We start from the raw sequence: 57,671 nt of genomic DNA on the forward strand, positions 1-57,671 counted from the left end.
GGGGGGGCGGGGGGGGGCCGGGGGGGCGCGCGTCCGTTTAAATTCCCCCCCCAACCCCACCGGCCGCCCACCCTGGGCGGGGGGGCGGGGGCCGGCCCCCCCGCGAAGTGGGTTGTGATGCCTGAATCAGTCGTGCTTCTTCTCGTCGTCCACAGCAGGAGTGGCACCGAACGACTGCGTGGGCGCGCCGTACGGCGTCGACTGCTCGCCCGATTCGAGCTCGTCCGACTTCGCCGGAGGCTGGCCGTATCCCGAAGGCTGGCCGTACTGGTACTGGTTCGGCGGATAGGCCTGCCCGCTCGGACCGGTGTACGGCGGCGGTGCATAGCCGCCCTGGGGCGACGAGGGGTTGGGGGCGGACTGTCCGTACGGCGGCTGCCCACCCGGGTTGTAGGAATGCTGACCCGAGGCCTGTCCGCTCGGTGCTTGACCGCTGAGACCTTGACCGCTGAGACCTTGACCGCTGGGACCTTGACCGAAGTTCGACGAGGTTCCCTGGGGCTGACCGTACGACGGCGGATTGCCGTATGCCTGCGGTTGCGAGGGCCCACCGAACGACGTCGTCGGCGCGTTGTACGGGTTCTGCTGGCCGTATCCGGGCTGCTGATTCTGGTTGCCGTAGCCCGCAGGCTTGGGAGCCGGAGCCTTGACGATGCCCGCGTCGAGCAACAGTGCCAGCACCGCGGCGGCTGCTTGGACGAAGCCGAGGACAAGCACCAGGATCGCACCGATACCGAGCGAGCTGGTGGTGCTGGCGAACTCGTTGCCCTCTGCGCTGGGCAGACTGAACGACTGGAAGACCAGCACCAGCCAGCCGGCGATCGCCAGGGCGGCCACCACGGCCTGGTTCCTGGCGTCCTTCTGTATGAGCGAGGCACCGGCGATCAAGCCCGCTGCCAGCAGCAGAGCAACCGACACGGCGCTTCCGCCGGAGGCGAAGAAGGTGGTGCTGAACGACGTCTGAATGCTGCTCGGCAGTTCCTGAGACGAGGTGACCTCGGCGGTGACGAGGTCCAGCAGGCCGAGCAGGAAGGTGACGACGCCGAGCCCGAGGATCACGAACGTGAGAATCTTCGGCAGATTCGCCAGACCTGATCCGGGCGACTTACGTCCGGACGCGGCCGGCCCTGGTCCGGCCGGTGCCGAGGTGCCCGGCACCGGAGGGCCGAAGGGATTGGACACCGACGGCTGGTGAAAGGGCTGGTTCTGTCCTGGATGACCCTGCGGGTTGGACGACGGCTGATTCGGCAAGGACGACGGGCCGTAGGACGGGCCACCTCCGCCGTAGCCACCAGAGTTGGAGCCCCCTGTTTCAGGGCCGCCGGGCGAGTAGGTCATCGCGTCTCCTCATCTGAGATTGTCCGTACCCCAGGTCGGTCGGGTCCGAGAACTCACGCTACTGCACGGACCCGACCGATCACGGAACCGAAAGGTCAGCGGGCTGCCACCAACTCCTGGTCGTTCGCCTCGGCGGCCTCGAGTTCCCGAACCAGCGGCAGGACCTTCGCCCCGAAGTACTCGATCTCCTCCTGGAAGTGCAGGAAGCCGCCGAGAATCAGGTCGACGCCGCGGCGACGGTAGGCAACGATGCGCTCGGCCACCTGCTCCGGTGTGCCGATCAACTGCGTCTTGAAGCCGTCGTTGTACTGAACGAGATCCTCGAACGTCGAATCGGCCCACATTCCCTTCTTGTCGCCCGTCGAATTGCCCGCCTGTTGCACCGCGCCCTTGAACCCTTCGACAGCGGGCTTGTTCGCCTTCTCGATGATCTCGCGCAACGTGTCTCGGGCTTCCTTCTCGCTGTCTCGCGCGATGATGAAGCCGTTGAGTCCGAACTTGACCTCGCGCTGATGATCACGCGCGACGCGTCGGAGGTTGTCGAGTTGCTCGGTGACGCCGTCGAAATCTTTGCCGTTGCTGAAGTACCAGTCCGAGTACCGTCCGGCATTCTCCTGCGCTGCAGACGAATTGCCGCCCTGGAACAGTTCCGGGTTGGGGCGGTCGGGAGTGTTCAGCGGTTTGGGCTTGAGGGTGAAGTCGTGGATCCGATAGAAGTCGCCGCGGAAGTCGACGTCGTCCTCGGTCCAGATCTTGCGCAGCACCTGCAGGAATTCTGCACTGCGACGGTACCGCTCGTCATGCTCGAGCCACGGCTCGCCGAGGTGGGTGAACTCGTCCTTGAACCAGCCGCTGACGACGTTGACGGCGAATCGGCCGTTCGAGAGGTGATCGGCAGTGGCACCGAGCTTGGCCAGAACCGCAGGCTGCCACAGCCCGGGATGCACTGCAGCAATGACTTTGAGCCGTTCGGTGGCCAACAGCAACGCAAGCGAGAAGCTGGTCGACTCGTGCTGGAACTCGGCCCCGTAGCTGGCTTCGTAGCGAACCTGACTCAGGGCGTACTCGAATCCGTTGTTCTCGGCCGTCTGCGCCAGCTTCTTGTTGTACTCGTACTCCCAGCTGGTGCGCTGTTCGATGGTGCTGGTGACCAGACCTCCCGAGACATTGGGAACCCAGTATGCGAATTTGATTGCGTCGGTGATCTTTTCGGTGCTCATGTGCGTCATCCTTCGACGGATCAATGTGCCATCCACGCACTCAGATGGTGTGAATGGCACATTCATCCGGAAATCGGGGGCGGATCGGGGCCAGAAAGGTCGGGACTACGAGTACCAGGTGGGCTCGGGCAGTTCGCCCGTGAGAACCCAGCGCCCGACCTCGCGTCGCTTGTACGCGACCGGATCGTGCAGGGTGTGCGTACGTACGTTGCGCCAGAAGCGGTCGAAGCCGTACTTGCTGGCCGTGGCTCGGGCACCGAGCGCCTCGAACACCGTCGAGGTGATCTCGAGCGAGACCTCGGTGGCGCGAGCCTTGACGGCGGCGACGCGTACCTCGTGATCACCGCGCTCCTCGGCGGTGACGTTCCAGGCGTTGTCGTGAATCTTCTGTCCTTCCAACGCCACTGCGTCGGCGAGAGCTTCGACGGCCCAGAGCTTGGAGGTCAGATCGCCGTAGATGTCGATGATGTACGGCTCGTCGACGGCCTTGTCCACGGTGCTGTGCAGCCACGCACGGGTCTTGTCCTTGGTGTACGACGCAGCCTCCTCGAGTGCGCCCCTGGCGATACCGAGGTAGAAATTGACGAACACCAGCTGGATGGTCGGCACGTTCAGAGTGTTGTAGACGCGGGGCTGAAAAGCCTTGTCCACGAATCCTGCTGCGCTGGCCCAGTCGACGCGAACCTTGTCGATGGTCACGCTTCCGCTCTCCGTCTGACGCTGGCCGATGTTGTCCCAGTCGTCATGGAAGGACAGACCCTCGATGTTCGACGGCACGATCGCGAACACGTGATCGGTACTGCCTTCGAGAGCACCTTCGAGCACGGTGACGTCGGAGACCCGACTGCCGGTGGAGAAGGTCTTGGAGCCGTCGAACACGATGGTGTCGCCCTCGTCGGTGACGGCGACATCGTTGTCCCGAGGGTTGACGGCACCGCCGAAGAACCACTTGTTCTTCGTCGCGTCCGCTTCGACGGCCTCGATCTGCTCGGGAGTTCCGACGAGCCGCGCAGCCCAGAACCACAGCAGGTGGTATCCGAGCAGCTGACCGATGGAACCGTCGGCCTTCGACACGGTGCGAATCACTTGATACGCCGTGGGCCAATCCTGTCCGCCACCACCGTGTTCGACGGGGCCGAGCAGGGTGACCAGGCCCGCGTCCTTGAGCAACTGCACCTCGGCGGTGGGAATCTCGCGGCCCTTGTCGCGAGCGACGGCATCGACAGCGAGCAGTTGAGCTACCTCACCCGCGCGGGAAATCCACCCGGCAGCAGTGGTGGGGGCGTCGGGCCAGTTCTTGGTGAGCGCACGATTCTCTGTGGTTGTCATGACGATCAGTGAAGTCCGGCTCCGAGCCCGGGACCACACTTCGAATCAGCGTGATTTCAACAGCGCCCTCAGCTCCGCAGAATTTTCTCCATCTTCTTGCCCTTGGCAAGCTCGTCGATCAGCTTGTCCAGGTAGCGGATTTTCTGCATCAGAGGGTCCTCGACATTCTCGACGCGAATGCCGCAGACGACTCCGGTGATCAGGGTCGCGTTCGAGTTGAGGTCCGCTGCCGCGAAGAACTCGTCGAACGTCGTTTCGGCCTGGAGATGGCGGTCGAGGGCCGACTGGTCGAAACCGGTGAGCCAGCGGATGATCTCGTCGACCTCCGCTTTCGTCCGGCCTTTTCGCTCGGCTTTGTTCACGTAGTGCGGATAGACCGAGCTGAAGGCGGTGGTGAAGATCCTGTGCACGCGCATCAATCTAGACCCCGCCGCGTGAATGTGACTTTGCCGCGCCCAGACGTGTGCAGTGGTCCATTGACGCGAACAGGGGCGCGCGCACGAAAAAGCCCGCCACCGGATTCGGTGGCGGGCTCCTTACGATGTGAAACTTACTTCACAGAAAGCGATTCCAGGATTTCGCGCGCGAGGGCAGCGGTCTCGGACGGCGTCTTGCCGACCTTGACGCCTGCGGCCTCGAGTGCGTCCTTCTTCGCCTGCGCCGTTCCCAGCGAGCCGGAGACGATGGCGCCTGCGTGGCCCATGGTCTTGCCCTCGGGCGCGGTGAAGCCTGCGACGTAGCCGACGACCGGCTTGGTCACGTTGGCCTTGATGTAATCGGCTGCGCGCTCTTCGGCGTCGCCGCCGATCTCACCGATCATGACGATGATCTTGGTGTCGGGATCCGCTTCGAACGCCTCGATGGCGTCGATGTGGGTGGTTCCGATGACCGGGTCGCCGCCGATGCCGATGGCGGTCGAGAAGCCGAAGTCACGCAGCTCGAACATCATCTGGTAGGTCAGCGTGCCGCTCTTGGAGACCAGGCCGATGGGGCCGGTTCCCGAGATGTTGGCGGGTGTGATGCCGACGAGAGCCTCACCGGGGGTGATGATTCCGGGGCAGTTGGGCCCGATGATGCGGGTCTTCTTGCCCTTCTCCACGTTGTAGGCCCACGCGTACGCGGAGTCCTGCACGGGGATGCCCTCGGTGATGACGACGAGCAGCGGGATCTCGGCGTCGATGGCCTCGACGATGGCGTCCTTGGAGAATGCCGGCGGGACGAACGCGATGGAGACGTCCGCTCCGGTCTTCTCCATGGCCTCGGCGACGGAGCCGAAGACCGGGAGTTCGATGTCGTTGCCGTCGGCGTCGACGTGCTTGACCGTGGTGCCGGCCTTACGTGCGTTGACGCCACCGACGACCTGGGTTCCGGCCTTGAGCATCAGGGCGGTGTGCTTGGTGCCTTCGCCGCCGGTGATGCCCTGGACGATGACCTTGTTGTCCTTGTTCAGAAAGATAGACATTGTTTCCTCTACTTCGCTGCCAGCTCGGCGGCCTTGTCGGCGCCCTCGTCCATGGTTCCGGCGAGCGTCACCAGCGGGTGCGCGGCGTCGGCGAGAATCTTGCGGCCCTCTTCGACCTTGTTGCCGTCGAGACGGACGACCAGCGGCTTGTTGGCGTCGTCGCCCAGCTTCTTCAGTGCGCCGACGATGCCGTTGGCTACTGCGTCGCACGCGGTGATTCCGCCGAAGACGTTGACGAACACGCTCTTGACCTGCTCGTCACCGAGGATGACGTCGAGGCCTGCGGCCATGACCTCGGCCGAGGCACCGCCGCCGATGTCGAGGAAGTTGGCGGGCTTGACGCCGCCGTGTGCCTCGCCCGCGTATGCGACGACGTCGAGGGTCGACATGACCAGTCCGGCACCGTTTCCGATGATGCCGACCTGTCCGTCGAGCTTGACGTAGTTGAGGTCGTTCTCCTTGGCCTTGGCCTCGAGGGGATCGGCTGCGTCCTTGTCCTCGAACTCGGCGTGGCCGGCCTGACGGAAGTCTGCGTTGGCGTCGAGCGTCACCTTGCCGTCGAGGGCCAGGATCTGATCGTCCGGGGTGCGAACCAGCGGGTTGACCTCGACCAGGAGAGCGTCTTCGTTGATGAAGACCTCCCACAGCTTCTGGATGGTCACCGCAGCGGCGTCGAGCACCTCGGCGGGAAGCTTGCCCTTTTCAGCGATTTCACGAGCAAAAGCAAGGTCGACACCCTTGACGGCGTCGACCGGAATACGTGCGAGTGCGTCGGGGTTCTCCTCCGCCGTCACCTCGATTTCGACGCCACCCTCGACCGAACACATGGCGAGGTAGGTGCGGTTGGTGCGATCGAGCAGGAAGGAGATGTAGTACTCCTCGGCGATGTCGGAGGCTTCTGCAACGAGAAGCTTCTTGACGACATGGCCCTTGATGTCGAGTCCGAGAATCGCTTCTGCGTTCTCGGTGGCTGCTGCGACGTCCTTGGAGTACTTGACGCCACCGGCCTTGCCGCGGCCGCCGACCTTGACCTGTGCCTTGACCATTACTGGCTTGCCGATTTCTTCGGCAATCTGTGTTGCTCCGGCGACCGTGTCGGTGACACGACCGGCGGAGGTGGGTACGCCATGCTTGGCGAACAATTCCTTCGCCTGGTATTCGAAGAGATCCATCAGCTCACCGTCTCGTCTACGTTGACGCCCGCTCCAGGGGTGTGAGCGGGTCTGAGCATGGACTTTATCCAGGTGTCCCGACAGCGCATCGGGCGCATGCATGCTATGTGGCCTATCTCACCGCCACCGGCTCGATGAAGCGGCCGTCACCGATCGTCGCGGCGGGCCGAAAGTGCCGCGGCGACACCGAGAACGACGATTCCCGCCACCAACGGGAGCACCGCAGGCCCCATTTCCGGATCGGTGGCGCGTGCAGATGTCAGCGGCCACGACGCCAGATGGACGATCCCGGCGACGGCTGCTCCGCCGAGCAGGACGCTGCCGCGTGCGGCCCGAGCTCGCGCCGCGACGACGGCGGCCACGACCACTCCGACGGCGAGCAGCATCTGCCCCCAGGTGTCCCAGCCCCACGGAAATTCGGTGACGGTGGCGGCAGTGAAATCGCTGCCCCGATACAGCGGCAGAGCCAGGCCCACAGCGAGAAGCACTGCACCGAACAAGCCGGTGCCGAGCACCACGCCGTCGGTTGATGCGTCCGCGGACGTGTCGACGTCGTCGCGTTCGGCCGAGCCGGCGAACAGGGCCAGTAGTCCGGTGGCTGCCGCTGCGACGACACCCGCGATGATCGCCAGAGCGCCGATTCCGGCACCGACGCCGTCCACGTCCTCGGCGAGCACCACCGACTGCAGCACCGAGGCCGCAGCCGCCATCGCGCCGAGCCAGAAGATCGACACGAACGGCCGCGCAGCCGAGGCGAATTCGGAGAACAGCAGCGGCACCGAACCCAGAATCATCACGAACCCCGCGACCATCACCACACGAGTGGCCAATATCTGCGGCACGGCGATCCCCGAGTCGGTCTCCAGAATCGGCAACAACGATCCGACGACGAACAGCACACCTGCAAGAACGCCGATGCTGCCGGCCGCGGCATGCCACCTCGTCGATCCGAGGCCGGCGACACCGCGGACACCTCGCGCACCCGACTCACGCTGCTGCGTTCTCTCCAGCGCCCGACGGTCACGCGCTGCAGCGACGGGTGCAAGCACTGCGCCGCAGATCAGCAGTCCGAGCCCCGCAAGCGTTCCCAGATAGGCACCGAGCCCGGCGTCGACCCGAGCTCCGGTGCTCAGCCCAGCGAGCAGTCCGACCCCGGCGAAACCGAGTACGCCGAGCCCGGCACCGACGGACGCACCCGACGCCACCTGCGGCGACAGAGAGGCCAGGGCCGACGCAGCCACCACGAGCGCCGCGATACCGACGACCCCGGAGCCCACCGCGACGAACACCGGCGACTCCACCACCGCCGTCACGATCACCACCGGATCGGACGAGCGGTACAGCGAGGCAAAAGCCGCAACGGCCGCCAGCACACCGAACGCGCCGAGCAGCGCCGCGAGCAACGGCCCGACACGCCCCGCCGCCGCGCGCCCCACGTGTTCCGAATACACCGAGTGGCCGTACCCGTCACCGAGCCCGGCGCGGTGCACCGCAGACCACCCCGCAATACCCGCCAGCACCGACACAGCGTGACCGACGAGCAGAACATAGGCACCGGCGGTCGCGTCGAGCATCGCGGCGCTCAGTGGGCGGAAGAGCTCTAGCCGATTCGCGTCGATGGGATCGGACAGCAAGGCAACGTCGAGCAACGTGAGGCCGAGTGCCACTGCGCCGTATCCGGCCAGCAGGGCTGCGGCGAACTCGACGCGTTTGCCGACCACACCCGCCGCGGCTCCGAGGACAACGACGACGGGGACGGCACCGGCCAGGATCGCAGCCACCATTGCCCCGGTACCCACCGGCGAACCGTCGGCGCTGCGGACGACGCCGATCAGCTGGGCCACGACTGCGGCAACCGCAGCGATCAGAGCGAGTGTGACGGCAAGCGCGATGCGCGGAGTGGGCGACGGATCGTCGGCTCGGCCGAACTCTCCGTCCTGGGGTCGGATCCGCTGCGGTTCCGCTCGCTCGGAGCCGGGGGCGGACGAGTCGTCGAAGGAGGGAGTCGGCACTCGGATCACGGTATCGGCTCGATCGGTGCGAGAACCGTTACTGTCACCGTGTGCCGTCCACGTGTTCTCGTGTCCGATTACGAATGTGGCCCGTCACGACATAACCGCTGGTCGACTTGTGAGCCATCTCACATATGCCGCCGGTTTGGGCTGTTAACTTGCGCGCCCCGCAATCATTTCGTTACCGTCTGCCGAGTCTTTCAGTAACGGCCAGGTCACGGATAACGGAGGTTGTAGGTCTTGCAGCAACACCGTGCGTCCTTCACATCGAGCAGATTCTCTCGACCCTCGGCCGAAGACGCGACCACGGTCTACAGCTACGAGCCCGCCGCCGCGCCTGCCGACAACGGTGCATACGACGCGTATGCCTACCCCGCGTACCAGTACGCCGAGGCCGAGTACGTCGATACCGCCTACGTCGCAGCCGACGAGTCGCCGACCGTCGTCACCACATTCGTCACTACCGCAGACGCCACCCCCGTGGCCCGTCGCGGCGGCGCACACCGCATCCCCCTTCCCCCCACCGCACTCAAGGGCCGAGCTGCAGTTCTCGCAGTGGCCGCAGGTGCGGTAGTCGCGGCCGGCCAGGCCGTCGTCAACGACGACGCACCCACCGCGGTCGCCACCTCCGAGTACGCACTCGCCGCAGGTGAAGCACCCGCTGCGGCAGCAGTCGCGGCCACCACCGCTCCGCAGACCACCGAGGTCGAAGCCGACTCGACCAGCGCGACGCCGTCGGAGGCTCCGCAGATCCTCAGCATCGCTGCGCCGGTGGATCTGAGCCAGTTCAACGACCTGCTCGCCAAGGGCCAGCGCTTCAGCGAAGAGCGTGCCGCCCGCGAAGCTGCTGCGCGCAGGCCGCTGTTCGCACTGCCGGCGCAGGGCACCTACACCTCCAACTTCGGCACCCGCTGGGGCGTTCTCCACGCCGGCGTCGATGTCGCCAACGCCATCGGAACCCCGATCTACGCCGTCGCCGACGGCAAGGTGATCGACTCAGGTCCGGCCGCAGGCTTCGGCATGTGGGTTCGCGTCCAGCACGCCGACGGCACGATCACCGTCTACGGCCACATCGACACCTCGACCGTCACGGTCGGTCAGGACGTCATGGCAGGCGATCAGATCGCGACGATGGGCAACCGCGGCTTCTCCACCGGCCCGCACCTGCACTTCGAGGTCCACCTTCCGGGCGAGGTCAAGATCGATCCGCTTCCGTGGCTCGCTTCCCGAGGAATCTCCCTCGGCCCAGAGATGGACTGAGTACACCAGCTTTCGACTCGAAGCCGGACCCCGCTTTCGCAGGGTCCGGCTTTCGCGTTCTCGGCTCTGTTACAGCTTGGTCATCGGGACGCCGCCGATGAGCATCATCTTCACGCGACCAGCCGAACCGAAGTCGACCAATACCATCGCCTTGACTCCGGCACCGGTCGATTCCAGCACCGTACCCAGGCCGTACTTGTCGTGGCTGACTCGATCGCCCACGGCGAGAACGAGATTGGAGTTGCGCCCCTTGGCGGCACCGAAACTCGGCGTCGAACTCTGACCGCGATTCGAGGATCCGCCGTAGCTGCCGGAGCCGTAATTGCTCGAACCGTAATTGTTCGAGCCGTATCCGCCACCCGATCCGTAGCTGCCCGATCTGCCCCCGCCGATGGCTCGGCCTCCCCCGGTGCCCGGATCCTCGCGTCGCCAGTCGATCAGGTGCTGCGGAACTTCCTGCAGGAAGCGTGATTCCGGGTTAGCGATGGGCTGCCCCCATGCCGAGCGCATGATCGCGCGCGTGAGGTAGAGCCGCTGCCGCGCACGGGTGATCCCCACGTACGCCAGGCGTCGCTCCTCGGACAGTTCATTGGGGTCGCCGAGCGCCCGCATGTGCGGGAATTGGCCGTCCTCCCAACCCGTCACGAAGACGACCGGGAATTCCAGACCCTTGGCGGTGTGCAGCGTCATCAAGGTGACGACGCCGGTACCCGAATCGGGGATCTGATCGGTGTCGGCCACCAGGGAGACCCGTTCGAGGAACGCCGCGAGCGACCCCGGCTCGGCCAACCCGTCGACGCCACCGTCCGCGTCGCCGTTCTCGTCGTCCCCGGTTTCGAGAGCCTCTGCCGCCACCGCGGCCTGATTACGCGCCTCCGAGGTGAATTCCCTTGCGACGCTGACGAGTTCGTTGAGGTTGTCGAGGCGCGCGCCGTCCTGCGGATCACTGCTGGCTTCGAGCTCGGCGCGGTAGCCGGTGCGATCGAGAACGGCTTCGACGACATCACCGATGTCTGCGATGTCGTTGCCGTCCCCGTCGGTCGCGGTGAGCACTGCACGTAGTTCGTCGAGCAACTCCATGAACTGCGCGATCAACTTCTGCTGCCGCGAGTTGAGCAACGCCACCTTGCCCGCGGCCGCGTCGTGCAATGCGCGCGAGAAGCTGATGTCTCGCTGCTCGGCGTGCACGGCGACACAGGCCTCGGCACGATCGCCGATCCCCCGGCGCGGAGTGTTGAGGATGCGCCGCATGCTGACGGTGTCGTCCTCGTTGGACAGCACCCGCAGGTACGCGACGAGGTCTCGTACCTCTTTGCGCTCGTAGAATCGGACTCCGCCGACGACCTTGTACGGCAGTCCGAGTCGGATGAAGATCTCCTCGAGCGCACGCGAGGAGTTGTTGGTTCGATAGAAGACGGCCACCTCGTCGAAGCGCACATCTCCGCCGTCGACGAGTCGATCGATCTCGGAGGCCACGAACGACGCCTCGTCGTGCTCGTTGTCGGCGACGTAACCGACGATCAACTCGCCCTCGCCGGTATCGGTCCACAGTTTCTTCTCACGCCGGCCGATGTTGCGCGAGATCACCGCGTTGGCGGCCGAGAGGATGTTCTGCGTCGATCGGTAGTTCTGCTCGAGCAGGATGGTGCGAGCGTCGGGATAGTCGCGCTCGAATTCCTCGATGTTGCGAATCGTGGCACCACGGAATGCGTAGATGGACTGATCCGCGTCGCCCACCACACACAGCTCGCCCGGAGCGACAGTGCCCTCGAGTGCGCCGTCGGCGTCGGGGGTGCCGACCAATTCACGGACCAACATGTACTGGGCATGGTTGGTGTCCTGGTACTCGTCGACCAGAACGTGCCGAAACCGGCGTCGGTAGTACTGAGCCACCTGGGGGAACGCCTGCAGAATGCCCACCGTTTCGCCGATGAGGTCGTCGAAATCCATCGCGTTGGCGGCGCGCAGCCGCTGCTGATAGATGCCGTAGACCTTGGCCACCAGCCGTGGGAGCTCGGCGGGATCGCCGTCGGCGTCCTCCGCTGCCTTGTCGGGGCCGATCAGCTCGTTCTTCAGGTTCGAGATGGCCGTCGAGAGCAGCCGCGCCGAGAACTTCTTGGTGTCGATCTGCAGATCCTTGGAGATCATCGTCAGCAGTCGCCGAGAGTCGTCCGCGTCGTAGATGGAGAAGTTCGAGTTCAGACCGGGCAGCAGCGCAGCCTGCGCGCGCAGGATCCGCACGCAACTCGAGTGGAACGTCGACACCCACATGGCGTTCGCCCGCGGTCCCACGAGTCCGGCGACTCGCTCGCGCATCTCGGCAGCGGCCTTGTTGGTGAACGTGATGGCCAGAACCTGGCCGGGTGACACTCCTCGCTCGGCCAGCAGATACGCGATACGACGCGTCAGCACCGCCGTCTTGCCCGACCCGGCTCCGGCCACGATGAGCAGCGGAGATCCGGTGTGCACGACGGCCTCACGCTGCTGAGGATTGAGACCTTCCAGCAGTGTGTCGGACGAGGTGTTCTGTCGGGATTGGAGGCCCTGGAGGAATGTGTTCATCGTGTGGTCAGGTTACCGGCGCGTACCGACAAACCCACATCGCGTGGTCGTCGGCCGAACCGACGACTTTTCAGGAGGGTTGACCCGTGGCACACTGGATCGGTGATCGAAAAAACCGTACGTCATCGCCTGCATCGGGTCGGCCATTGTTCGGCCACGCGTGCAGGAGCCTGTCGATAGACGCAACGCCCCTGGTTCCGGACGGGACCGAACCGAACGGCGATGCAGTTCCGAATACGAAAGGCGTAACGGTGACGGACGACGCAGCGATCCAAGATGTGACCCGAGGAGAGACGATGGCCATGACGACGAAGATCGACTCAGAGACCGCAGTGCCCACGAGCGAAGCCGAGATCAACGACCTGCGCCAGGAAATCGATCGCCTCGATGCCGAGATCCTGACGGCCATCAAGCGTCGCTCCGAGGTGTCGCAGATCATCGGCCGCACCCGTATGGCCTCCGGCGGACCGCGCCTGGTGCACAGCCGCGAGATGAAGGTTCTCGAGCGTTTCAGCAGCCTGGGCCAGGAAGGTCACACGCTGGCCATGCTCCTGCTCCGCCTCGGTCGCGGTCGCCTCGGCCACTGATCCACCCCCGGTTGGGCGCGCGGTGCGCACGCCCAACCGTCAGTAGCTCACTTCAGAGCGATGTACTTGGTCTCGAGATACTCCTCGATTCCCTCGGATCCGCCCTCGCGGCCGAATCCGGATTCTTTCACTCCACCGAACGGCGCTGCCGCGTCCGAGATCACTCCGCGGTTGACGCCCACCATGCCACTGTCGATTGCGTCGGCCACCCGTAGCGCACGATCGAGACTCTCGGTGTAGATGTACGACGCCAGGCCGTACTCGGTGGCGTTGGCCGCGTCGATACCTTCCTGCTCGGTATCGAAGCCGACGATCGGAGCCACCGGCCCGAACACCTCCTCCTTCAGAATGCGTGCATCAGCAGGCACCTCGGTGAGCACGGTCGCCGGGTAGAAGTAGCCGTCCCCGCCCGGCGCGGTGCCCCCGAGCGCCACCGTCGCGCCCTTGGCCACCGCGTCGTCGACGAGTTCCTGCACGGTCTCGAGCTGATCGGCATTGATCAACGGTCCGAGCTTGGTATCGGGGTCGACGCCGGGGCCGAGCTTCATCTCGGCCATCTTTTCCACGAGTTTGGTGGTGAACTCCTCGCGCACGCTGTTGTGCACGTGCAAGCGGTTCGCGGCGGTGCAGGCCTCGCCGCCGTTGCGCATCTTGGCGAGCATGGCACCGTCCACCGCGTCGTCGATGTTCGCGTCGTCGAACACCACGAACGGTGCGTTGCCGCCCAGTTCCATCGACGTGCGCAGCAAGCGAGTCGCGGACTTCTGAACGAGAGATTTGCCGACACCCGTCGAGCCGGTGAAGGTGAGCTTGCGCATCCGCGGATCCTCGATAAGGGGGCCTGTGACATCACCGGACTTGGACGTCGTCAGCACCGACAGCACGCCTTCGGGCAAGCCGACCTCGTCGAAGATCTGCGCGAGCAGCAACATCGTCAGCGGGGTCTCACGAGCAGGCTTGACGACGATGGTGCAGCCGGCGGCCAGAGCGGGACCGATCTTTCTGGTGCCCATCGCCAACGGGAAGTTCCACGGGGTGATCGCCAGGACGGGCCCGACCGGGGCCTTGGTGACGAGGATTCGACCGTTGCCCGCCGGGGCCGGGGTGTAGCGACCGCCGATGCGTACCGCTTCCTCGGCGAACCAGCGGAAGAACTCGGCACCGTATTTCACCTCGGCCTTGGATTCGGCGAGGGCCTTACCCATCTCGAGGGTCATCAGCAGCGCGATGTCGTCGGCGCGTTCGGTGACCTTCTCGAATGCCGCTCGAAGAATCTCACTGCGCTCGCGGGCGGGCGTTGCCGCCCAACCCTTCTGCGCCGCCGCGGCGGCGTCGAGCGCCTTCATCGCGTCGGCGGGCGATGCGTCGGCCACCTCTGTCAGGGGCTTGCCGGTCGCCGGATCGTTCACCGGGAACGTCTTGCCTCCCTCGGCGTCGACGGCCTTGCCGCCGATCCACAGTTTTGCCGGAATCGAATCGATCAATGCACGTTGGTCCATACCTCCATGATGCCTCCGCAGCGCCCGATGCAAACGACAAACGACGCGCGCATGACTCGGCACCGGATTAGTGTTGGTTCGTATGAGCGTCGATATCACCGGCACGGATGCCTGGCAGAAGCTGACCGATCACTACTCCTCGATCGCCGATACTCATCTTCGGACGCTGTTCGCCGAGGACGCCGACCGAGCGCACACGTTCACGCTCGACGCCGCCGATCTTCATATCGACTACAGCAAGCACCGGATCACCCGCGAAACCCTCGAACTGCTCGTCGAACTCGCGCGCACCGCCGACGTCGAGGGCAAGCGCGACGCCATGTTCGCCGGTGAGCACATCAACACCTCCGAGGACCGCGCCGTACTGCACACCGCGCTGCGCCTACCGGCCGACGCGTCGTTGACCGTCGACGGCCAGGACGTCGTCGCCGATGTGCACGAAGTCCTCACTGCGATGGGCGAATTCACCGACCGAGTGCGTTCGGGCGAATGGGTCGGTGCCACCGGCGAGAAGATCGCCACCGTCGTCAACATCGGCATCGGCGGTAGTGACCTGGGACCGGTCATGGTCTACAACGCGCTCCGTCATTACGCCGACGCGGGGATTTCCGCGAAGTTCGTTTCCAACGTCGACCCAGCCGATCTCGTCGGTGCGCTCGACGGACTCGACCCAGCGTCGACGCTGTTCATCATCGCGTCCAAGACGTTCTCCACCCTCGAGACACTCACGAACGCCACCGCGGCCCGCCGCTGGCTCGTCGACGCGCTCGGTGAAGATGCCGTCGCCAAGCACTTCGTCGCCGTGTCCACCAACGCCGAACGCGTCGCGGACTTCGGGATCGACACCGCCAACATGTTCGGCTTCTGGGACTGGGTGGGCGGACGCTACTCCGTCGATTCGGCAATCGGGTTGTCGGTCATGGCCGTTGTGGGCAAGGAAGCGTTCGGCGAGTTCCTCGACGGCTTTCATCGCATCGACGAGCATTTCCGGTTGACGCCGCTCGCCGAGAACGCGCCGGTACTGCTCGGCCTCATCGGCCTGTGGTACAGCTCCTTCTTCGGCGCGGAAACCCGTGCGGTGCTCCCGTATTCGAATGACCTCTCCCGTTTCGCCGCGTACCTGCAGCAGCTGACGATGGAGTCCAACGGCAAGTCCGTCAAGGCCGACGGCTCACCCGTCACCACGCCGACCGGCGAGATCTTCTGGGGCGAACCGGGCACCAACGGCCAGCACGCTTTCTACCAATTGCTCCACCAGGGAACACGTTTGGTGCCGGCGGACTTCATCGGATTCGCCGAGCCCACCGACGATCTGCCGACCCGCGACGGCAGCGGATCGATGCACGATCTGCTGATGAGCAACTTCTTCGCCCAGACCAAGGTCCTCGCCTTCGGCAAGACCGCCGAGGAGATCGCCGCCGAGGACACTCCGGCAGATGTGGTGCCGCACAAGGTGATGCCCGGCAATCGGCCCACCACCTCCATCCTCGCCCCCAAACTCACGCCGTCGGTCGTCGGTCAGTTGATCGCCCTGTACGAGCACCAGGTCTTCGTCGAAGGCGTCATCTGGGGAGTGGACTCCTACGACCAGTGGGGCGTCGAACTCGGCAAGACCCAGGCCCTCGAACTGACGCCGGTTCTCACCGACGCCGAAGCTCCTGCTGCACAATCGGATTCATCCACCGATGCACTGGTGCGCTGGTACCGGGCGCAGCGGGGTCGTTCGGCCTGAGTTGTGGCGGCGGATCAGCTCCCCAGTTTCGGATTTCAGACTCCGATCGGCGTCGGATATTCAAAAGTGGGGAGCTTTTCCGTTGTTGATGGATCCGTTTCGGCACCCGGCGCGTCCAAGCAATCATGGACTTACCCCAGACGGATCTGTTCACCCGAGCCGATGCACTCGCATTCGGGTTGACCGACGACGACCTGCGACGACTCCGCCGCACCGGGGAACTGTCGGTCCTGCGGCCGGGGTTCTACGTGTCGACAGCATCGATCGAATCGGCGAGTCCTACCGAACGACATTCCTTGCTCGCGCGGTCCTATCTGATGTCGGCTCCCCCGGACCACGTGCTCAGCCATGTCTCGGCCGCGATCGCCTGGGACTTCGACATCTGGCAGCTACCGCTGGACAAGGTGCACATGACACACGGTCTCGACTACGCCAGCAAGCGTCGGCCGCTACGAATCCTTCACGGCACCGCACTCGAGCCCTCCGAGCGTACGACGATCAACGGCTATCCGGTCACCTCGGCGGCCCGCACCGTCGTCGACATCGCACGCACCACGACCGTCGAGCGGTCGGTGTGTGTAGGCGACAGCGCACTCAGGTCAGGTCACACCGACACCGACGCTCTGTCGGCTGCGGTGGAGACGGCGCGGTTCCGCACGGGTATCTCCGCTGCCCGGCGAGCGGTGTCGCTGATGACCGGGCGCAGCGAGAGTGTAGGCGAATCTCGCAGTCGGGTGCTCTTCGAGACGCTTCCCCTGCCGACTCCGTTGCTCAATCAATGGGTGTACGACGGTGCGGGCCGCTTCGTCGGACGGGTCGACTTTCTGTTCTGGGAGTTCAAAGTGATCGGAGAGTTCGACGGCGAGTCGAAGTACGACTCCAAGCGTGTACTGCTCGACGAAAAGTATCGCGAGGACCGGCTACGCGAGTTGGGCTGGATCATCGTCCGGTGGAACTGGCGGGACCTCGACTATCCGCAAGCACTACTTCGCCGCTTCGAGCAAGCCTTCGCCCGCGCAGCAGGCCTTCCCACACCGGCCGGATGGTTCGGAGACCAGCGCCATTCGACGGATCAGCTCCCCAGTTTCGGATAACCGACTCCGATCGGCGTCACAAATCCAAATGTGGGGAGCCGATCCCCCTCAGACTCGAGCCGCCAAATCACACCCGCGCCAACACCGCCTCCGTATCGACGCCGACGGGCAGGGTGCCGAAGGCAATGCCCCAGTCACGGTCGAGTCGAGTGGCGCAGAAGGCATCGGCCACAGCGGAATTGCCGTGCATCACCAGCTGCGCGCCTTGGAAGGTCAGGGCCATCAGTTCGACGACTCGCCTGGCCCGGTATTCCATGTCGGAAGTATCGGAGAGTTCCTTGCCGACGCGGGCGATGGCGTCGTCCAGGCGAGAATCCACGCCCGACGCCTGGCCGATCTCACCGAAGAAGGCCTCGACACTGTCGGGTTGACGGGCCAGTGCGCGTAGGGAATCGAGTGCGGCGACGTTGCCGGAGCCTTCCCAGATCGACATCAGCGGCGATTCGCGGAACAGCCGAGGCATACCCGATTCCTCGACATAGCCGTTGCCACCGAGACATTCGAGTGCTTCGGCGGCGTGGGCCGGTGCCCTCTTGCATACCCAGTACTTGGTGACGGCCAACGCGATTCGGCGCAGCGCACTCTCCTGCTCGTCGCCGCGGGCGGAGCCGTCGGTGGCCTGTGCCAGGCGGATCATGGCAGCGGTGGCGGCCTCGGATTCGATGCTCAAGTCTGCCAGTACGTTTCGCATCAGAGGCTGGTCGACGAGTGCAGCGCCGAACGCAGCTCGATGACGCGCGTGATGGACTGCGCGCACGGTGGCGTTGCGAATTCCGGCTGCGGACCCGATGACGCAGTCCAACCGAGTCATGTTGACCATCTCGATGATGGTGCGCACGCCGCGTCCTTCTTCGCCGACGAGCCAGCCGGTGGCCCCGTGATACTCGAGCTCACCGGATGCGTTCGACTTGTTACCGAGCTTGTCCTTCAAGCGCTGCAGCATCATTCGATTTCGAGTGCCGTCGGGTAGCACGCGCGGCAGCATGAAACACGACAGCCCGCCGGGTGCTTGCGCCAGGGTGAGGAACATGTCCGACATCGGCGCGGACGTGAACCACTTGTGGCCGGTGATCGAGTACGTTCCGTCCGACGACGGAGTGGCCGTGGTGGTGTTGGCGCGGACGTCGGATCCGCCCTGCTTCTCGGTCATCGACATTCCGGCGATCAGTCCGCGCTTCTCGGACGGAACACGCAGCCCGAAGTCGTATTCTCGCGAGGCCAGCAGCGGCTCGTACTGCGCGGCCAGAGAAGGATTGTGCCGCAACGCCGGAACGACGGCGTAGGTCATCGAGATGGGGCACATGTGCCCGGCCTCGGCCTGCCCCCAGACGTAGAATTTCGCGGCGCGGGCAACGTGAGCACCGACGCGATCGTCGGCCCACGGACTGGCGTGCAGCCCGTGCTCGACGGCAACGGTCATCAGATCGTGCCAGTGCGGGTGGAATTCGACTTCGTCGATCCGATTGCCGTATCGATCGTGAGTCTTCAGCACCGGCGGGTTCTCGTTGGCGATCCGGCCCCAGTCCTGTGCCGCCACTCCACCGGCGAGGACTCCCAGTTGCCGAACCTCGTCGAGCGCCCAGCCGCCACCGGCACGCGCCACGCCGTCGAGCAACGACGGGTCCGCGGACGTGTCGAACGGACTCAGGTCGACTGCCTGGTTGAATACCTCATGCGTGTCCATCTCGAACTCCTAACGTGCGCAACGACAATGCGACCAGACCCGGTATCACGTCCACCGAGTTCTGCGATGACAACGGACCTACCAGCACTTCGCCGACGGCACCGACCAGCCCTGCTGCCGAGATGCGCACGTCCTGCTCGGGGATCTCTCCCGCTGCGATGCCGGCCACGATGGCGTCGGCGAAGGCATCGGTGAATTTCTGCCGGAACACCAACCGCTCGGCGTCGACGGCCGGGTCCACCGGTTCGGCCAACAACGCGTACGCCATCGTTCGGTTCTTCAAAGCCCGTCCGGCGAAGGTCTGCACCACTTCCGTGACCCGCTCGGCGGTGCTGCCGTGCCCGGAAACGGCCACCACTGCAGCGACCTCGCGGCTGCAGACCTCGCGAAAGATAGCGACGACCAGATCCGACTTGCCCTCGAAGTGCGTGTAGACGCTGCCGGCGGACACACCTGCTGCCGCGGCGACCGAGGCGATCGACAGACCTGCGTAGCCCTGCGTCGAGAGCACCTCGATGGCAGCGTCGAACAGTTTTTCACGACCGGAGTCGAGCCTGGCCTGCACCGCGGGCGTCCGTCGATAGGGCATGCAAGGATTGAAGCACTGATTCACTGCTTCACGCAAGAGAACTCGAGTAGGGTTCACAGACATGTCGGTACGGATCGAACGATCAGGCCCCGTCACCACAATCGTCCTGTCGCGCCCTGAGGTGCGGAACGCTGTCGACGGCCCGACCGCCCAGGAGCTGACCCAGGCGTTCGAGGAGTTCGACGCCGACGAGTCCGCGTCGGTGGCCGTGCTGTGGGGCGAAGGCGGCACGTTCTGCTCGGGAGCCGATCTCGAGGCACTCGGGACATCACGCTCCAACCACGCCACCGAACACGGCGACGGCCCGATGGGTCCGACGCGAATGCGGTTGTCCAAGCCCGTCATCGCGGCCGTGTCGGGATACGCCGTCGCAGGCGGACTGGAACTCGCACTGTGGTGCGACCTTCGCATCGCCGAGGACGACGCGACGTTCGGCGTGTTCTGCCGACGCTGGGGTGTTCCCTTGATCGACGGCGGCACAGTGCGTTTGCCGCGCATCGTCGGAACCGGCCGGGCGATGGACATGGTCCTCACCGGTCGCGCAGTCGATGCGCAGGAAGCTCTGAACATCGGACTGATCACCCGAGTCGTTCCGGTGGGGCGAGCTCGCTCGGAGGCGGAGGCCCTGGCTGCCGAACTCGCCCTGCTACCTCAGACCTGCATGCGCGAGGATCGCCTGTCCGTCCTCGAACAGGACGGCCTCGACGAGGAGGCAGCGCTGAAGAACGAGTTTCGGCACGGAGCCATCTCGATCACCGCCGACGCACTCACCGGCGCGAGCAAGTTCGTCTCGGGCGCGGGACGTCACGGCACCCCGAGTCCGTGAAGTCCACGCGCCTGTCGGTGATCGACGAGATATTTCTCCGAACCCACCGCGGCTACGGAATTCCTATTGCACTGCAAGGTATCTGGCGCACGACCGAGAGGGTGAGCAGGGAAGAACTCGACAGGATCCACGACGAACTGGCCGTCGGGCAGCTCGGTCGTCGAGTCGGCAAGCCCCGCATCCCCGGGGCACGACTTCGATGGGACATCTCGTCCGAGTCGCTTCCCCTCGAGTACGGCACCGACGCGGTCGACGACATCATCGGCTGGGCCGACGCGCAGGCAGACGTTCGACTCGATCCGCAGTACGGGCCCGGCTGGCGGTTGACGGCCGCGCCCGTTGCACACGGGGGAACCGTGCTGTCCCTGGTGTGTTCGCACGCGCTGGCCGATGCTCGTGAGCTCATCGACGCTGCGGCACAAGCATTCTCAGGATCGGTACCGGTGCATGTGCTGCACCCGGGCTCGGATGTGAAGGATGCGCTCGCGATGATCGTCACCGTCCTCCTACGCTCCATCGCGGCGACGGCAAGATTGTGGGTCAGCAAGAAAGCCAGAGCCGAATTGCGAGCGTTCACCACCGCCGACAGCGGCGGTATCGCACCGCACCACGCGAACAGAATGACGTCGGTGATCGTGGATGTCGATGCTGCGGAGTGGGATTCGGCTGCCCGACGCGTCGGCGGATCGGCCAATTCGCTGTTCGTCTCCGTCGTCGCCGCCACGATGAACGAACTCGGTTCTCCCGCAGTGACCGTCGACATTCCTTTCCGCACCGGGTCCGGTGATGCCAATGCGATCGGCATGGCCACCGTCGCCGTCCGCGGAGACGACTCGCCCGCCGTCATCCGAGCAGCCTGCAAGGAGGCGTTCGGCAAGCCGGTCGGAGCTCCGGCAGGCTATCCACCCGAGATCGTCCAGTTGCTCCCCCACCGCGTCGCCGCGAAGCTGACGTCGACCCCGGGGCGCGGAGAAGTGTTGTGCTCCAACATCGGCGACATTCCCGACGGCATCACTGCCCTCGGATCGCACCGATCGTGCGGACTGGCCACGCGGGCGATCCATCCGAACCCGTCGGGCGCACTGTCGACGATCCGAATGTCCACCTATCTCTCCCGACTGGACGGCAACTACACGCTCTCGCTGGTGTGCACCGATGACGCCCTGGCCGGATCGCCGGCCGAGCTCACCGCGGCCCTGCAGCGAGCACTTGCGACGCGGAACCTGGCCGCCAAACCCTGGTAGGTCTAGCGTTGTCGCCATGAACGAGCACGATATCCACACCAAGATCCAGCAGCTCATCGCCACCGAGCACAAGCTCCGCACCGAAGCCCAGTCCGGGGACGTCGACCCGGACACCGAGAAGGCCCAACTGGCCTCCCTCGAGCACGCCCTGGACCAGTGCTGGGACCTGCTCCGTCAGCGTAGGGCGCGTATCGATGCAGGCAAGAACCCAGACGCGGCAACCGCCAACAGCGTCGACCGGGTCGAGGGATACCTGCAGTGAACCCCGGAACCTAGACCATTCGATCCGTCAGCGCATTCGGTAGGAACCGCAGCGCCGCGTCGATGCCCCGCCACTTGAGTCCCGGTAGCGCGGCGCGCCGGGTTTCGCTCTCGATCGCGTCGACCATTGCCGACACTCCCTCGTCCAGAGTGGCTGTGAGAGCGGCACTGTCACCCGCGTTGGCCGACATGTCGGTGGCGATGAAGCCGGGCAGCAGGGTGGTGACGGCGATGTCGGTTCGCGACAGTTCCGTCGCCAACGATTCACCCAGCGAGGCCACTGCGGCTTTGCTCGCCGAGTAGGTCGCCTTGGCCCCCGGCAGTCCCCGGTCGGCGCTGACGGACGAGACGAACACCAGGTGCCCGTGTTTCTGTGCTCGGAAGATCGACAGGGCCGCCTCGGCCTGCGACAGCGCCCCGATGAAGTTCGTGTGGGCGGTCTGCAGGTTGGCCTCGGCTCGCCCGGTCCCGATCTTCGAACCCTTGCCGAGCCCGGCATTGACGATCACTCGATCGAGTCCACCCAATTCGTCTCGTAATTTTCCGAACACCTCACCGACCGCATCGTGATCGGTGACGTCGAGCGCCCGGACCGCCACGGTGATGTTCGGGTTGTGGTGCATCAACTCGGCGCGAAGGTCGTCCAACCGCTCGACCCGACGCGCACAGAGCGCCAGATCCCGGCCCATGCCTGCGAACCGTCGCGCCATTTCCTCACCGAGTCCCGAGCTCGCTCCGGTGATCAGAATCTTGTTCCGAGTGGTCGCCATAAGCGGCGAGCCTATGTCACTGTGGAGCAATGGCCTCAGAAAGCTCGGAATTCGATGTCATCGTCATCGGCGGTGGACCGGTCGGCGAGAATGCCGCCCAGTACGCCATCGCAGGCAGCGACCGCACCGCCGTGATCGTCGAGCACGAACTTCTCGGTGGTGAATGCTCCTATTGGGCATGCATGCCGAGCAAGGCATTGCTGCGCCCCAGCGAGGTTCTCGACACCGCACGAAACATGCCGGGCGTCAGGGAACTGGTGGGCGATCAACCCCTCGACGCCGACGCCGTCCTGGCCCGACGCGAATCCTTCACCCACGGTCTCGACGACTCCTCGCAGGTGGCGTGGGCCGAGTCGGCGGGCATCTCGGTGATCCGTGGCCACGGTCGCGTCACCGGGGACAGAACCGTCGAGGTCGACGGCCGCACACTCACTGCCCGGCACGCTGTCGTCCTCGCCACCGGAACCACCGCATCCGTACCGAACACACCCGGCCTGCGCGATGCCCTGCCGTGGATCTCCCGTGATGCCACCAACATTCACGAGACCCCCGGTCACATCGCGGTGATCGGCGGTGGCGTCGTCGCGACGGAGGCGGCCACCTGGTTGCTCTCGCTCGGAGCGAAGGTCACGATGATCGTGCGCGGATCGTCGCTGCTGGCCGGTTCCGAACCGTTCGCAGGCGAACTCGCCGCCGAGGCTCTGACGAAGCGAGGCGCGAAAATCATGCTCGACGCCTCCCTCGAGTCGGTGTCACGAGAGAACCCGGCCGACACCGGCATCGGCCGAATCCACGGGGGTACTGTCCGTCTCGTCGTCGACGGTACCGAGATCGTCGCCGATGAAGTGCTCGTTGCTGCGGGACGTACTCCGGCGAGTTCCGACCTAGGACTGTCGAGCCTCGGACTCGAGGACGGGCGCTACATCGACGTCGACGATCATCTGACCGTTCCCGGCCACGACTGGCTCTACGCGGTGGGCGATGTCAACGGCCGAGCGCCGCTGACACACATGGGCAAGTATCAGGGCCGAGTGGCCGGTGACGTCATTGCCGCCAGGGCCGACGGCAAGCCGCTGGACAGCAAGCGATTCCGCGCATCAGCGGATCACGGCCAGATCCCCCAGGTGGTGTTCACGCCGGTCGAGGTGGCATCCGTCGGACTGACCGAGGCCAAGGCCCGAGAAGAAGGCATCGACGTCGAGATCGTGGCCCAGGACATCGCAGTCGCGGGTTCGTCTCTGCAACAGGACGATTACTCGGGGCGAGCGCAGCTGGTGATCGACCGCGCCACCGACACGATCGTGGGCGCGACCTTCGTCGGGCCGGGTGTCGCGGAGCTGGTCCACGCGGCCACGGTGGCTGTGGTCGGCAAGGTTTCGCTCGACGACCTGTGGCATGCGGTGCCGTCGTACCCGACGGTCAGCGAGATCTGGCTGCGGCTGCTCGAATCTCGTCGCTGAGTACGCGCTCGGGCACAATTGCCTCGCGGATCGCGTGGCCGAGTAGATTGGACGGGTGAACACCGAGAGTGCGTCGAAGCAGCAACCGCTTCTGGTGCTGGGCAAGATCACCGAGATTCTCGACGCCTTCTCGTTCGACCGTCCGTCCATGACCCTCGGTGAGATCCAACAGACCACCGGCCTGCCGACCTCGACGGTGCAGCGTCTCGTGACCAACCTTGTGCAGCAGGGATTTCTGGATCGGAGCGGCGACCGCATTCGCATCGGGGTCCGCATGGCCTATTGGGCCGCAACGGCCACCAAGGACCTCGACGTGCTGTCGGTCGTCAACCCCGTGCTCAAGGACATGCGAGACCTGACGACCGAGACCGCATGCTTCTTTCGGCCCGAACAGAACTATCGCGTCTGCGTCGCCATCGCCGAGACGCGGCATGCCCTGCGCCGAGACATGTACGTCGGCAAGGTCATCCCGCTCAGCGCAGGATCGGCCAGCCGCGTCCTGCTGGCCTGGGACGACGAGCTCGCCGAGCGCGTCCTGTCTCGCGAACTCGAATCGTTGACCGAGCAGACGGTGACCGAGGCAGAGACGATGCGAACGCTGTTGGCGCAGACCAGAGCCGACGGGTACGCGATCACCACCGGCGAGCGCGAAACCGGTGCCTCGGGACTGTCTGCGCCGGTGTTCGATTCGGCCGCGGACATCGTCGGTGCCGTCACCATCAGCGGTCCGACGCTGCGGATGCCGCAGTCGCAGTGCGAGGACTGGGTGGATCTGCTGATCTCCCATGCCGAACAGATCACGAGAACCCTGGGCGGCCGCTACCCCGCGTGAGACCAGGCGTCGGGATTCACCGGATGCGGCGGCATCGAACCACCGAACATCGCCGCGGCATTGGTTGCGCACAGCCGCGCCATCTCCGAACGCACCGACACCGTCGCGCTCCCCACATGCGGAAGCAACACCGTGTTGGGCAGCTCCGCGAGGCCCGGCTCGAGGGCCGGCTCACGCTCGTAGACGTCCAATCCCGCTGCGGCAACGGTGCCCTCGCGAAGTGCGGTCACCAGAGCTGCCTCGTCGACCACCGGTCCGCGCGCGGTGTTGATCACGATCGCCGACGGCTTCATCGCCCCGAGTACGGCGGTGTCCACCAGATGGTGCGTGGAATCCGACAGCGGAACATGGAGGGACAGAAAGTCGCTGGTCGTGACGATCTCGTCCCACGACGCATGCTCGACGCGGCCGGCGAACTCGCCGAGCTCGTTCTCGGAGACCTCGCGATCGCCGGGCGGGCGGGGGCAGAACTTGACCGTCATCCCGAAACCCAGTGCCCGACGCGCAGTGGCGCGGGCGATCCGACCGAAGCCGGCCAGTCCCAGCACCCGGCGCGAGACATCGCTGCCGAGAAGCAGTTCGGGCTCCCAGCCGGTGAACGCGCCGGAACGGACGAACGCATCGGCCTCGACGGCGCGGCGGGCCGTCGAGAGGATCAGCAACATCGCGATGTCCGCGGTCGAATCGGTCAACACCCCGGGGGTGTTGGCGACAGTGATGCCCCGCTGGGTTGCCGCCGCGATATCGATGTTGTCGAATCCGACTGCATAGTTGGATATTCCGACGAGAGACGCCGACTCCAGCAACTCCGCGTCGAACCGATCACGCAATTGAGAGACGACCACGGAGTACTCACCCGATGCGCAGGCCTCGACCAACTGCTGGTGATCGACTTCCCGCAGGTCCACTTCTCCTGCGGCGCGCAGGATGTCCATGCCCGGCGCGGGGATCTCGGTGGTGACGAGGATTCGACTCATGCGACCCACTCGAAAGCACGGGCCTCGGAACGTGCACCTTGAACGGTTTTCGAGCGCATGGGCTCGTTCAATTCGGTGAGCAGCTCCTCCGACAGAGTTGCCATGGCCGCCAGGATTTTCGGCTCGAACCAGTCCGGTCGCGTCGCGAACAGGATGTCCTCCGACGAGGTGTTGCCGCTGGCCCCCGGCGCGAAGGGACAACCGCCGAGCCCGCCGAGCGAACCGTCGACCATCGTGGCTCCGGCGGAGATCGCGGCGAGTGTGTTCGCGACGCCCAGGCCCCAGGTGTCGTGACCGTGGAACACCACTCTGCGATCGGGAGTTTCGGTTCGCACCCGAGAGATCAGCGACGACACCTGAACCGGGACGGCCTGTCCGAGGGTGTCGCAGATGACGATGTCCGTTGCACCGCTGGCACGTTCGTCGTTGGCTATCTCGATGACGCGGTCCGGCGACACCTGTCCCTCGAACGGGCAGGTGAAGGAGGTCGCGATACACAGTTCGATCTCACCGTCCACCGATCGAGTGATGTCCACGGCGTCGGGCATCGCGGCCAGGGACACCTCGGTGGTCCGACCGATGTTGGCCTGATTGTGCGAGTCCGACGCGGAGAAGCAGTACTGAAAGTTGCGAGCCCCAGCGGCAGCGGCCTTCTCGACATGCCGTGGAGTGGCAACCCACACCCAGCATCGGGCGAGTTCGGCGGCGGTGAGCTCACCGATCACCTCGAGGGTGTTGGCCATCGGGGGCACCTTGTCGCCCCGCGCCATCGACCCGATCTCGAGCGACGGTACGCCGAGTTCGATGAGGGCCCTGATGATCTCGAGCTTGCGATCGGTGGGGAGCATCTTGCCGGTGAGCTGCAGACCGTCGCGCATCGTGACGTCGCGCAGCTCTGCGGCGGGAGCGAACCGATACATTTACAGGCCCATCTCTTCGTCGGTGCGGCCGAGCAGAGTCGAGAGTACTTCCCTGGTGTGTTCGCCCAGATCCGGTCCGACGGAACGAATCGGCAGGGACGCGTCGCCGATCACCGGGACGACGCCGACGAATCCGACGTCGGTCGGCTTGTCGCCTCCGGTGTCGACCGAGAAGTGCTGAATCATGTTCCGGGCGGCGTACTGCTCGTCGGCGACGATGTCCGCGGCGGTGTAGATCGGTCCCGACGGCACTCCGGCGGCATCGAGGATCTTCAAAGCCTGCTCGCGCGAATGCAATCCGGTCCAGGCCGAGATGGCGGCGTCCAGCTCGTCGCGTCGACGCCATCGGCCGGCGTTGGAAGCAAGGTCCGGATCGGCTCCGAGGTCGGGGCGATCGATGGTCTCCATGTAGCGCTGGAAGATCGCGTCACCGTTGCCGGCGATGATGATCGAGTGACCGTCGTTGCACGGGTACGCGTTCGACGGGGCGATGCCCTCCATGCGGCCGCCCGTGCGCTCACGTTCGACTCCGTAGGCGAGGTAATCCGGAATCAGCGATTCCATCATCGACAGGATCGATTCGTTCAGCGCCACATCGATGGAACGCTGCGCCAACGTCAGCGGCGACTGCTCGTCGGGTGCCTGCGCCGCACGCTGTGTCTGCCGCTGGAACAGTGCCATGACGCAACCGAACGCGGCGTACAGTCCGGCGATCGAGTCGCCGATCGAGACTCCCACTCGGACCGGTGGCCGGTCCGGATCACCCACGAGATTGCGAAAGCCGCCGTATGCCTCTGCGACAGCGGCGAATCCGGGTCGCTGCGACATGGGGCCGGTCTGCCCGAAGGCCGAGATGCGCGTGATGATCAATTCGGGATTGGCTGCGCTGAGCACTTCCGGCGAGATACCCCATTTCTCCAGCGTGCCGGGACGGAAATTCTCCAACACGATGTCGCACTTGGCAGCGAGGTCGACGACGTCCTTGCGTCCTTGTTCGGTACGCAGGTCCAGCACGATCGACTTCTTGTTTCGATTGATCGTGCGATACAGCATCGATGTGGTGCCGGAGTAGAGCCGCCAGTTACGCAGTTCGTCTCCGGTTCCCGGCCGTTCGACCTTGATCACCTCGGCACCGAAATCGGCGAGCATGCGCGCCGCGGTAGGGGCGGCGATGTAGTTGCCGAGCTCGAGAACTCGAACTCCGCTGAGCGGCAATGCCATCGTGTTCCTTTCGATACTCACAAAATCAGGGCTCACAGGATCCAGCTCATCGGCACGATCAACGCGATGGCGATGACCGATGCCACCGAGACGCCCACCGAGCACGTCTTGAGTGTGCCCCTGGTCGACTGTCCCATCAAGGACTGCAGCAGCCAGAAGGTGTTGCTGGTCACGTGCACGGCGAACAGCGATCCGGCACCGGCGGCGAGCGCGATGAACACCGGATCGAGCCCGATCAACGGAGCGACCGGGGCGAGGATGCCCGCGGACGTGATGGCCGAGATCGTCACCGAGCCCACGGCGATGTGCAACGCGGCAGCGATGACCCACACCATCAACAACGGAGCCGCGGTGCTGGCGGTGAAGTACTGGCCGAGGATGTCGCCGAGACCCGCCTCGTTGATGACGGCCGCGAGCGAACCACCGACACCGGTGAGGATGAGAATCTGACCGCTCTCGGCGAAACCACGGGCGAGAGCCTTCTCCACCCGGGCCTGACCGACGTGATAGCGGCCGATGAGGCAGGTCCCCACCAAGCCGATGAGCAGCGCGATGACCGGGCTGGCGATGAATTCGACCACCGGAACCGATATTTCGGCGACTTCGAGAACCGCTCCGACTGCGATGAGAACGAGCGCGAGCAGCAACGGCGAGAGCAACACCAGCAGCGACGTCTGCTTCTCGGTGCGCACCTTCTGCGCCACGCCACCTCCGGTTTCGAGGGGCTCGTCGTCGGAATCGGCAGGCTCGGGAACCACAGGCTGCTCGACTACGGTGATCTGTTGCTCGTCCTTCTCCTCGTTCCACCAGCCGTGTCGGAAGACGAACGACATGATGGCCACCGACAGCACGACGACGGGAACGATCAGGATCAATCCGTAGATCATCATCTTGCCCAGGGGCACTCCGAGCAGTCCGGCCAGCGCGAGCGTCGCGACACCGGGGACCATGAACACGATGCCGCATTCGAGCGAGATGGCCAGTGCTGTAGCCATTCTCGCCGTACCGTACTTGCCGATCTTGGGGGCGAGGTTGCGGGCGAGCGGAGCGGAGATCACCAGCAAGACGTCGAGGAAGATGGACTGCAGCACGGTCGCGATGGTCAGCGACAACGCGTACGGGAGTCGTTTGGGCCCGAACGTTTTCAGCAACGTGCCGACGAGTCGTTGGATGGCGCTCATCTCCTGCAGCACCGAGCCCATCAGGACTCCGAAGGCGATGAGCAGCCCCACCTCGGCCATGATCTCGCCGAATCCGCCCGTGATGGTGTCGACGGTGGTCGACACTCCGAGCTTTGTCGCCAGACCCAGATACGCGGCCCCGAGAACCAGCGAGATCACCGGATTGAAGTGAAAACGAACGATGAAGACCACCACCGCCAGCACAGCGACGACGGTGTTGATCACGATCCACATGTCGGACATCGGCAGTTCTTCCCACCAGAGAGAGTGACCGTCGCCGTCGAAGACGGACCGGTGTGATGCGTCGCACCATTGCTCACATTATGGGCACAGATTTACTTCGTGAGCAAGAGTGACCCCGACTTGGCGTCAGATGGGCTGTGCGCGCCGAACCGACAGCGCAGCTCGCGAGGCGTCGAGTTCGACCGGCGAGCGCACCGCCACCTCGCCGACCCGCAAGATCCCGTCGGACAACGGTTCCACGCGAAGCCCGCCGCGACCGATCAACGCTTTGCGGGCACCGTCGACGACCATCCGGTCCATCCACGCGCAGGGGTGGGCCGGTCGCCCACCGCGAAAGCGGATCCAGCCGTCACCGGAGTCGAGCTCGAATTCCAGACCTCGCAACGGGTCGAGCTCGAGCCCACGCACTACGACGTTTCTCCTGGCCACGGCCGGGTCGGGGACCTCGACGCCGAGCACATCCCCCACTGCCTCCCAGGCCTCGACGGCCAGAAAGCTCACCGCCGCCTCGGTATGCGCCCGCACGCCGAAGAACCGATCGCCCCGGATGCCCTTGTGGGCCACGATCTGGACACTCTCCGGCAGGTCCGTCGGTACGTCGGCCGGGCCGTCCTTGGATCTGCCGAAATAGGCGTGTGTGGGCGCTCGCAGCAGCTGCACGATCTCGGCGCGGTACTCGAAGGACATGCCTTCGAGTCTGCCGTGTTCCCGTCCCCCGCTGTTCTTACCCGCGGGTAAGGAGAGATCAGTACACTCGCGACATGGCTGTGACGACCCGCGTGACCACATCGGACGGCATCATCGAGGGAAAGCCGGTGGGTGATCTGACCACCTGGCGAGGCATTCCCTACGCCGCCCCGCCCGTCGGACCGCTTCGTTTCAGAGCGCCCCAACCCACCGAGCCCTGGTCGGGTGTGCGCGACGCCACCGAGTGGGGCAATGCCTCCGTTCAGCACAAGCGCGGCACGATGCTCGCAGTGGGCAAGTACCAACCGTCGAGCGAGGACTGCCTGACGCTCAACGTGTTGGCCCCGAGCACACCGAGCGCGAGCCCGCGGCCGGTCATGGTGTTCATCCACGGTGGTGCCTACACGCTCGGCACATCGGCGACCCCGCTGTACGGCGGCGGCTCTCTGGTACGCCGCTCGCTGAAGGACGGCGACGGCATCATCTACGTGTCGGTCAACTACCGACTCGGCGCACTGGGGTACCTCGACATGTCCCAGTTCTCCACTCCCGAGCGGCCGTTCGACTCCAACCTGGGTTTGCGGGATCAGGTTGCGGCGCTGGAATGGGTGCAGCGCAACATCGCGAACTTCGGCGGCGATCCGAACAACGTCACCATCTTCGGCGAGTCCGCAGGCGGCAATGCCGTCACCACTCTCATGACCGTTCCCGCCGCGAAAGGCCTGTTCGCGCAAGCCATTTCCGAAAGCTCCGCCCCGGGAATGACGGCCACCAAGGAGCGCGCCGACCAGTGGGCGCGCGAGTACGTCGGCTACCTCGGCGGCACGGTCGAGACCGCCACCGAGACCCTCGACAACGCCGAGGTGCTCCGGCTCGGCCGGGCGGGCACCAAACTCGGCCTCACCACCCTGCACCGCACCCCGGGTCTGCTCCCGTTCGGCCCGGTGATCGACGGCGACTTCCTCCCGGTCAGCCCGGTCGAGGCATACGCGAACGGAACGGCGCACCGCGTCCCGCTGATCATCGGCACCAATGCCCGTGAGGGAACACTGTTTCCGAAGTTCCTCGACGCTTTGCCCACCAACCCCGAGCGCATCACCAAGCTGTTCTCGCTCACCGATCCCGACGCCGAGGCCGTGGTCACTTCAGGCTACCGGGGCTACCCCAACGAGAGGGCAGCCATCGACTTCGGCGGAGACTTCACGTTCTGGAAGCCCTCTCTCGAAGTGGCCGAAGGACATTCGCGTCATGCACCCACGTACTTCTACCGGTTCGACTTCGCCCCGCGGTCGATGAAGCTGCTCGGATTCGACGCCACCCACGGCTTCGAGTTGTTCGCCGTGTTCGGCATCAGCGAAACACTGTTCGGCAAGGCGCTGACGCTCGCAGGCGGACGGAAGGCCTTCGCCGAAGTCACCGAGCAGGTCCAGTCGAACTGGATTGCGTTCGCCACCAACGGAAAACCCCTCGAATCGTGGCCGGAGTACAACGAGACCGACCGCAAGACGTTGATCTTCGACACCCGCACGCGGGTACAGAAGGACCCACGGAGCGACCGTCGCAAGGCGTGGGAAGGCTACCGGGGCTACGACAGCCAGAAGCTAGAGCCCGTCACTTGAGCAATCGCGACATACGACGGTCGGCGAGAATCTTGCCGGCCGTCTGACACGTCGCGCAGTACTGAAAAGAGCGATCGACGTAGGCGACTTCGCGTACCGGGTCGCCGCACACCGGGCACGGAAGTCCGGTTCTGGCGTGCACGCGCATCCCCGATCTCTTCTCCCCCTTCAGACGCGCCGCATCCTGCCCGTCCGAGCGGGCCACCGCGTCGGACAGCACCGAGCGCATTGCCGCGTACAGCGCCCCGACGGCCTCGGAATCGAGCTTGCTCGACGATGCGAACGGCGAGAGCTTCGCCACGTGCAGTATCTCGTCCGAGTAGGCATTGCCGATGCCGGCCAACAGCGACTGATCCACCAACGAAGTCTTCAGTCGCGCGGTGGTGCTGCTCAGGATCTCGGCGAATTCGAGCTCGGTGACCGTCAGCGCGTCGGGTCCGAGCCGGGCGATACTCGCCACCTGTTGCGGATCGCGTACCACCCACACCGCCAGCCGTTTCTTGGTCCCCGCTTCGGTGAGATCGATCGCGGGCGTCGCTCCCTCGGGGGTGAAGAAGTGGATCCGCAGCGCGAGGGGCCCTTTGCCCGGCTTCGGCGGCGCGGCGCTGGGGTTGTCCACCCACCGCAGCCATCCTCCACGCGAGAGATGGGTGATCAGCCAGAGGTCACCGGCTCGGAGCGCCAGGTGCTTTCCGAAGCGGGCGGCATCGGTGACGTCCTTGCCCTGCAGCTCGGTGATCGGCGGATCGAATGTCTTGAGAACGCTCAGCGCAGCGATGTCGATTCGGCCGATCACGGCTCCGACGGCATGCTCGCGCAGAAAGCCGGCAAGGGCTTCCACCTCGGGTAATTCCGGCATGCGTCCAGTATGCAGCTACGATGACCGTCGTGATGGTTCCGACTCCGTACGAAGATCTGCTGCGCCGCATCCTCGATACCGGGACGGCGAAATCCGACCGCACGGGAACCGGCACCACCAGCGTGTTCGGGCATCAGATGCGCTTCGATCTGGCAGCGGGCTTCCCGTTGATCACCACCAAGAAGGTCCACCTGAAGTCGATCGTCTACGAGCTGTTGTGGTTCCTGCGCGGAGACTCGAACGCCACGTGGCTCCAGGAGCGCGGCGTCAGCATCTGGGACGAGTGGGCAGCTCCGGACGGCGAGCTCGGCCCCGTCTACGGAGTGCAATGGCGGTCGTGGCCCACCCCGTCGGGCGAGCACATCGACCAGATCAGCCAGGTCATCGAGACCCTGAAGACCGATCCGGATTCGCGGCGAATGATCGTCTCGGCGTGGAACGTCGGCGAGATCCCGCGGATGGCGCTCCCGCCGTGCCACGCGTTCTTCCAGTTCTACGTGGCCGACGGAAAACTCTCCTGCCAGCTCTACCAGCGCAGCGCAGACATGTTTCTCGGCGTGCCGTTCAACATCGCCAGCTACGCACTGCTCACGCACATGGTGGCGGCGCAGACCGGCCTCGAGGTCGGCGAGTTCGTCTGGACCGGCGGCGACTGCCACATCTACGACAACCACCGCGAGCAGGTCACCGAGCAGCTCTCACGCGAGGCGTATCCATACCCCACTCTGAAACTGGCGCAACGGGATTCGATCTTCGATTACACCTACGAGGACATCGAGATAGTGGACTACCAGCATCACCCGGCGATCAAGGCCCCGGTAGCGGTGTGAGTGCACCGCACTTCGTCGGCCTGATCTGGGCTCAGACCACCGCGGGCGTCATCGGAGACGCGGGATCGATCCCCTGGCACGTCCCCGAGGACATGGCGCACTTCAAATCGAAGACGGCCGAGCATCCGGTGATCATGGGCCGCAAGACCTGGGACTCACTTCCTGCGAAGTTCCGTCCGCTGCCGGGCCGTCGCAACATCGTGGTCACTCGCAACTCCTCGTGGACCGCCGACGGTGCCGAGAATGCACCGAGTGTCGCCGACGCCGTGGCCCTGGTGGGCGAGAGCCCGGTCTGGATCATGGGGGGCGGCGAAATCTATCGCAGTGCAATGGATATCGCGACCCACCTGGAAGTGACCGAGGTCGATCTCGACGTGGAGGGCGATACGAAGGCCCCCGAGATTCCCGACGGCTGGGTCGCGACGGCAGGTGAGTGGCAGAGCAGCCGGGTCGACGGAACCCGATTCCGCTGGGTCGAGTACGGAAAGCCTACCCAACCTTCTTGAGCGCGTTCAGGATTCCCCCGTCGCGACTGCGAGCGGTGCGTCATACTGACGATCATGGACAAGAAGTCACTCACCGCCCTTGCCCGCCAACAGCTCAAACTTGCAGTCGGCGCGTCGAGTGGCCGCAGTTCACAGACGGTGTACGGCGGCCACCGACGCCACCTGCGGCAGACCGTGGTGGCACTGGCCGCCGGCAACAAGCTGGCCGAGCACGACCTCTCGGGCGAGTCCACCGTCCTGGTGCTCAGCGGCAAGCTCGAACTGATCTCCGGTGAGCGCTCCTGGAAGGGCTCGACCGGCGACCTTCTCGTCATCCCCGACGCCCGCCACAGCGTCGAGGCCCTCGAAGACGTGAGCTTTTTGCTGACCGTCGCTATGTGAGTGCTTTCCGCACGACCAGTACCGGACAGTCCGCGGTGTTGACGAGCGCGAAACTGGTGGAGCCCAACAGCATTCCACCGAATCCGCCGCGCCCCCGGTTGCCCACCACGATCAACGCCGCGGTTTCGGACAGTCCGCTCAGAACCCGCACCGGACGGTCCTGAGCGACGACGCGCTGCACCTCGACGTCGGGGAACCTCTCCTGCCAGCCGGCGAGGCTCTCTGCCAGCAGAACCTCCTCGCCGTCGGCGATGGCCTGCCAGTCCTTGGGCGCACGGCCGAACGACTGGGTGAGATCGACGTCGGACCACACGTGAACCGCGATCAGCACGGCGTCGCGAGCGGATGCTTCGACGAACGCCCACTCGACCGCAGCCTGGTTGACGTCCGAGCCGTCGATACCGACGATCACCGGCCCCTCGGCAACCGGGCGGCCATCGATGTCGCGGCCTCGCACCACCGCGACCGGGGACACGCTGTGCGCGGCCAACGAGAGTGTGACAGCGCCGGTTTCGCTGGCCCCGATCACCAGCATCTCGGCCTGCGCCGAGACGCCGATGAGAACATCCATCACGCCGCCCTCGACGGCACTGGAGGTCACCTCGAAGGCAGGATCGTCGACGACCAGTGCGGCCAGCGTTTCTGCCGCCACCAACCTCGACTTGGCAGTGGCAACGAATTCGGTTGCTTCTCCTGCGAATTCGCTCAGGTCGACCACCCCCGGCATGTCGACGGCAGTGACGATGTGCAATCGCCGATCCCGTCGGTGAGCGCAGAGAGCCGCCCAGATCACGGCCTTGTCCGCTGCAGCGGATCCGTCGATACCGACGATGATCGGTCGAGAGCCTGTCACGTTTCGGGCCTCCGGTCTTGCGCGAGAACCAATCCTCGCGCGTATGACGAATAGGCGTTCAGGCTAGTCGATGGGGTCCGCCCGAGCGCCTCTTCGATTCGAATCGAACCGAAGAGGCACCGGTCCCACGGACCCCCCGGGGTATGTGGTGTCAGCTGGCGCGCAATGCGTTCGAGTATTCGCGGACTCGTGTGCGGCCGAGCTGGGTTGCGGCGTCCTGGGCGCCGAGATGATCGAGATAGTCGACCAGTTGGTCGCGACTGCGGGCTCCGGCACCGAGATCGGTGCGCTCGAAGATGCGCCACTGCGCCAACAGGGGTCGCAGAACATCGTCGAGATGGCGGCGCAGATCGTAGATTCCGTCCCGCGAGATGAGCATCGCGCTGCGCGCGAACCCCGGCAGGTTGGTGCCCGGCAGCTGAAAGTTCATGACGACCTCGGTGATCGCCGTGACGGTGAGCGACGGTGCCACCTCGAGCGCCGCAGAAACAAGGTCCGAAAAGAAGCGGACATGCAGGTCCTGATCGGCGACGATGCGTCCGAGCAGGCGATCGGCCACCGGATCGTGGCACTGAACGGCAGTGTTGCGATGGCAGACGCTCGACACCGACTCGTCGAGGGTGACCTGGGCGAGCGACCGGAGCAGATGCGCTCCGTTCATCGGGGCGTCGAAACCCACCGTCATGCACTGCGCTCGGGCTCGACCGAGGGCGACCGGGTCGACGCTGCGGGTGACGACCAGGTAATCGGTGACGGCCACTGCATGCCGGGTTCGTTCGTCGCTCCACTCGGTCAGCCACGACGGCCAGACCCCGTTCTCGGAGGCTGCAGTATCCCGCCGATACAGCGGAATGTTCTGTTCGACGAGCAGGGTGGTCACCAGTGCCGCTTTGGCAGCTTCGGTCAGTGTCGAGGGACGCGAACCCCAGTACATCTCGGCTCGGACGTAGTCGGCCGGTTCCCACAGAACGGCCTCGGCGCGATGCCGAGCCAGGTTGGCCTCGATGGTCGGCAACAGTTCTCGCAGTACCGCGAACTGCCCGATATCTCTGCGCATACCCGCCCCTTCGTCGCCCGCCTACCCACTCCGACGGAGACAAAGGTAGATCCGCCGAACTCGCACCGTGGAGCGCTTGCAGATTGTTTAGGGCAAGTCGCAAGCGCCTGGGGCGCGCGCTCGAGACAGGTCACAACGAGTTTTGCCGAAATGGTGGATCACGCGTTGATAACAACCTATGATCGACCCTGTTAGAGGCCAGGAAACAAACTTGAAGTACGAAAACGCCGCGGTTTCGTCGGGAATTGCATACATTGAGCCGCGGAAGCGCATCGATACGCGCAAGTAAGTTTGCTCTCCGATGACCTGAAGATCCCAACACGAAGGGTTGATCTGTGACCGTTCACAACTCGACTAGCCTCGGAATCATGGTCGCGGGTCAGCCTGCGTCGGCTCCTCTTCGCGACTTCCGTGCGGTGGCGCGGCTCCTCGTGGGGCACTTCGCCGCCAACACCCCCTGCGGGTCGTTGCCGGGCGAACAGCTCCACGGCGACGTCACCGAATTCACCGTCAAGTGCATCAGTATCGCCGTGCAGATGCTCGACGAACGGCGCGCTCCGGCCGAGTCCGACCTGGCCGAACTTCGCGTCAAAGCCAGCCAGTGGGCACGCGAGGGCGTGCCCCTCGAGTCCGTGCTCAGCGTCTACCACGAGGGCATCCAGATCGGCTGGAATCTGGTGTCCAAGAGGGCAGGTGAGGGCGACGCCGCTCAACTGATCGAGGCCGCGCGGATGTTCGTGCTGCTGTCGGAGAAGGTGTCCATCGCCGCCAGCAAGAGCTACGTCGAGGAGCTCCAAGCGGTGGCAAGTGAGCACCACACGGCAGCGCACACCCTGGTGACCTCGCTGCTCAGCGGCCACAACGCGGTCTCGATGGCCCGTCAGTCCGGCATCGAACTCGCCGACAGCTACCTCGTGCTCGCCATCTCTGTTCCGCCGCACCCCGACGAGAACGATCCCAACATTCAGAAGACCGTCGCCGCCCGTAGAAAGCTGCGCCGCGTCCAGGCCGAGCTGGCCACGATCTGCGGCCGCACTCCCCTGTCTCTGCTCAGCACCGAGGGTGGCACCGTGCTCATCCCCGGTACCCACGACGACGAGTGGGTCGAGGCCTTGGTGCATCGCATCGGTACCGCCGCCGAGGTTCCCGTCACAGTCACCGCCGAACAGGCCGCAACCGCCGACATCCCCACCGCAGCCGATCAGGTACACGAACTGCTGTCGTTGGCGCACCAGCTGCACCGCCCGTCCGGCCTGTACCGCATGGACGACCTGGTGCTGGAGTACCAGCTCACGCGGCCTGGCCCCGGGCGTCGCCACCTGACCCAGATCCTCGAGCCCCTCGATTCGTCCCCTGAGCTGCTCGAGACCCTCGAGATCCACATCTCCCACGATCTGAACCGTCAGCGGTCCGCTCGCCAGCTTCATCTGCACACCAACACCGTCGATTACCGCCTCAAGCGGATCGCGCAACTCACCGGGTTCGATCCCACCCGTCCCTCGGGAATTCGGCACCTGCAGGCCGCACTGGTGGCCCGGCGGCTCGAATCCTCGCGCGGCGCAGCGTGATCTGAGAACTCCGACCGGTTTCTCGACCCGACGGCAGGTAGCGTCGGAAGTAATCGAGGAGCAGGGGATCGTTGCATGACCAATTTGAAGCTCGAGCTGTCCGGTGTGGTCAAGGAGTACCCCACCGGCGAGCAACCGGTACGCGCGTTGGACGGAATCGATCTCACCATCGAGGGTGGCCAGTTCGTCTCGCTCGTCGCGCCGTCCGGTGCCGGAAAGTCGACGCTGCTGCACATGCTCGGCGCTCTCGACACACCGACGTCGGGTTCCATCCGGTTCGACGACGTCGAGGTCACCACCCTCGACGACAACGCCCAATCCGATTTCCGACGCCACCAGGTGGGGTTCGTCTTCCAGTTCTTCAACCTGCTGCCGACGATGTCCGCGTGGGAGAACGTCGCCGTGCCCAAGCTGCTCGACGGCACACCCATCAAGAAGGCCAAGACCGACGCGATGCGTCTGCTCGAGATGGTCGGACTTTCGAACCGATCCGAGCACCGGCCGGCACAGTTGTCCGGTGGTCAGATCCAGCGCATCGCGATCGCCCGGGCGTTGATGATGGATCCGGCGCTGCTGATCGCCGACGAACCGACCGGCAATCTCGATTCGAAGACCTCCCACAACGTCCTCGAGATCCTCGCCGACGTGGCGCACGCCAGCAACGGGCGTCGAGCAGTGGTGATGGCGACCCATGACCTCGAGGCAGCACGGTCCACCGATCGCATCGTCAGCATGATCGACGGTCGCGTCGAGACCGACACTCTGACGGCCGGCCTCGATCGGTGATAGGCACCGCGCTCAGCAGATTTCGAGTCATCAGCCTTCGCGATCTCCGCATGCACTGGGTGCGTTCGCTGGTCTCGGCCGGTGTCGTCGCCGTCGCGGCCGGGCTGCTCATCGCCGTCCTCGGCACGTACGGCTCCTTGACCGGATCCGTCGAGCGACTCGCCGTGTCGATCGCCGGTAACGCGAACTACGAGATCGTCGGTGTCACCGACTCCGGTTTCGATCAAAGCGAACTCGACGCCGTACGTGCTGTTCCCGGCGTCGAGACAGCGGTTCCACTGTTGCGCAGCACTGTTCGGTCCGATGTCGGAGACCTGACGATTCTCGGTGTCGACGCATCCATCACGGCACTGCAATCCGATCTGGAAGGTGCCGTCGGCAACGCGTCAGGATTGCTCACCGATCCGGACGGGGTATTGGTCGGGGCCGCAACGGGTCTGACGCAAGGCGACACCGTCACGATCGACGATGTTCCGACCGCGGTGGTCGGCGTGGTCGACGGCCCCGGGACGCAGCGCATCGGCGGGGGCATGTTCGCCGTCGCGCTCGTCCCGACGGCTCAGGCGCTCACCGACCGCCCCGATCAGCTCGATTCGATCTTCGTCCTCGGCAGTGGCGACTCTCTGCGCACCGACCTCGATGCCGCGTTGGCAGGCCGGGTGTCGGTGATGAATCCGGACTTCCGGGCCGACCGCGCGAACCAGGCGATGAGCCTGACTCGCAATGCGACACTGATGGTCTCGCTCATCGCGTTCGTCGTCGCGGCGTTCCTCGTCTTCAACGTCATGAACATGGCCATCGCGAAGCGTCGACCCACCATCTCTCTGCTCCGGGCAGTCGGTGGCCGCCGCGGCGACATCGTCCGCGACCTGCTGTTCGAGTCCGTTCTGGTCGGTCTCGTGGGCGGTGCCGTCGGAGTTCCGCTGGGAATCGTGATGGGCCGCATCGCGATCGAAAGTCTGCCGCCGTTCCTCTCCCAAGCCTTCGATGCGCGAATCGAATACGTGCTGCCCGGCTTCGCGATTCCGGTGGCGATCGTCGCGTGCGTGCTGGCCTGCGTCGGGGCCTCGGCCGTCGCCGCCGTGCAGGTGTATCGCATCTCACCGATCGAAGCGCTCGCAGTCGGCGGCGGAGAGACCTCGGGTGGCCCCGGTCTGCGATTCACCCTGGCCGCGACCGTGTTCGGCGTGTTCGCCGTCGCCGGATCCTTCCTGTTCGCCGTCAACGTCGACGGGCAGTTGACCCTCGGAGCCGGTGCGTTGTTCATGTTCGGCGTCGTCGCTCTGTGTGTCGGTGCGACCGGGCCGATCGTGTCCGTGACCGCAGCGGTTCCCCGCCGCTGGGGTGGTGCCGGACGCCTCGCGACCGCCACCATCGAACGCGCCCCACGGCGAATCTGGGCAACCGTGATGACGATCGTGATCGCCGTGGGAGTCAGTGTGGGAGTGTCGGGTTCGCTGACCAACATGACCGACTCGGCAGCCGAATCGTTGTCGTCCTTGGCGAACACCGACCTGTACGTGTCGATGACCTCACCCGACGCCATACCGTCGGGCCCGATCGTTCCCGCCTCTGTCGATGACGCTGTCCGGGCGACGCCGGGGGTCTCTCGCATCGTCGAGGGACAGTGGGCATACGCGACGATCGACGGCGAGACGGTATCCATCCAGGGGGTCGCCGACGGTAGCAACGCGGTGACGCTCGCATCGCTCTCCGACGACGTGCGCGCGGCGGTGCTCGCCGGTGACGGTGTGGTGCTGTCAGAGGGGTTCGGTAGAACACTCGGTGTCTCGGTGGGTGACTCCATCGATCTGCCGACGCCGACCGGCGTGCAGACCGTGCGGGTGCTCGACCTGGTCGAATACATCAACGCCGCCGGCGGGACCATGGCGATCTCGCTGGATTCGATGCAGCGTTGGTACGACCGGCCCGGGGCTACCTACCTCGAGATCAGCGTCGACGGAGACGTTGCGGCAGTACAGGATTCACTGCGCGCAGCGGTGCCACCCGAGGCGTTCGTCTACACCGGCGGCGCCGCACTCGAGGGAACGAGCGCCGCTATCCGACAGTCCGGGGCACTGGCCATCGCGTTGCAGTGGATCGTCGCGCTCGTCGCTGCCGTCGCGTTGCTCAACACGTTGACACTGTCGGTACTCGAGCGTCGACGTGAACTCGGCGTACTGCGCGCCATGGGCGGTGGCCGCGGAACCCTGGCGCGAATGGTGCTCGCCGAGGCGCTCTCGGTCGGCGTCGTCGGTGGTGTGCTCGGCCTGATCATCGGTGCGGGTCTGCAATACCTGAGCACCCTGATCCTCGGAGCCAGCATCGGAATTCCGGTCGCCTACACCGCGAGCTGGTCGGTGCTGCTGTACGGACTCGTTGCCCTCGGCCTGTCGCTGCTGGGTTCGGCTCCGCCTGCCGTGCATGCCTCTCGACTGAGCATCGTGGACGCTATCGCGGCGGATTAGATGGTGGGCGGGGCTACAGGCCGCTGGTCTCGGGATCCGCAAATGCGCTCCGGCCTCGGGATCCGCAAATGCGCTCGCGTTTGTCAGGTGCGAGCGGAATAGACAGCCAGTGGCCGGCGACTCTGCGCGCGTTTGGCGAATGCGCGCGCGTTTGTCCGAGGATGACCGATGCCTTCGCCCGCGACATTCGGTGCTTCGTCGGCATCGAATCGGCTGCCGATCACACCGCTGACCAGCACCGCACCGCCCTGAACCTGATCGCATCGCCGACCGGGACGGTGGCGAGCAGCGGCAACCTGCTTCACGATCGGCACGGTGGGCCGCTAGACTAGCGAGCGCGATGTGGGCCAGCTGTGCAGTGCGGCGGCAGACCCATCCGCAACCGATTGTTCGATTGATCGAAAGCCGTTGCTGGACAATGACTTCGGATCAGCAGAACGGTCACCAGCCTTCGTAGCTCAGGGGATAGAGCAACCCTCTCCTAAAGGGTAGGTCGCAGGTTCGAATCCTGCCGAGGGCACCACGAGTCGACTTCGCGCTCCACCCTCCCCAATTGCTGGCAACTATTGCGCAGCCACAAAACTCCCCGTACTATCGAACATGTATTCGAGTACTGGGGAGGAACTCGTGGTCACAGCTGTACAAGATTCACCACTCACGCCCGATGAAGTGCTGCGCTTCGTTGCGCGTCTTCAGGCGTCCGATCTCGATGTCGACGCAGCAGCCGGCATCGATTTGATCTCCGCTCTCGAGACTGTCAAGTGCGCCAGCGTGGCAACGCAAGCCGTGGTGACCGATGCCGTTGCGACAGCCATCAGCAACGAACGCAGAGAGCGCGGCAAGCCGAAAGCCCAGTGGCACAATGGTATTGCGTCACAGATCGGACTGGCTCGGCGCGAATCACCGAACCGTGGGGGCACTCACCTGGGACTCGCTCGCGCGCTGGTGCACGAAATGCCGCACACCCTCGCGCGGCTGAAAGCTGGGGAACTCAACGAGTGGCGCGCCATGATCCTCGCTCGCGAAACCGCATGCCTCACCGTCGACGATCGCCGCACCATCGACGCACGACTGTGCGCAGACCCCGCCACCCTGGCCGGTGCCGGCGACCGCACCATCGAAGGCCGCGCCCGCGCACTCGCCAACGAGCTCGACGCCGCCTCCCAGGTGAAACGACGCGCCAAGGCCTACGCCGCCCGCCGCACCAGCACCCGTCCAGCACCCGAATCGATGGGCTTCTTCACGGTCCTCACGTCGATGGAAAAGATGGTCTGCATGTGGGCGACGCTGACACGAGACGCCGACACAATCATCAACTCCGGCGGTGACACACGCACCCGCGATCAGATCATGGCCGACCTCGTGTTCGAGCGCATCACCGGCGCATCTGCAGCTCAGGGCCCGCCGGTGACCGTCGACATCGTGATCTCGGATTCCACCCTCCTCGCCGGCGGTGACACGTCCGCATACATGCACGGCTACGGCGACATTCCGTCCGATGTCGCACGGCAACTGATCCGAGACACACTCGACAGTGAGACGCACGTCGCATTGCGCCGCCTCTACGCGCACCCGACGTCCGGTGCGCTGACGGCAGTGGAGTCCAATTCGCGCGCATTTCCCACCGCGCTGGGACGCCTGATCGATCTCCGCGATCGCACCTGCCGAACCCCGTGGTGCGACGCACCGATCCGTCACCACGATCACATCAGATCGCACTCCGCGGGTGGCAGAACGAGTGCCGAGAACGGCGCAGGCCTTTGTGCCGCATGCAATTACGCCAAAGAAGGTGAGGGCTGGACAGCCGAAGCATGGCGAGACAAACGCAACGCGCGACACCGCTACCGGCTCATCTCACCCACCGGGCACAGCTATGACTCGAGTGCGCCGCCGATGCCGGTGGTCGAGCTGTACAGCTCGACGATCGAGAACGTGATGATCACCGGTCTCTTCGACGACGACGCCGCATGACGGGTTGCGGCGGGAAGATACCGAGCACCGACTCGGTTACACTCGTCAACGGCGCGCGCAGCTGCACGCCAGACGTCGTGGAATGCTCCCGAACCTCCATGTGCACCCTGCACAGGCTTCTCTTACGGCGATCGAAACTGCCCACCGGCAGTCTCGCCACCTTGCATCTCGGCCCGAAGGCCCGCAGGTGCAACACCCTGCCCGAAAGGCACTTTTCATCACTATGACGACCCCACAGACTTTTTCTGCACTCGGCGTACCCCAGGCCATCGCGGATGTACTCGCGAGCCAGGGCAAGACCGAGGCATTCCCCATCCAGGCCGACACCCTTCCCGACACACTGCAGGGACGCGACGTGCTCGGACGCGGAAAGACCGGCAGCGGTAAGACACTCGCATTCGCCATCCCGATGGTCGCTCGCCTCGCCGGCCAGCTTCCCGGCAACCGCAAGCCCGGCCGCCCCCGTGGCCTGATCCTGGCGCCGACACGTGAGCTCGCCACCCAGATCGCCGTCGCGATCGAACCCCTCGCGTCCGCGTACTCGCTGAAGGTCACCACGATCTTCGGTGGTGTCTCGCAGGTCCGCCAGGTCTCCGCACTCAAGGGTGGAGTCGACATCGTCGTCGCGTGCCCCGGTCGCCTCGAAGACCTGATGAAGCAGCGCCACCTCACCCTCGACGGAGTTCAGATCACCGTCCTCGACGAGGCCGACCACATGGCCGATCTCGGGTTCCTGCCCGTCGTCACCCGCATCCTCGCCGCCACCCCGGACAAGGGCCAGCGCATGCTGTTCTCCGCGACCCTGGACAACGGCGTCGACAAGCTGGTCAAGCGATTCCTGCACAACCAGATCACGCACTCCGTCGACGAGGCCACCTCACACGTCGAGGCCATGACGCACAGCGTGTTCGAGGTCGACGGCGTCGAAGCCAAGAAGAAGCTGGTCCACCAGCTCGCCTCCGGAACCGGACGCCGCATCCTGTTCATGCGCACCAAGCACCAGGCCCGCAAGCTCGCCAAGCAGCTCACCGACGCCGGAATCCCGTCCGTCGACCTGCACGGCAACCTCTCGCAGGCCGCCCGTGACCGCAACCTTGCCGCGTTCTCCTCCGGCCAGGCCCGTGTTCTAGTCGCCACCGACGTCGCAGCCCGCGGCGTTCACGTCGACGACGTCCAGCTGGTCGTCCACGTCGATCCCCCGGCCGAGCACAAGGCGTACCTGCACCGTTCCGGCCGCACCGCTCGCGCGGGAAGCGCCGGAGACGTCGTGACCGTCGTCCTGCCCGAGCAGCGCAAGGACACCGCCGTTCTGCTGCGCAAGGCCGATATCAAGGTCACGCCCGTCCGCGTCACCGCCGACTCGCCCGCAGTGGCGAACCTCGTCGGTGAGCAGGCTCGCTACGTCCAGCCGATGCCGAAGGCCGAGCCGGAAGTTCGCGCCGCGAACCCTCGCAACAGCAACAACGCCCGACGCGGCGGCCCGGCCCGATCCGGTGGGCAGCCGCGCTCCGGTGGACAGCCCCGCAGCGGTGGACAGCCCCGCAGCGGTGGTCAGCCGCGTAGCGGTGGCGGCGGCCACAGCCGTCGTGCAGCAGGCCCCGCCACGAGCCAGCGCAGCCGCTGATCTCAGGCTGGCACACTGGAGCGGTGACCGTCAGCTCTTCCCACACGCCGAAGTCAGGGCCCCTCGGTCCGCAGGAAATGGCGACCGCTGCCGTCATGAGCAGCTTCACCGTCGCGTTGACGGTGATCGGTGTGCTGGTACCGATGGCGGCGATCCTTCAGGTCGTCGCGGCGATTCCCATGTCGGTGGTCGCACTCCGGTACCGGACTCGCGCACTGGTCACCTCGGCGGTGGCCGGCACCCTCGTCGGTTTCGTCGCGGCCGGAACCCAGACGGCCATCACCGTCGCCAGCGCCGCCCTACTGGGCGGCCTGGTCGGGCGGGCGAAGCGCAGGAAGCAAGGACTGTTCGGCGTTCTCGTCACCTCGATGGTCGTCGGGCCGGTGCTCGGGGCGTTGACCGTGCTGATGCTGCTCATCCTCGTTCCGTTGCGCGAGCTGTTCCTCGAAACGCTTCGCAACACGATGGAGGGCATTTCTCGGTTGCTCGAGCGAACGTCGGCGCTGCAGGGTGCCGCGGACGTGCTCCGCAGCAGCAGCACGGCCGTGCTCGACAACTGGTGGTGGTGGGTCGGCGGATCGATCGCCTTCGGCATCGTCACCGGAACGTTGTTCGCGTGGCTCATCCTCACCGCGATTCTGGACCGTCTCTCCACCATCCCCACCCCCGAGCCTCTGGCCTCGAGCACCGACGACGAGATCGGGCCGCTGCCGGTCACGCTCACCGCAGTCGGATTCCGGTACCCGGGAAGCACGACGTCCGCGTTGACCGGCGTCGACCTCCGCATCGACACCGGCGAATTCGTGGCGATCGTCGGCCACAACGGTTCCGGCAAATCGACGCTGACGCGGATCCTCGCCGGCCTCGAACCGTCGGAGGGCACCGTGGACAGGCCCGGCTCGACCGGACTCGGACGGTACGGCGGCACCGCGGTGGTGCTGCAGCGCCCCGAAAGCCAGATCCTCGGCACCCGCGTCGCCGACGACGTGGTGTGGGGACTGCCGCCCGGCGATTCACGCCCCGACGTGGAGGCCTTGCTCGACGAGGTCGGGCTCGGCGGTATGGGAGCGCGCGACACTGCCTCCCTGTCCGGCGGCGAAATGCAGCGACTCGCTGTCGCCGCAGCACTTGCTCGCCGTCCTGCACTGCTCATCGCCGACGAGGCAACCGCCATGATCGACGCCTCAGGGCGCGAACATCTGGTCTCGCTCCTCGCCGAATTGCCCCGCAGGCACGCGATGTCGGTCGTGCTCGTCACCCACCATGTCTCGGAGACCGTCGCCGCGGATCGCGTCGTACATCTGCACGAGGGTTATCAGGTGCAGCACGACTCGACGTGGATGCACGCTCGGACGGAGAACCCCGCTGCGCTGCACGACAATTCGAGCGAACGTCTTCTGGAACTGAGCAGCGTGGCGCACACGTACAACCGGCGCACACCGTGGGCGCAGGTAGCACTGAACGGCATCGACATCACTGTCAAACGCGGTGAGGGTGTACTCGTTCTCGGTGGGAACGGTTCGGGCAAATCCACTCTCGCCTGGATCATGGCCGGCCTCACCGGCCCGACCGAGGGCACCGCCCAGCTCGGCGGCAAGGCGATGACCGCACGTGTCGGCGATGTCGGACTCGCTTTTCAGCACTCTCGCCTGCAGCTGCAGCGGCGCACCGTCTCCGAGGACATCGCTGCCGCTGCCGGTCCCGAAACAGGTTCTGCCACAGTCTCGGCCGCGATGGATGCCGTCGGCCTGGACAGGTCGTTGGCGGCTCGCGACATCGATTCGCTCAGTGGTGGTCAGATGCGACGCGTGGTGCTGGCCGGGCTGATCGCGCGTCGGCCTCGACTGCTGGTTCTCGACGAACCGCTGGCCGGGCTCGACCCTCCCGGCCGCGACGACATCATCGGCGTTCTCGCCGGACTGCGCGATCGCGGCGTCGCCATCGTCGTCATCTCGCACGACGTGGACGGCATGGACACCGTCTGCAGCCGCACCATCACGATGGCCGACGGCCACATCGTCTCCGATTCGATCCTGGGGAGCGTGCACTCGTGACCACCGTCGTCTTGCGTCAGGTCCCGCGATTCTCACCGATCCACCGCCTGTGGGCCGGCACCAAACTCGTCGCCGTGCTGCTGCTGAGCATCACTCTCGTGGTGGCACCGACATGGCCTGCCCTCGGAATCGTGTTCGCGCTGTTGGTCATCGCCGCGATCATCGCGCACGTCCCGATCACCGCGGTGCCGCGTCCACCGTGGTGGATCTGGGCACTGTTCGGCGTCGGAGCTCTCATCAATCTGCCGATCGGCGGCGCGGCAGTGCTGGTGTATCTGCGCGCGACGCTGTTCATCTTCGTCCTGCTCGGCGCATCGATGATGATCGGCTGGACCACGTCGATGAGCGACATCGCGCCTGCGGTCTCCAAACTGGGCGCACCGCTGAAGAAGCTGAAGTTGCCGGTCGACGAGTGGGCCATCGCCGTGGCCCTGAGCCTGCGGTCGCTTCCACTGCTGATCGAAGAGATGCGCTCCCTCAATGCTGCCCGACGCCTGCGCCCCAAGCCGGTCGTCAACAGCGCGTCGGACAATTCTCTGGTCGACATCGTCACGACGGTGATGTCGGTGGCGATCAGGCGGGCCGACGAAATGGGTGGGGCCATCACCGCTCGCGGAGGTACCGGAATGATCACCGCCACCGACGCGCGGTTCAAGGCCTCGGACGCGGTGACACTGATCGTGGTGACTCTGGCGTGCGCCGCGGCGATCGCGATCAGCTTCCTGTTGGGCTGACCTACTCCCCCGCGAGACGTTCGGTGCGCGAGTTCAAGGCCTTGACGAACACCTCCGGGATGTCGCGTGGATCCTCGGCGACATAGCTCGTTCCGCCGGTCGCAGCCGAGATCTGCTGCAGCGCAACCGGATCTGCGTCACTGGTGACGCCGACGGTGATGATCACGATGGGGCGCACCGGATCCTGTTCCTTCTGCAGCGACGCCAGCAGCTCGTCGAGGGAGATACTGCCCTCGTCTTCGTTGGCACCGTCGGTCAGGATGATGACGCTGTTGACGTAGTCGGGGTCGTATCCCTCCTTGACCCGCCGGAATGCAGCCAACGTGGTGTCGTAGAGCCCCGTTCCGCCGCCGACGAGAGCCGGGAGCCCCCGGATCGAATCGAGAATGGCGTCGCGCTGCGATTTTCCGTTGAACGTACCGTCGGCCTTACCCATCGGCACCAGTTCACGGTGGTCCTGCTTGCCACCACCGAGACCGATCGAGAACGCCCACAACCCCATCTGCGTCTGATCGCTGAAGAGCGAGTTGGCACCTACCGACGCGTCCACGGTCAGCGCGATGCGGGTGGAGTCGCCCGATTTCGCGGCCATCGAACCCGACACGTCCTCGACGACGAGGGTGCGCAACGGCAGTGCGAGTACGGCCCAGTCCCGCAGCGTCGTCTCGATGGACAGCGGGTTCTTGATCTCGAGCGACGCGACGGACCCGACGCCTCGACCGTCGGGAAGTGGTGTGCCACTCGATGTTCGGAAGCCGGCTGCAACCAGGGTCTCGGCGGCCGACGCGGTGGCGAGAACCGAGCCCAGAGCGGCTCCGGCCTGCTTGACGCGGTCGTATTCGGGGCCGGCAGGCGCGGTCACGGCCAGCGGGTAGTTGAGGAAATAGCTGCCGGTCGGCGGAACCGACTCGGTCAGTCCCGATCCCGGATTGTCGGCCTCGTACGCAAGAAGTGCCTGCTCGGTCGCCACGCTGGTGCCACCCTCGGCGGCCACCTGGGCCACCAGATCCGGGGTGTCGTGTGGAGTGTCCGCGATTCGTCCGAAGTCCTGAGCCATCGGGACCAGGGCCGCCGACACGGCCTTGGCGTCGGAGATCGCCACCTCGGATTCGGCCAGCGCACCGAGGATCGCGGCATTCGAGGCGCTGCTGGTCAGGGGATCACCGATGCGTTGCCCGGGAAGCTGGAGCACGCTGAGCCAGGTATCGGTCACCGGCGCGGCATCGGACTTCGAGACCAGGACCGGCAGCGTGTTCGCGACGGAGGCCTTGGCCAGCTCGGGAAGCGCACCGGTCGAGCGAAGAGTCTTGAGCAGCCACAGCGTCGAATCCGGTATCCACAGGTCCGGGCGATTTTCGGTTCCGGCGATCTCGGTGGCGGTGTCGGCGGGACGTTCGGGGCGAACCTCGAAGTTCACGCAACCACGATCGAACTCGGTGGCCTGCGCGAGAATCTGCTCGACGGGCTCGGCGATGGAGGTGTCCACGGCGAGCGAGACGGTGTCGACGGAATCGCAGGAATCAGCACCGGACGCGCGGACGGCCTGAACGCCGAACCAGCCACCGACCACGACGACGACTGCCACCAGCGCAAGCACCGACCAGATCGCGGCCGAACCGAACCGCCGAGCACTACCGCTGTGACGTCCCGACATCGATGCAACCCCCTGCTCGGCCCCCCGCTGCACTCACAGGACGAGTGCAAGCGCACGCGCCCTCAGAAGTGACGCGACGCACAGCATAGTAGCCTTCTCAGCGACCGGAGCGACTTCTCAGCGCATTGACGAAAACGTTCGGGATCTCCGCGGGATTTCGTGCAACGAAGCTCGTACCGCCCGTTGCCGCCGAAATCTGTTGCAGCACACCGGCATCGGCGTCATCGGTGATTCCGATCGTGACGATGACGACCGGCCTGGACGGGTCCTGCTCCGCACGCAGAGTGGACAGCAGCTCGTCGAGCGCGATGCTGTCGGGGTCCTCGTTGGTGCCGTCGGTGAGGATGATGACGCTGTTGACCGCGTCGGGATCGTAGCCCTGCTGCACCGTGCGGAACGCTGCCAACGTGGTGTCGTATAGCCCGGTACCACCTCCGACCAGAGCCGGAAGCGTTCGAGTCTGCTGCAGCAGCACCTCACGCTGCGTGGTGTTGCCGACTTTTTCGTCCATTCGCCGGATCGGTGCGAGCTCACGGTAGTCCTGCGATTCGCCGCCGAGTCCGATCGAGAATGCCCACAACCCCATCGACGCGTTGTCGGGGAACAGTCGATTTCCGGTTTCGCTGGCCTGCACCGTCAATGCGATACGTGAATCGGCCCCCGCGCTGTAGTTCATCGATCCGGAGACGTCCTCCATCACCAGGGTCCGCGACGGCAGCGCCAACACCTGGTACTGGCGCAGCGTCGACTCGGCGGCCTGCTGGTCGGCGATCGTCAGAGGCGTCACGTCACCGATCCCGCGATCGGAATCGAGGGGTGCGTTGTCCGCGGAGCGGAACCCTGCTTCGGACAGAGCCCGCTGCCCCTGTTCGGATTCGATGGCCGTGGCCAGTGCCGTCCCGACGGACTTCGCGGTCTCGTGTCGATCCCCTGCGGGCTCGGTCACGGCCAGCGGAAAGTTGAGGAAGATGCTGCCCGTCGGCGGCACCGTCGCGCCCAGTTCGACGCTGTTGTCCTGCTGATAGGCCAGGAAGGCCTGCTCGGAGACCACCGCCACACCGCCGTCGGCAACCAGATCGTCCAGCCGTACCGTCGGATCGGCCTCACCGCGAGTGGCGGCCTGGGCCTGAGCGATGGGGACGAGCGCCGCACCGACCGAGTCCAGGGCGGTCTCGTCCGATCCGGCCTCGGCCACCGCCCCCAGGATGGCCGCATCGGACGTGGTGTTGGTCAGCGGGTTGCCGATGCGCAGACCTTCGAGCTTCAATGCGGTGAGCCAGGTGTCGAAGAACGGCACCTCGTCCTTGCGGGCCGCGAGCACAGCCGGGGTGCCGGCCACCGACTGACTCGCCAGGTCGATCAGCGACGCGGTGGACCGCACGGTCTTGCCGATCCACAGCGAGGAATCCGGAATCCAGAGAGAGGGAACATCGTCGCCCTTGGCGACCGCAGCCGAGACCTGACCGGATTCGGCTGCGGTAACCTCGATCCGAGCGCAACCGAGGCTTTCCGCGGACGTCTCGTCGACGATCTTCTGCAGCACCGGCGCGATGGCAGGGTCCGCGGCCAGAGAGTAGGACGCGGGATCGCCGCACTCGGAACCGAATGCCTTCTGCGCGACGACCACTCCGCCGCCCACCACGAGAAACAGGGCCACGGCCACGACGCCGTACTTGGCGAATCCTCTGCTGCTCGTCGCGGACGACGGGGCACTGTGTCTACCGGGCATGGCGGGCTCCTACTTCACTGGTCGTTCCACAGGCTCCACCCCCGGCGCGTCAGGCGTAGATCTTGACGAACGTCTTCAGCGAGTTCTCGATGTCGCCCTTGAGAGCGCGTGCGACGCCGGAGCCGATCGGACCGAACAGCGGCGCGCCGCCGAGGTTGACGTCGATGGTGATCTCGGAACCGTCACCCTTGGATTTCACGGACAGGTTCAGGCCGATCCTGACGCCGCCCTTACCGTTGCCCTCGAGCTCGAGCTTCTTGGGCGGATCGTAGGACTCGATCTTCCAGGACACCCGGTTGCGCATGCCCTTCACGCTGGCGACGGAGTCCAAGGTGGTGCCCACGGCCAGCTGCTCGGGCAGCTCACCGCGCCACGCTTCGTGGATGGAGAGCCACTGCTCGTATCCGGACAGATCGGACGCGTGCGCCCACGTCTGCTCGGGGGTGAGTGGGACGTCGAGGGAAACCTTCAGCTTGGCCACAGCAGGGATGGTAACCGCTGCACGAAAAATGTCCGTGTGAGGCCTTGCTCACACGGACATTTTCGGTGGAACCTGCTATCGACTAGTGAGCGCTGGCCTTCTCCGCACCGATACCGGTGAGGGAGCGAACCTCCATCTCGGCCTGCTTGTCGGTGTTCTCGGTGTCCTTCGAGATCAGAGTTCCGACGATGCCGAGGATGAATGCCAACGGGATCGAGACGATGCCGGGGTTGGAGAGCGGGAACCAGGCGAAGTCCGAGCCGGGGACCATCGACGTCGGCGATCCGGAGACGGCCGGGGAGAAGATGATCAGCACGATCGTCGAGATCAGGCCGCCGTACATGCTGAACAGTGCGCCGGTGGTGGTGAAGCGACGCCAGAACAGCGAGTACAGGATGGTCGGCAGGTTCGCGGCCGCAGCAACGGCGAACGCGAGTGCCACCAGGAAGGCGATGTTCTGCCCGTTGGCGAGGATGCCGAGGCCGATGGCCAGGACGCCGATGACGACGGCGGTGATCCGCGAGACCTTGACCTGCTTCTTGTCGTCGACCTTGCCCTTCTTGATGACGCTCGCATAGATGTCGTGAGCGAACGACGCCGAGGCGGTGATCGTCAAGCCGGCGACCACGGCGAGGATGGTCGCGAAGGCAACCGCCGAGATGACGCCGAGCAGGATCACGCCGCCGAGCTCGAAGGCCAACAGCGGAGCCGCGGAGTTCTGACCGCCGGCCGAGGCCAGGATGCGGTCGGGTCCGACGATCGCTGCGGCACCGTAGCCGAGGACGAGGGTGAACAGGTAGAACGCACCGATGAGCGCGATGGCCCACACGACGCTGCGACGAGCTTCCTTGGCGGTGGGCACGGTGTAGAAGCGCATCAGCACGTGCGGCAGACCCGCGGTGCCGAGCACGAGTGCGATACCGAGCGAGAGGAAGTTGATCTTCGAGGTGGCACTTCCGCCGTACTGGGCACCGGGCTCGATGACGTCACGGGCTGCGACGGCCTCGTTGGCCGATCCGGCCACCATGGTCTGGGCGCTGCCGAGCAGCTCGGAGAAGTTCAGGCCGAACTTGGCGAGAACGAGCACCGTCATGAACGCCGCACCTGCGATGAGCAGAACGGCCTTGATGATCTGGACCCAGGTGGTGCCCTTCATGCCGCCGATGAGCACGTAGGCGATCATCAGCACACCGACGATCGCGATGACGATGGACTGTCCGGTGCGGTCGGAGATGTCGAGCAGCAGTGCGACGAGTCCGCCGGCACCGGCCATCTGCGCGAGCAGGTAGAACAGCGAGACGGTCAGGGTCGACAGCGCGGCCGCGGTACGAACCGGGCCCTGCTTGAGCCGGAAGCTCAGCACGTCCGCCATCGTGAATTTGCCGGTGTTCCTGAGCAATTCGGCGACGAGGAGCAGCGCGACGAGCCAGGCGACGAGGAAGCCGATGGAGTACAGGAAGCCGTCGTAGCCGTAGACGGCGATGGCACCGGCGATACCGAGAAAGCTTGCTGCAGAGAGGTAGTCACCGGCGATCGCGACGCCGTTCTGCGGTCCGGAGAATCCGCCGCCTGCGGTGAAGAACTCCGCGGAGGTGGCGTTCTTCTTCGATGCTCGAATGACGACTGCCATCGTGATGATGACGAACGCACCGAAGATCGCGATGTTGACGAGCGGTTCACCGACTGTTGTATCGGCGGCCTGGGCGAGTAGATGAGTGGAGCCTGCGGAATGAATCAGCGATGTGGTCACGACTTGGCTCCCTGGGAGGCTTCCATCTCGGCGCGCAGGGCTGCGGCGCGAGGATCGAGTTCACGGTTGGCGAACTTCACGTAGATGCCCGTGATGGCGAACGTCGTGACGAACTGGCCGAGGCCGAGCAGCAGCCCGACGTTGATGTTGCCCCACACCTTGGTCGACATGAAGTCGACCGCGTAGGTGCTCAGCAGCACGTAGATGACGTACCAGACCAGGAAGAACCCGGCCATCGGGAACACGAAGCTACGCAGACGACGCCGAAGTTCCTGGAACTCTGGACTGGCCTGCATGTCGACGAACGCTTGCGCGTCCGGTGGCGAATTGGTTTCCGGTGCGGTCACCTTGGACTCCTGAAGTAGATGTGAGCTGTAGCTGACTCGGAACAGTAATGAGAGTCAGGTCACAAAATCAGGAGGTGGTGTCGATCACACGATGGGAAGCGGGAGTGTGCGACGAGCGGTCGAGAATGGCAGTTGAGCGGCGGCGGCGGGAGTGGAGCCTGCGGAATGACCCACTGAGGGAGTGGAGCCTGCGGAATGACCCAGTGGTCTCAGAGTTCGCGCTCGCGATCTTTGCCCATGTCGAGGCCTTCGGGCAGGTGCAGTCGCGCGAAGATGCGGGAGATGTCTGGCGGGACGGTTTTTCGGGTGGCGAGGCTGACGGCGATCATCGCGGCGAAGGCGACGGGCACGCTGACGGCGGCGGGGTAGCCGAGAATCGCTGCCGCCCAGCCACCGAGGACGCCGTCGGAGATGGGGGTGACGACGGAGATCGACGCGGCGACGAGGGAGATGCCGCCGCCGAGGAACAGTCCGGCTGCCGCTCCCGCCGCGGTGAGTCCGCGCCACCAGATGCCCAGTACCAGCAGGGGGCACAGGGTGGACGCGGCGACGGCGAAGACGAGCCCGACGGTGCGCGAGAGGTCGAGTGAGACAACGCCGATCGACAGGGCCAACGGCACGGCACCGGCGAGAATCGCGGCGACGCGAAAGTCTCGGACCTTGCCCGAGAGGACGTCGGTACTGAGCACCCCGGCGATGCTGACCAGCAGACCGGATGAGGTCGACAGGAATGCCGCGATGGCACCGGCGGCCACGAGCGCGGCCAGCAGTTGGCCCGGTATTCCGGACAGCACCGAGCCGGGCAGCAGCAGCACTGCGGCGTCGGATGCTCCGGTGATCAGCAATTGCGGCACGTACAGCCGGGCGAAGACGCCGAGCACCGTCGGGAACAGGTAGAACATGCCGAGCAATGCAAGGACGGTGAGCGAGGTCAACCGCGCCGCTCGGCCGTCCGGGTTGGTGTAGAACCGCACCAGCACGTGCGGCAGGCCGAGGGTTCCGAGGAACGTGGCCAGAATCAGCGAGTAGACCTGATAGAGCGGATGCGCTCCGCCCAGTCCCCCGCCGGGCATCGCCCACGCTCGGTCGGTGGTCGGCGCGCCTGCGACGACGGGAACGGGCGATCCGGCGTCGAGCGTCAGCAACGTGCCCGAGCCCAACCGGTGTTCGCCTGCGTCCAGTAGGACTCGCCCGTCGACGCTCTCGTCGTCGAGGGTTCCCGCCACCGACACGACGATCGGCGAATCGACCTGCACGAGAACGTCGGTGGTGATGTCGACGACGGTCTGCTCGGACACGGTCGGTGGGGCGGGGCTGCCGACGCTACGGTCGTCGGCGAAGAAGTGCACGGCCAGCACCAGTGCCGGGATGGCGATCGCGGTCAGTTTGAGCCAGTACTGGAAGGCCTGGACGAAGGTGATCGAGCGCATGCCACCGCCGACGACGTTCGCGATGACGATGAGCCCCACCGCCAGGGCCCCGACCCACCCCGGCACCCCCAACAGAATGTTCAGCGTCAGGCCTGCGCCTTGGAACTGCGGCACCAGGTACAGCGCGCAGATGACCACGACCACCAGCATCGCCACGGTGCGCAACCATGGTGCGCCGAGCCGGAATTCGACGAAATCGGGCACCGTGTACGCGCCGCTTCGACGCAGCGGAGCCGCAACGAACAGCAGCAGACCCAGGTAGCCGGCGGTGAACCCTACCGGGTACCACAGCGCATCGGCTCCGTATTTCGCGATGAGCCCAGCAACCCCGAGGAACGATGCAGCGGAAAGGTATTCACCACTGATGGCGGCGGCGTTCCAGCGTGGACCGACGCTTCGCGAGGCCACCAGGAAGTCGGAGGTGGTGCGTGCCAACCGAACTCCGTAGATACCGATGCCCACGGTGGCCAGCGCGGCCGCGAGCAATGCGATCACCGTCGCGATCGGAATGGACCCGTTCACCGAATCCGCCCCTGCTCGCCATGCCCTGCACGGGAACGGCGCACTTCGCGGACGGTAGCGAAATCGACGACATCTCGGGTGGTGCAGTGGGACGATCTACCGATGCAGTGGACGAGCGCCACCTGATGTCCGTGACGGCAGCCGTCTCTGCGTGTCTTCCGTTGGCGGCCGGGGCGCTGATCGCACACCTGCCCACCACGGCGATGGCCGCTGCCCTGGCCACACTCAACACCGGTTCCGTACTCGCTCGGTTCACCGCCGGATGGCTGGTCGGCGTCACGGTCGTCGCGACGGCGGGCTTGGTGGTCGTGGACACCGCGGTGGTGGCCTCGGACTCGTACGCCTGGGTGCGGTGGTTGAGAATCGCGCTCGGCGTCGCTCTGCTGATCCTGGGTGCCCGCAAGCTGATCGAGCGCGTACGACACGGCCCGGCCCGCGAGGAACCGGGATGGGTGGACAGAGCACGTCGCCTCGACGGTGGCAGGGCATTCGCGACCGCGTTCCTCCTCGGATCGGTCAATCCGAAGAGTGTGGTCATCGCACTGTCGGCCGTGGCGGTGATCGTGGACGCGTCGTCGGCCGTGGCCGTCCAGGCGGCGGCTCTCGTGGTGTTCGTGGTGGTGTCCAGCCTCGGTGTCGCGGCACCCGCACTCGCGTTGCTCGTCTTCCGCGACCGTGCCCGCCGGCCACTGAACGCGGTCGTCGACGGATTCATCGCGCACAGTGGCCTCGTTCTGGCCGTGATCCTGTTGGGCCTCGGCATGTACATGACACTGAACGCCCTCTGATCCCTCGTCGACGTCAATCATCGGTCAAGGCGGTGAAGTCCTGCTCGTTGCGTTCGGCTCGACGCGTGTACACCCAGCCGACACCGAACAGCAACGGATAGATCGCCACCCCCAGCACCAACCACGGCAGACCGATGCCGAACGGCGCGACGTCGGTGAAGCGGGCGAGGAGCATGCCCAGCAACGGAATTGCGAACAGAATCGACAGCGTCATGACTGCCAGGCGCACCGACAGCAACAGCTGCGCGCGAACCAGGCTGCGAACCAGGGCGTCGCCGACCTCGGTCTGCTCCTGCACTTCGACGCGGGTGCGCACCATCCGTGCGCCGCGACGTTGCGAGAGAACGACGCGCTGCCGGTGCGGTTGGCTCACTGCCGATCCCTCGTCACCGAGACGACCACGATTGCAACGGACCGCGGACCAGTCTGTCCTTGAGTTCTCTGGCGTGCCGTCGGCTCACCGGCAGTTCGCAGGCAGCGAGGTTTCCGCTGGCCCGCAGGCACACCACCAGACCCGAACCGACGCTGCGGATCCCCGTGACCAACCGTAGCGAGACCAGGTAGGAGCGGTGTACGCGCAGGAATCCGGCATCGGCCCAACGACTTTCGAGGGCCGAGATGGGTATGCGCACCAGGTGTGAGCCGTTGGAGGTGTGCAGTCTCGCGTAGTCGCCGTCCGCTTCGACCCACGCGACCGACGACCGGTGCACCAGGGTGGTGGTTCCGCCGAGTTCGACGGGAATGACCTCGTCGGCCGAGGTGTCCGCGGACTCGGCTGGTCGACGCCGCGCGAGCAGCACTCGGCGCAGCGCCTCGGTGAGCCGATCCTCCCGCAACGGCTTGAGCAGATAGTCGACGGCACCGAGGTCGAAGGCGGCCAGTGCCCGGTCGTCGTGGGCGGTGACGAACACGACCGCGGGTGGCCGCGCGAATGCCGACAGGATGCCGGCCAGTTCGAGACCGTCGAGCCCGGGCATGTTGATGTCGAGGAAGACCGCGTCCACCACTGGTTGCCCCGGGGCGGCGGTGTTCTGGATCTGACGTAGGGCAGTGGTGGCGTCTTGCGCCGTGAACACCTCGGCGACGGTCTCCTGCTGGCGCAGCAGGAAGGCGAGTTCGTCCAGCGCCGGACGCTCGTCGTCGACGGCGAGGACGACCAATCCGCGGCCGGGGTTGTCTTTGGCAGCCTGAGTCATGCCCGCACTCCCGGCCTGAATTTGGGCACCCGCATGCTCACTTTGGTGCCTGCGCCCGGTGCGGTGTCCACTACGAGACCGTAGTCGTTTCCGAAGGCTGCCCGCAGCCGATCGTCCACGTTGGCCAATCCGACATGGGCCGCGTCCTCGGTGTGCAGGCTTCCCGAGCGCAACACCTCGGGGTCCATCCCCACACCGTCGTCCTCGATACTGATCACTGCGTCGGTGCCCTCGTCGGCGGCGATGATCGTCACGCGGCCGCCGTCGGCCTTACCGGACAGGCCGTGCCGGACGGCGTTCTC

The 57,671-nt window shown here is 65.5% G+C and carries 51 protein-coding genes and 1 tRNA gene (1 of these 52 only partly in view); 22 read left to right on the forward strand and 30 right to left on the reverse strand.

All coding sequences use genetic code 11. The features are described 5' to 3' along the window. Positions 1-126: 126 nt before the first annotated feature. The 7 genes from R3P95_RS06625 to R3P95_RS06655 form a co-directional block, all read right to left on the reverse strand. Positions 127-1,338: a DUF5336 domain-containing protein gene (locus tag R3P95_RS06625; protein ID WP_317547751.1), complete on the reverse strand. Its 1,212-nt coding sequence runs from the start codon at positions 1,336-1,338 to the stop codon at positions 127-129. Positions 1,339-1,433: 95 nt separating this feature from the next. Beyond that, complete coding sequence (gene sfnG / locus R3P95_RS06630) at positions 1,434-2,558, reverse strand: dimethylsulfone monooxygenase SfnG (protein WP_149405125.1); 1,125 nt, start codon at positions 2,556-2,558, stop codon at positions 1,434-1,436. A 105-nt stretch (positions 2,559-2,663) separates the two neighbouring features. After that, complete coding sequence (locus tag R3P95_RS06635) at positions 2,664-3,887, reverse strand: acyl-CoA dehydrogenase family protein (RefSeq protein ID WP_188078541.1); 1,224 nt, start codon at positions 3,885-3,887, stop codon at positions 2,664-2,666. A gap of 68 nt (positions 3,888-3,955) precedes the next feature. Continuing rightward, positions 3,956-4,303, reverse strand: a complete 348-nt coding sequence (locus R3P95_RS06640; RefSeq protein ID WP_317547754.1) for a DUF2200 domain-containing protein — start codon at positions 4,301-4,303, stop codon at positions 3,956-3,958. Positions 4,304-4,437: 134 nt separating this feature from the next. Then, positions 4,438-5,349: a succinate--CoA ligase subunit alpha gene (gene sucD, locus R3P95_RS06645; protein ID WP_068050146.1), complete on the reverse strand. Its 912-nt coding sequence runs from the start codon at positions 5,347-5,349 to the stop codon at positions 4,438-4,440. Positions 5,350-5,357: 8 nt separating this feature from the next. After that, entirely contained in the window at positions 5,358-6,521 is a 1,164-nt protein-coding gene (sucC, locus tag R3P95_RS06650) for an ADP-forming succinate--CoA ligase subunit beta (protein ID WP_032377331.1), read from the reverse strand. A 146-nt stretch (positions 6,522-6,667) separates the two neighbouring features. After that, entirely contained in the window at positions 6,668-8,533 is a 1,866-nt protein-coding gene (locus tag R3P95_RS06655; protein ID WP_317547755.1) for a hypothetical protein, read from the reverse strand. A gap of 240 nt (positions 8,534-8,773) precedes the next feature. Between R3P95_RS06655 and R3P95_RS06660 the strand changes: the two genes are divergently transcribed. Then, positions 8,774-9,793, forward strand: a complete 1,020-nt coding sequence (locus R3P95_RS06660; protein ID WP_149405118.1) for a M23 family metallopeptidase — start codon at positions 8,774-8,776, stop codon at positions 9,791-9,793. Between the two features lie 69 nt (positions 9,794-9,862). Here the strand turns inward: R3P95_RS06660 and R3P95_RS06665 are convergent, their stop codons facing one another. Continuing rightward, positions 9,863-12,355 (reverse strand): UvrD-helicase domain-containing protein, encoded by a 2,493-nt coding sequence (locus R3P95_RS06665; protein WP_317532623.1) that lies wholly within the window; start codon positions 12,353-12,355, stop codon positions 9,863-9,865. Positions 12,356-12,651: 296 nt separating this feature from the next. On the opposite strand from R3P95_RS06665, the gene R3P95_RS06670 reads away from it, so the two are divergent. After that, positions 12,652-12,942 (forward strand): chorismate mutase, encoded by a 291-nt coding sequence (locus tag R3P95_RS06670; RefSeq protein ID WP_068050144.1) that lies wholly within the window; start codon positions 12,652-12,654, stop codon positions 12,940-12,942. Between the two features lie 47 nt (positions 12,943-12,989). Here the strand turns inward: R3P95_RS06670 and R3P95_RS06675 are convergent, their stop codons facing one another. Next, a complete protein-coding gene (locus R3P95_RS06675; protein ID WP_094686773.1) occupies positions 12,990-14,441 on the reverse strand; it encodes an NAD-dependent succinate-semialdehyde dehydrogenase in 1,452 nt (483 codons plus the stop codon). 82 nt (positions 14,442-14,523) lie between these two features. Between R3P95_RS06675 and pgi the strand changes: the two genes are divergently transcribed. Together pgi and R3P95_RS06685 are read left to right on the forward strand one after the other, a co-directional pair. After that, positions 14,524-16,173, forward strand: a complete 1,650-nt coding sequence (gene pgi, locus R3P95_RS06680; protein WP_317547756.1) for a glucose-6-phosphate isomerase — start codon at positions 14,524-14,526, stop codon at positions 16,171-16,173. 125 nt (positions 16,174-16,298) lie between these two features. After that, positions 16,299-17,267 (forward strand): type IV toxin-antitoxin system AbiEi family antitoxin domain-containing protein, encoded by a 969-nt coding sequence (locus R3P95_RS06685; protein ID WP_317547757.1) that lies wholly within the window; start codon positions 16,299-16,301, stop codon positions 17,265-17,267. A 67-nt stretch (positions 17,268-17,334) separates the two neighbouring features. Here the strand turns inward: R3P95_RS06685 and R3P95_RS06690 are convergent, their stop codons facing one another. Then, positions 17,335-18,951, reverse strand: coding sequence for an acyl-CoA dehydrogenase family protein (locus tag R3P95_RS06690; RefSeq protein ID WP_317547758.1), 1,617 nt, complete (start codon positions 18,949-18,951; stop codon positions 17,335-17,337). Next, the gene (locus tag R3P95_RS06695) at positions 18,938-19,540 is read right to left on the reverse strand and encodes a TetR/AcrR family transcriptional regulator (protein WP_317547759.1); all 603 of its coding nucleotides are present in this window, start codon (positions 19,538-19,540) and stop codon (positions 18,938-18,940) included. Before R3P95_RS06695 ends, R3P95_RS06690 begins: the two co-directional genes overlap by 14 nt. A gap of 61 nt (positions 19,541-19,601) precedes the next feature. On the opposite strand from R3P95_RS06695, the gene R3P95_RS06700 reads away from it, so the two are divergent. From R3P95_RS06700 to R3P95_RS06710, 3 genes are read left to right on the forward strand one after another with little or no spacing between them, the layout of a single operon-like run. Next, positions 19,602-20,366, forward strand: a complete 765-nt coding sequence (locus R3P95_RS06700) for a crotonase/enoyl-CoA hydratase family protein (protein WP_149405111.1) — start codon at positions 19,602-19,604, stop codon at positions 20,364-20,366. Further along, entirely contained in the window at positions 20,363-21,610 is a 1,248-nt protein-coding gene (locus R3P95_RS06705; RefSeq protein ID WP_317547760.1) for a hypothetical protein, read from the forward strand. The genes R3P95_RS06700 and R3P95_RS06705 overlap by 4 nt, the downstream gene beginning before the upstream one ends. 16 nt (positions 21,611-21,626) lie before the next feature. Beyond that, positions 21,627-21,872: a DUF2630 family protein gene (locus tag R3P95_RS06710; protein ID WP_068050123.1), complete on the forward strand. Its 246-nt coding sequence runs from the start codon at positions 21,627-21,629 to the stop codon at positions 21,870-21,872. 10 nt (positions 21,873-21,882) lie between these two features. Here the strand turns inward: R3P95_RS06710 and R3P95_RS06715 are convergent, their stop codons facing one another. Beyond that, a complete protein-coding gene (locus R3P95_RS06715; RefSeq protein WP_149405109.1) occupies positions 21,883-22,641 on the reverse strand; it encodes an SDR family oxidoreductase in 759 nt (252 codons plus the stop codon). Positions 22,642-22,670: 29 nt separating this feature from the next. On the opposite strand from R3P95_RS06715, the gene R3P95_RS06720 reads away from it, so the two are divergent. Beyond that, complete coding sequence (locus R3P95_RS06720) at positions 22,671-24,101, forward strand: dihydrolipoyl dehydrogenase family protein (RefSeq protein ID WP_317547761.1); 1,431 nt, start codon at positions 22,671-22,673, stop codon at positions 24,099-24,101. Positions 24,102-24,156: 55 nt separating this feature from the next. Further along, a complete protein-coding gene (locus R3P95_RS06725; protein WP_262498255.1) occupies positions 24,157-24,933 on the forward strand; it encodes an IclR family transcriptional regulator in 777 nt (258 codons plus the stop codon). Here R3P95_RS06725 and R3P95_RS06730 read toward each other — a convergent pair. The 5 genes from R3P95_RS06730 to R3P95_RS06750 form a co-directional block, all read right to left on the reverse strand. After that, complete coding sequence (locus R3P95_RS06730; protein WP_317547762.1) at positions 24,921-25,910, reverse strand: 2-hydroxyacid dehydrogenase; 990 nt, start codon at positions 25,908-25,910, stop codon at positions 24,921-24,923. The two genes, R3P95_RS06725 and R3P95_RS06730, sit on opposite strands and share 13 nt — an antisense overlap. Next, the gene (locus R3P95_RS06735) at positions 25,907-26,830 is read right to left on the reverse strand and encodes a beta/alpha barrel domain-containing protein (protein ID WP_317547763.1); all 924 of its coding nucleotides are present in this window, start codon (positions 26,828-26,830) and stop codon (positions 25,907-25,909) included. The genes R3P95_RS06730 and R3P95_RS06735 overlap by 4 nt, the downstream gene beginning before the upstream one ends. Beyond that, positions 26,831-28,051: a CaiB/BaiF CoA transferase family protein gene (locus tag R3P95_RS06740; RefSeq protein WP_317547764.1), complete on the reverse strand. Its 1,221-nt coding sequence runs from the start codon at positions 28,049-28,051 to the stop codon at positions 26,831-26,833. It abuts the gene before it with no gap. A 32-nt stretch (positions 28,052-28,083) separates the two neighbouring features. Next, positions 28,084-29,475 (reverse strand): GntP family permease, encoded by a 1,392-nt coding sequence (locus tag R3P95_RS06745; RefSeq protein WP_269594603.1) that lies wholly within the window; start codon positions 29,473-29,475, stop codon positions 28,084-28,086. 126 nt (positions 29,476-29,601) lie between these two features. After that, positions 29,602-30,162 (reverse strand): molybdenum cofactor biosysynthesis protein, encoded by a 561-nt coding sequence (locus R3P95_RS06750; RefSeq protein WP_149405103.1) that lies wholly within the window; start codon positions 30,160-30,162, stop codon positions 29,602-29,604. Between the two features lie 74 nt (positions 30,163-30,236). On the opposite strand from R3P95_RS06750, the gene R3P95_RS06755 reads away from it, so the two are divergent. Next, the gene (locus R3P95_RS06755) at positions 30,237-31,781 is read left to right on the forward strand and encodes a carboxylesterase/lipase family protein (RefSeq protein ID WP_149405102.1); all 1,545 of its coding nucleotides are present in this window, start codon (positions 30,237-30,239) and stop codon (positions 31,779-31,781) included. On the opposite strand, the gene R3P95_RS06760 is transcribed toward R3P95_RS06755, so the two are convergent. Continuing rightward, complete coding sequence (locus tag R3P95_RS06760; RefSeq protein ID WP_317547765.1) at positions 31,774-32,640, reverse strand: Fpg/Nei family DNA glycosylase; 867 nt, start codon at positions 32,638-32,640, stop codon at positions 31,774-31,776. The genes R3P95_RS06755 and R3P95_RS06760 overlap by 8 nt on opposite strands. A 29-nt stretch (positions 32,641-32,669) precedes the next feature. On the opposite strand from R3P95_RS06760, the gene R3P95_RS06765 reads away from it, so the two are divergent. The 3 genes from R3P95_RS06765 to R3P95_RS06775 are packed head-to-tail and all read left to right on the forward strand — an operon-like array spanning position 32,670 to position 34,357. Beyond that, positions 32,670-33,470, forward strand: coding sequence for a thymidylate synthase (locus R3P95_RS06765; protein WP_149405596.1), 801 nt, complete (start codon positions 32,670-32,672; stop codon positions 33,468-33,470). Then, complete coding sequence (locus R3P95_RS06770) at positions 33,467-33,976, forward strand: dihydrofolate reductase (protein ID WP_149405100.1); 510 nt, start codon at positions 33,467-33,469, stop codon at positions 33,974-33,976. Before R3P95_RS06765 ends, R3P95_RS06770 begins: the two co-directional genes overlap by 4 nt. A 54-nt stretch (positions 33,977-34,030) precedes the next feature. Next, a complete protein-coding gene (locus R3P95_RS06775; RefSeq protein WP_032395790.1) occupies positions 34,031-34,357 on the forward strand; it encodes a cupin domain-containing protein in 327 nt (108 codons plus the stop codon). Here the strand turns inward: R3P95_RS06775 and R3P95_RS06780 are convergent. Then, positions 34,350-35,210 (reverse strand): universal stress protein, encoded by an 861-nt coding sequence (locus R3P95_RS06780; protein ID WP_149405099.1) that lies wholly within the window; start codon positions 35,208-35,210, stop codon positions 34,350-34,352. The genes R3P95_RS06775 and R3P95_RS06780 overlap by 8 nt on opposite strands. Positions 35,211-35,361: 151 nt before the next feature. Next, positions 35,362-36,267, reverse strand: a complete 906-nt coding sequence (locus tag R3P95_RS06785) for an acyl-ACP desaturase (RefSeq protein WP_317547766.1) — start codon at positions 36,265-36,267, stop codon at positions 35,362-35,364. Between the two features lie 335 nt (positions 36,268-36,602). On the opposite strand from R3P95_RS06785, the gene R3P95_RS06790 reads away from it, so the two are divergent. The 3 genes from R3P95_RS06790 to R3P95_RS06800 all read left to right on the forward strand — a co-directional run bounded on the left by R3P95_RS06790 (position 36,603) and on the right by R3P95_RS06800 (position 41,089). Further along, positions 36,603-37,835 (forward strand): PucR family transcriptional regulator, encoded by a 1,233-nt coding sequence (locus R3P95_RS06790; RefSeq protein ID WP_094633082.1) that lies wholly within the window; start codon positions 36,603-36,605, stop codon positions 37,833-37,835. Positions 37,836-37,919: 84 nt separating this feature from the next. After that, the gene (locus tag R3P95_RS06795; protein ID WP_094668584.1) at positions 37,920-38,621 is read left to right on the forward strand and encodes an ABC transporter ATP-binding protein; all 702 of its coding nucleotides are present in this window, start codon (positions 37,920-37,922) and stop codon (positions 38,619-38,621) included. A gap of 50 nt (positions 38,622-38,671) precedes the next feature. Continuing rightward, positions 38,672-41,089 carry an FtsX-like permease family protein gene (locus tag R3P95_RS06800; protein ID WP_317547767.1) on the forward strand — a complete coding sequence of 806 codons (2,418 nt, stop codon included), beginning with the start codon at positions 38,672-38,674 and terminating at the stop codon, positions 41,087-41,089. 83 nt (positions 41,090-41,172) lie between these two features. Here the strand turns inward: R3P95_RS06800 and R3P95_RS06805 are convergent, their stop codons facing one another. Beyond that, entirely contained in the window at positions 41,173-41,394 is a 222-nt protein-coding gene (locus tag R3P95_RS06805; RefSeq protein WP_149405096.1) for a hypothetical protein, read from the reverse strand. A gap of 142 nt (positions 41,395-41,536) precedes the next feature. On the opposite strand from R3P95_RS06805, the gene R3P95_RS06810 reads away from it, so the two are divergent. From R3P95_RS06810 to R3P95_RS06830, 5 genes are all read left to right on the forward strand, one after another. Further along, positions 41,537-41,612: transfer RNA gene (locus R3P95_RS06810), tRNA-Arg, on the forward strand. Positions 41,613-41,716: 104 nt separating this feature from the next. Next, the gene (locus tag R3P95_RS06815; protein WP_317547768.1) at positions 41,717-43,060 is read left to right on the forward strand and encodes an HNH endonuclease; all 1,344 of its coding nucleotides are present in this window, start codon (positions 41,717-41,719) and stop codon (positions 43,058-43,060) included. Between the two features lie 223 nt (positions 43,061-43,283). Then, complete coding sequence (locus R3P95_RS06820) at positions 43,284-44,684, forward strand: DEAD/DEAH box helicase (protein ID WP_317547769.1); 1,401 nt, start codon at positions 43,284-43,286, stop codon at positions 44,682-44,684. Positions 44,685-44,707: 23 nt separating this feature from the next. Then, positions 44,708-46,738, forward strand: coding sequence for a DUF2232 domain-containing protein (locus R3P95_RS06825; RefSeq protein WP_317547770.1), 2,031 nt, complete (start codon positions 44,708-44,710; stop codon positions 46,736-46,738). Beyond that, complete coding sequence (locus tag R3P95_RS06830; protein ID WP_317547771.1) at positions 46,735-47,472, forward strand: energy-coupling factor transporter transmembrane component T family protein; 738 nt, start codon at positions 46,735-46,737, stop codon at positions 47,470-47,472. The genes R3P95_RS06825 and R3P95_RS06830 overlap by 4 nt, the downstream gene beginning before the upstream one ends. A 1-nt stretch (position 47,473) precedes the next feature. Here the strand turns inward: R3P95_RS06830 and R3P95_RS06835 are convergent, their stop codons facing one another. The 6 genes from R3P95_RS06835 to R3P95_RS06860 form a co-directional block, all read right to left on the reverse strand. Next, on the reverse strand, positions 47,474-49,126 hold the full coding sequence (locus R3P95_RS06835; protein WP_317532609.1) for a VWA domain-containing protein: 1,653 nt from the start codon (positions 49,124-49,126) through the stop codon (positions 47,474-47,476). Positions 49,127-49,223: 97 nt separating this feature from the next. Further along, entirely contained in the window at positions 49,224-50,855 is a 1,632-nt protein-coding gene (locus R3P95_RS06840) for a substrate-binding and VWA domain-containing protein (protein WP_317547772.1), read from the reverse strand. Positions 50,856-50,904: 49 nt separating this feature from the next. Further along, positions 50,905-51,336: a type II toxin-antitoxin system Rv0910 family toxin gene (locus R3P95_RS06845; protein ID WP_317547773.1), complete on the reverse strand. Its 432-nt coding sequence runs from the start codon at positions 51,334-51,336 to the stop codon at positions 50,905-50,907. A gap of 82 nt (positions 51,337-51,418) precedes the next feature. Continuing rightward, on the reverse strand, positions 51,419-53,086 hold the full coding sequence (locus R3P95_RS06850) for a solute symporter family protein (RefSeq protein WP_262498252.1): 1,668 nt from the start codon (positions 53,084-53,086) through the stop codon (positions 51,419-51,421). Further along, positions 53,083-53,382: a DUF485 domain-containing protein gene (locus tag R3P95_RS06855; RefSeq protein ID WP_032378306.1), complete on the reverse strand. Its 300-nt coding sequence runs from the start codon at positions 53,380-53,382 to the stop codon at positions 53,083-53,085. The genes R3P95_RS06850 and R3P95_RS06855 overlap by 4 nt, the downstream gene beginning before the upstream one ends. 260 nt (positions 53,383-53,642) lie before the next feature. Further along, entirely contained in the window at positions 53,643-55,385 is a 1,743-nt protein-coding gene (locus tag R3P95_RS06860) for a sodium/solute symporter (RefSeq protein WP_317547774.1), read from the reverse strand. Positions 55,386-55,405: 20 nt separating this feature from the next. On the opposite strand from R3P95_RS06860, the gene R3P95_RS06865 reads away from it, so the two are divergent. Then, the gene (locus R3P95_RS06865) at positions 55,406-56,173 is read left to right on the forward strand and encodes a GAP family protein (protein WP_317547775.1); all 768 of its coding nucleotides are present in this window, start codon (positions 55,406-55,408) and stop codon (positions 56,171-56,173) included. Between the two features lie 13 nt (positions 56,174-56,186). On the opposite strand, the gene R3P95_RS06870 is transcribed toward R3P95_RS06865, so the two are convergent. From R3P95_RS06870 to R3P95_RS06880, 3 genes are all read right to left on the reverse strand, one after another. Further along, on the reverse strand, positions 56,187-56,492 hold the full coding sequence (locus R3P95_RS06870; RefSeq protein WP_231893895.1) for a hypothetical protein: 306 nt from the start codon (positions 56,490-56,492) through the stop codon (positions 56,187-56,189). Between the two features lie 67 nt (positions 56,493-56,559). Beyond that, entirely contained in the window at positions 56,560-57,369 is an 810-nt protein-coding gene (locus R3P95_RS06875; protein ID WP_094639503.1) for a LytR/AlgR family response regulator transcription factor, read from the reverse strand. Next, positions 57,366-57,671: the final stretch of a sensor histidine kinase gene (locus tag R3P95_RS06880; protein ID WP_149405088.1), read on the reverse strand. 867 nt of this gene lie beyond the right edge of the window; 306 of the gene's 1,173 nt are visible here — the last part of the coding sequence; its start codon lies beyond the right edge, outside the window — the gene reads right to left on this strand; it ends in the stop codon at positions 57,366-57,368. The genes R3P95_RS06875 and R3P95_RS06880 overlap by 4 nt, the downstream gene beginning before the upstream one ends.

The organism is Rhodococcus cercidiphylli (assembly GCF_033042225.1).
Classification (GTDB): Bacteria; Actinomycetota; Actinomycetes; order Mycobacteriales; family Mycobacteriaceae; genus Rhodococcoides.

Bases quoted from the DNA above. Each gene is read 5' to 3' on its own strand.
- R3P95_RS06745 (WP_269594603.1), bottom strand. From the start codon at position 29,475: ATGTCCGACATGTGGATCGTGATCAACACCGTCGTCGCTGTGCTGGCG.
- R3P95_RS06855 (WP_032378306.1), bottom strand. From the start codon at position 53,382: ATGCAGGCCAGTCCAGAGTTCCAGGAACTTCGGCGTCGTCTGCGTAGC.
- R3P95_RS06665 (WP_317532623.1), bottom strand. From the start codon at position 12,355: ATGAACACATTCCTCCAGGGCCTCCAATCCCGACAGAACACCTCGTCC.
- R3P95_RS06720 (WP_317547761.1), top strand. From the start codon at position 22,671: ATGGCCTCAGAAAGCTCGGAATTCGATGTCATCGTCATCGGCGGTGGA.
- R3P95_RS06865 (WP_317547775.1), top strand. From the start codon at position 55,406: ATGCCCTGCACGGGAACGGCGCACTTCGCGGACGGTAGCGAAATCGAC.
- R3P95_RS06835 (WP_317532609.1), bottom strand. From the start codon at position 49,126: ATGTCGGGACGTCACAGCGGTAGTGCTCGGCGGTTCGGTTCGGCCGCG.
- R3P95_RS06675 (WP_094686773.1), bottom strand. From the start codon at position 14,441: ATGGACCAACGTGCATTGATCGATTCGATTCCGGCAAAACTGTGGATC.
- R3P95_RS06670 (WP_068050144.1), top strand. From the start codon at position 12,652: ATGGCCATGACGACGAAGATCGACTCAGAGACCGCAGTGCCCACGAGC.
- R3P95_RS06820 (WP_317547769.1), top strand. From the start codon at position 43,284: ATGACGACCCCACAGACTTTTTCTGCACTCGGCGTACCCCAGGCCATC.
- R3P95_RS06685 (WP_317547757.1), top strand. From the start codon at position 16,299: ATGGACTTACCCCAGACGGATCTGTTCACCCGAGCCGATGCACTCGCA.
- R3P95_RS06735 (WP_317547763.1), bottom strand. From the start codon at position 26,830: ATGTATCGGTTCGCTCCCGCCGCAGAGCTGCGCGACGTCACGATGCGC.
- R3P95_RS06755 (WP_149405102.1), top strand. From the start codon at position 30,237: ATGGCTGTGACGACCCGCGTGACCACATCGGACGGCATCATCGAGGGA.
- R3P95_RS06710 (WP_068050123.1), top strand. From the start codon at position 21,627: ATGAACGAGCACGATATCCACACCAAGATCCAGCAGCTCATCGCCACC.
- R3P95_RS06785 (WP_317547766.1), bottom strand. From the start codon at position 36,267: ATGCGCAGAGATATCGGGCAGTTCGCGGTACTGCGAGAACTGTTGCCG.
- R3P95_RS06775 (WP_032395790.1), top strand. From the start codon at position 34,031: ATGGACAAGAAGTCACTCACCGCCCTTGCCCGCCAACAGCTCAAACTT.
- R3P95_RS06700 (WP_149405111.1), top strand. From the start codon at position 19,602: ATGTCGGTACGGATCGAACGATCAGGCCCCGTCACCACAATCGTCCTG.
- R3P95_RS06870 (WP_231893895.1), bottom strand. From the start codon at position 56,492: ATGGTGCGCACCCGCGTCGAAGTGCAGGAGCAGACCGAGGTCGGCGAC.
- R3P95_RS06760 (WP_317547765.1), bottom strand. From the start codon at position 32,640: ATGCCGGAATTACCCGAGGTGGAAGCCCTTGCCGGCTTTCTGCGCGAG.
- R3P95_RS06625 (WP_317547751.1), bottom strand. From the start codon at position 1,338: ATGACCTACTCGCCCGGCGGCCCTGAAACAGGGGGCTCCAACTCTGGT.
- R3P95_RS06875 (WP_094639503.1), bottom strand. From the start codon at position 57,369: ATGACTCAGGCTGCCAAAGACAACCCCGGCCGCGGATTGGTCGTCCTC.
- sucC (WP_032377331.1), bottom strand. From the start codon at position 6,521: ATGGATCTCTTCGAATACCAGGCGAAGGAATTGTTCGCCAAGCATGGC.
- R3P95_RS06750 (WP_149405103.1), bottom strand. From the start codon at position 30,162: ATGTCCTTCGAGTACCGCGCCGAGATCGTGCAGCTGCTGCGAGCGCCC.
- R3P95_RS06715 (WP_149405109.1), bottom strand. From the start codon at position 22,641: ATGGCGACCACTCGGAACAAGATTCTGATCACCGGAGCGAGCTCGGGA.
- R3P95_RS06695 (WP_317547759.1), bottom strand. From the start codon at position 19,540: ATGCCCTATCGACGGACGCCCGCGGTGCAGGCCAGGCTCGACTCCGGT.
- R3P95_RS06840 (WP_317547772.1), bottom strand. From the start codon at position 50,855: ATGCCCGGTAGACACAGTGCCCCGTCGTCCGCGACGAGCAGCAGAGGA.
- R3P95_RS06730 (WP_317547762.1), bottom strand. From the start codon at position 25,910: ATGAGTCGAATCCTCGTCACCACCGAGATCCCCGCGCCGGGCATGGAC.
- R3P95_RS06740 (WP_317547764.1), bottom strand. From the start codon at position 28,051: ATGGCATTGCCGCTCAGCGGAGTTCGAGTTCTCGAGCTCGGCAACTAC.
- sucD (WP_068050146.1), bottom strand. From the start codon at position 5,349: ATGTCTATCTTTCTGAACAAGGACAACAAGGTCATCGTCCAGGGCATC.
- R3P95_RS06800 (WP_317547767.1), top strand. From the start codon at position 38,672: ATGCACTGGGTGCGTTCGCTGGTCTCGGCCGGTGTCGTCGCCGTCGCG.
- pgi (WP_317547756.1), top strand. From the start codon at position 14,524: ATGAGCGTCGATATCACCGGCACGGATGCCTGGCAGAAGCTGACCGAT.
- sfnG (WP_149405125.1), bottom strand. From the start codon at position 2,558: ATGAGCACCGAAAAGATCACCGACGCAATCAAATTCGCATACTGGGTT.
- R3P95_RS06635 (WP_188078541.1), bottom strand. From the start codon at position 3,887: ATGACAACCACAGAGAATCGTGCGCTCACCAAGAACTGGCCCGACGCC.
- R3P95_RS06640 (WP_317547754.1), bottom strand. From the start codon at position 4,303: ATGCGCGTGCACAGGATCTTCACCACCGCCTTCAGCTCGGTCTATCCG.
- R3P95_RS06690 (WP_317547758.1), bottom strand. From the start codon at position 18,951: ATGGACACGCATGAGGTATTCAACCAGGCAGTCGACCTGAGTCCGTTC.